52 protein-coding genes (2 of these 52 running past the window's edge) are annotated in these 57,671 nt (G+C 36.3%); 30 read left to right on the top strand and 22 right to left on the bottom strand.

Features of this window, described 5'->3' with window-relative positions; translation table 11 throughout:
- On the bottom strand, window positions 1-527 hold the 5' end (the start) of the coding sequence (locus tag QW060_RS15265; protein WP_290364325.1) for a M16 family metallopeptidase. The gene continues 799 nt to the left of window position 1, outside the view; only the first 527 of its 1,326 coding nucleotides appear in the window; the start codon lies at window positions 525-527; the stop codon falls past the left edge of the window.
- 191 nt (window positions 528-718) lie between these two features.
- Between QW060_RS15265 and rplU the strand changes: the two genes are divergently transcribed.
- Window positions 719-1,030, top strand: a complete 312-nt coding sequence (gene rplU / locus QW060_RS15260; RefSeq protein ID WP_290364324.1) for a 50S ribosomal protein L21 — start codon at window positions 719-721, stop codon at window positions 1,028-1,030.
- A gap of 40 nt (window positions 1,031-1,070) precedes the next feature.
- The gene (rpmA, locus tag QW060_RS15255) at window positions 1,071-1,331 is read left to right on the top strand and encodes a 50S ribosomal protein L27 (RefSeq protein ID WP_290364323.1); all 261 of its coding nucleotides are present in this window, start codon (window positions 1,071-1,073) and stop codon (window positions 1,329-1,331) included.
- A gap of 78 nt (window positions 1,332-1,409) precedes the next feature.
- Here rpmA and dgt read toward each other — a convergent pair whose 3' ends face one another.
- The 8 genes from dgt to QW060_RS15215 all read right to left on the bottom strand — a co-directional run bounded on the left by dgt (window position 1,410) and on the right by QW060_RS15215 (window position 11,115).
- The gene (gene dgt, locus QW060_RS15250; protein ID WP_290364322.1) at window positions 1,410-2,741 is read right to left on the bottom strand and encodes a dGTP triphosphohydrolase; all 1,332 of its coding nucleotides are present in this window, start codon (window positions 2,739-2,741) and stop codon (window positions 1,410-1,412) included.
- A gap of 19 nt (window positions 2,742-2,760) precedes the next feature.
- Window positions 2,761-3,471 (bottom strand): AAA family ATPase, encoded by a 711-nt coding sequence (locus QW060_RS15245; RefSeq protein ID WP_290364321.1) that lies wholly within the window; start codon window positions 3,469-3,471, stop codon window positions 2,761-2,763.
- Entirely contained in the window at window positions 3,472-4,710 is a 1,239-nt protein-coding gene (locus QW060_RS15240; protein ID WP_290364320.1) for a TCR/Tet family MFS transporter, read from the bottom strand.
- Between the two features lie 137 nt (window positions 4,711-4,847).
- Entirely contained in the window at window positions 4,848-5,129 is a 282-nt protein-coding gene (locus tag QW060_RS15235) for a F0F1 ATP synthase subunit epsilon (protein WP_290364319.1), read from the bottom strand.
- A 16-nt stretch (window positions 5,130-5,145) separates the two neighbouring features.
- Window positions 5,146-6,657 (bottom strand): F0F1 ATP synthase subunit beta, encoded by a 1,512-nt coding sequence (gene atpD / locus QW060_RS15230; protein ID WP_290364318.1) that lies wholly within the window; start codon window positions 6,655-6,657, stop codon window positions 5,146-5,148.
- 151 nt (window positions 6,658-6,808) lie between these two features.
- Window positions 6,809-8,656, bottom strand: coding sequence for a glutamine--fructose-6-phosphate transaminase (isomerizing) (glmS, locus tag QW060_RS15225; protein WP_290364317.1), 1,848 nt, complete (start codon window positions 8,654-8,656; stop codon window positions 6,809-6,811).
- A 6-nt stretch (window positions 8,657-8,662) separates the two neighbouring features.
- Window positions 8,663-10,294 (bottom strand): DUF4270 domain-containing protein, encoded by a 1,632-nt coding sequence (locus QW060_RS15220; RefSeq protein WP_290364316.1) that lies wholly within the window; start codon window positions 10,292-10,294, stop codon window positions 8,663-8,665.
- A gap of 14 nt (window positions 10,295-10,308) precedes the next feature.
- Window positions 10,309-11,115, bottom strand: coding sequence for a glycogen/starch synthase (locus tag QW060_RS15215; RefSeq protein WP_290364781.1), 807 nt, complete (start codon window positions 11,113-11,115; stop codon window positions 10,309-10,311).
- 112 nt (window positions 11,116-11,227) lie between these two features.
- On the opposite strand from QW060_RS15215, the gene panC reads away from it, so the two are divergent.
- The 6 genes from panC to QW060_RS15185 all read left to right on the top strand — a co-directional run bounded on the left by panC (window position 11,228) and on the right by QW060_RS15185 (window position 17,609).
- Window positions 11,228-12,076, top strand: coding sequence for a pantoate--beta-alanine ligase (gene panC, locus QW060_RS15210; protein WP_290364315.1), 849 nt, complete (start codon window positions 11,228-11,230; stop codon window positions 12,074-12,076).
- Between the two features lie 13 nt (window positions 12,077-12,089).
- A complete protein-coding gene (gene panD / locus QW060_RS15205; protein ID WP_290364314.1) occupies window positions 12,090-12,440 on the top strand; it encodes an aspartate 1-decarboxylase in 351 nt (116 codons plus the stop codon).
- 3 nt (window positions 12,441-12,443) lie between these two features.
- The gene (locus tag QW060_RS15200; RefSeq protein ID WP_290364313.1) at window positions 12,444-13,406 is read left to right on the top strand and encodes a lysylphosphatidylglycerol synthase transmembrane domain-containing protein; all 963 of its coding nucleotides are present in this window, start codon (window positions 12,444-12,446) and stop codon (window positions 13,404-13,406) included.
- A gap of 70 nt (window positions 13,407-13,476) precedes the next feature.
- A complete protein-coding gene (gene radA, locus QW060_RS15195; protein ID WP_290364312.1) occupies window positions 13,477-14,841 on the top strand; it encodes a DNA repair protein RadA in 1,365 nt (454 codons plus the stop codon).
- Window positions 14,842-14,868: 27 nt separating this feature from the next.
- The gene (locus QW060_RS15190) at window positions 14,869-16,512 is read left to right on the top strand and encodes a DUF4139 domain-containing protein (protein ID WP_290364311.1); all 1,644 of its coding nucleotides are present in this window, start codon (window positions 14,869-14,871) and stop codon (window positions 16,510-16,512) included.
- A 248-nt stretch (window positions 16,513-16,760) separates the two neighbouring features.
- Window positions 16,761-17,609: a helix-turn-helix domain-containing protein gene (locus tag QW060_RS15185; RefSeq protein ID WP_290364310.1), complete on the top strand. Its 849-nt coding sequence runs from the start codon at window positions 16,761-16,763 to the stop codon at window positions 17,607-17,609.
- 59 nt (window positions 17,610-17,668) lie between these two features.
- On the opposite strand, the gene QW060_RS15180 is transcribed toward QW060_RS15185, so the two are convergent.
- On the bottom strand, window positions 17,669-18,355 hold the full coding sequence (locus QW060_RS15180; protein WP_290364309.1) for a hypothetical protein: 687 nt from the start codon (window positions 18,353-18,355) through the stop codon (window positions 17,669-17,671).
- A gap of 121 nt (window positions 18,356-18,476) precedes the next feature.
- On the opposite strand from QW060_RS15180, the gene QW060_RS15175 reads away from it, so the two are divergent.
- From QW060_RS15175 to QW060_RS15140, 8 genes are all read left to right on the top strand, one after another.
- Window positions 18,477-18,668 (top strand): hypothetical protein, encoded by a 192-nt coding sequence (locus QW060_RS15175; protein ID WP_290364308.1) that lies wholly within the window; start codon window positions 18,477-18,479, stop codon window positions 18,666-18,668.
- Window positions 18,669-18,744: 76 nt separating this feature from the next.
- A complete protein-coding gene (locus QW060_RS15170) occupies window positions 18,745-19,641 on the top strand; it encodes a helix-turn-helix domain-containing protein (protein ID WP_290364307.1) in 897 nt (298 codons plus the stop codon).
- Between the two features lie 214 nt (window positions 19,642-19,855).
- Complete coding sequence (locus tag QW060_RS15165; RefSeq protein WP_290364306.1) at window positions 19,856-20,383, top strand: hypothetical protein; 528 nt, start codon at window positions 19,856-19,858, stop codon at window positions 20,381-20,383.
- Between the two features lie 621 nt (window positions 20,384-21,004).
- Entirely contained in the window at window positions 21,005-21,556 is a 552-nt protein-coding gene (locus QW060_RS15160) for a hypothetical protein (protein ID WP_290364305.1), read from the top strand.
- 74 nt (window positions 21,557-21,630) lie between these two features.
- Complete coding sequence (locus QW060_RS15155) at window positions 21,631-22,431, top strand: fimbrial biogenesis chaperone (protein ID WP_290364304.1); 801 nt, start codon at window positions 21,631-21,633, stop codon at window positions 22,429-22,431.
- A complete protein-coding gene (locus QW060_RS15150; RefSeq protein ID WP_290364303.1) occupies window positions 22,403-23,464 on the top strand; it encodes a hypothetical protein in 1,062 nt (353 codons plus the stop codon). The genes QW060_RS15155 and QW060_RS15150 overlap by 29 nt, the downstream gene beginning before the upstream one ends.
- A 19-nt stretch (window positions 23,465-23,483) precedes the next feature.
- Entirely contained in the window at window positions 23,484-26,297 is a 2,814-nt protein-coding gene (locus QW060_RS15145) for a hypothetical protein (RefSeq protein WP_290364302.1), read from the top strand.
- 104 nt (window positions 26,298-26,401) lie between these two features.
- On the top strand, window positions 26,402-27,328 hold the full coding sequence (locus QW060_RS15140; RefSeq protein ID WP_290364301.1) for a phosphatase PAP2 family protein: 927 nt from the start codon (window positions 26,402-26,404) through the stop codon (window positions 27,326-27,328).
- A 38-nt stretch (window positions 27,329-27,366) separates the two neighbouring features.
- Here QW060_RS15140 and QW060_RS15135 read toward each other — a convergent pair whose 3' ends face one another.
- On the bottom strand, window positions 27,367-28,821 hold the full coding sequence (locus QW060_RS15135) for a hypothetical protein (RefSeq protein WP_290364300.1): 1,455 nt from the start codon (window positions 28,819-28,821) through the stop codon (window positions 27,367-27,369).
- Window positions 28,822-28,921: 100 nt separating this feature from the next.
- Here QW060_RS15135 and QW060_RS15130 point away from each other — a divergent pair, with 100 nt between their 5' ends.
- The 3 genes from QW060_RS15130 to QW060_RS15120 all read left to right on the top strand — a co-directional run bounded on the left by QW060_RS15130 (window position 28,922) and on the right by QW060_RS15120 (window position 31,041).
- The gene (locus tag QW060_RS15130; RefSeq protein ID WP_290364299.1) at window positions 28,922-29,686 is read left to right on the top strand and encodes an enoyl-CoA hydratase/isomerase family protein; all 765 of its coding nucleotides are present in this window, start codon (window positions 28,922-28,924) and stop codon (window positions 29,684-29,686) included.
- A gap of 86 nt (window positions 29,687-29,772) precedes the next feature.
- Window positions 29,773-30,225, top strand: coding sequence for a 6-pyruvoyl trahydropterin synthase family protein (locus tag QW060_RS15125; protein ID WP_290364298.1), 453 nt, complete (start codon window positions 29,773-29,775; stop codon window positions 30,223-30,225).
- Window positions 30,226-31,041 carry a UDP-2,3-diacylglucosamine diphosphatase gene (locus QW060_RS15120; RefSeq protein ID WP_290364297.1) on the top strand — a complete coding sequence of 272 codons (816 nt, stop codon included), beginning with the start codon at window positions 30,226-30,228 and terminating at the stop codon, window positions 31,039-31,041.
- On the opposite strand, the gene QW060_RS15115 is transcribed toward QW060_RS15120, so the two are convergent.
- Genes QW060_RS15115 through QW060_RS15100 form a run of 4 tightly spaced genes read right to left on the bottom strand, consistent with a single transcriptional unit; the run spans window position 30,941 to window position 36,025 of the window.
- The gene (locus tag QW060_RS15115) at window positions 30,941-32,320 is read right to left on the bottom strand and encodes an HTTM domain-containing protein (protein WP_290364296.1); all 1,380 of its coding nucleotides are present in this window, start codon (window positions 32,318-32,320) and stop codon (window positions 30,941-30,943) included. The genes QW060_RS15120 and QW060_RS15115 overlap by 101 nt on opposite strands.
- Window positions 32,317-33,708, bottom strand: coding sequence for an HTTM domain-containing protein (locus QW060_RS15110; protein WP_290364295.1), 1,392 nt, complete (start codon window positions 33,706-33,708; stop codon window positions 32,317-32,319). The genes QW060_RS15115 and QW060_RS15110 overlap by 4 nt, the downstream gene beginning before the upstream one ends.
- A 3-nt stretch (window positions 33,709-33,711) precedes the next feature.
- Window positions 33,712-35,109 carry an HTTM domain-containing protein gene (locus tag QW060_RS15105; protein WP_290364294.1) on the bottom strand — a complete coding sequence of 466 codons (1,398 nt, stop codon included), beginning with the start codon at window positions 35,107-35,109 and terminating at the stop codon, window positions 33,712-33,714.
- Window positions 35,090-36,025, bottom strand: coding sequence for a bifunctional riboflavin kinase/FAD synthetase (locus tag QW060_RS15100; protein WP_290364293.1), 936 nt, complete (start codon window positions 36,023-36,025; stop codon window positions 35,090-35,092). Before QW060_RS15100 ends, QW060_RS15105 begins: the two co-directional genes overlap by 20 nt.
- Before the next feature lie 305 nt (window positions 36,026-36,330).
- Between QW060_RS15100 and QW060_RS15095 the strand changes: the two genes are divergently transcribed.
- From QW060_RS15095 to QW060_RS15085, 3 genes are all read left to right on the top strand, one after another.
- The gene (locus tag QW060_RS15095; protein ID WP_290364292.1) at window positions 36,331-38,613 is read left to right on the top strand and encodes a zinc-dependent metalloprotease; all 2,283 of its coding nucleotides are present in this window, start codon (window positions 36,331-36,333) and stop codon (window positions 38,611-38,613) included.
- Window positions 38,614-38,784: 171 nt separating this feature from the next.
- Window positions 38,785-42,408, top strand: a complete 3,624-nt coding sequence (locus tag QW060_RS15090; protein WP_290364291.1) for a DUF6443 domain-containing protein — start codon at window positions 38,785-38,787, stop codon at window positions 42,406-42,408.
- Window position 42,409: 1 nt separating this feature from the next.
- Complete coding sequence (locus QW060_RS15085; protein WP_290364290.1) at window positions 42,410-42,784, top strand: hypothetical protein; 375 nt, start codon at window positions 42,410-42,412, stop codon at window positions 42,782-42,784.
- A gap of 227 nt (window positions 42,785-43,011) precedes the next feature.
- Here the strand turns inward: QW060_RS15085 and QW060_RS15080 are convergent, their stop codons facing one another.
- The 4 genes from QW060_RS15080 to rimP form a co-directional block, all read right to left on the bottom strand.
- Window positions 43,012-43,692, bottom strand: a complete 681-nt coding sequence (locus tag QW060_RS15080; RefSeq protein ID WP_290364289.1) for a zinc metallopeptidase — start codon at window positions 43,690-43,692, stop codon at window positions 43,012-43,014.
- A 135-nt stretch (window positions 43,693-43,827) separates the two neighbouring features.
- Window positions 43,828-46,800 (bottom strand): translation initiation factor IF-2, encoded by a 2,973-nt coding sequence (gene infB, locus QW060_RS15075; RefSeq protein WP_290364288.1) that lies wholly within the window; start codon window positions 46,798-46,800, stop codon window positions 43,828-43,830.
- 56 nt (window positions 46,801-46,856) lie between these two features.
- Window positions 46,857-48,101 carry a transcription termination factor NusA gene (gene nusA, locus QW060_RS15070; RefSeq protein WP_290364287.1) on the bottom strand — a complete coding sequence of 415 codons (1,245 nt, stop codon included), beginning with the start codon at window positions 48,099-48,101 and terminating at the stop codon, window positions 46,857-46,859.
- A 12-nt stretch (window positions 48,102-48,113) separates the two neighbouring features.
- Complete coding sequence (rimP, locus tag QW060_RS15065; protein WP_290364286.1) at window positions 48,114-48,578, bottom strand: ribosome assembly cofactor RimP; 465 nt, start codon at window positions 48,576-48,578, stop codon at window positions 48,114-48,116.
- Window positions 48,579-48,752: 174 nt separating this feature from the next.
- Between rimP and QW060_RS15060 the strand changes: the two genes are divergently transcribed.
- Window positions 48,753-49,577: a universal stress protein gene (locus QW060_RS15060; protein ID WP_290364285.1), complete on the top strand. Its 825-nt coding sequence runs from the start codon at window positions 48,753-48,755 to the stop codon at window positions 49,575-49,577.
- 58 nt (window positions 49,578-49,635) lie between these two features.
- Here QW060_RS15060 and QW060_RS15055 read toward each other — a convergent pair whose 3' ends face one another.
- Together QW060_RS15055 and pepE are read right to left on the bottom strand one after the other, a co-directional pair.
- Window positions 49,636-50,985 carry an acyl-CoA dehydrogenase family protein gene (locus QW060_RS15055; RefSeq protein WP_290364284.1) on the bottom strand — a complete coding sequence of 450 codons (1,350 nt, stop codon included), beginning with the start codon at window positions 50,983-50,985 and terminating at the stop codon, window positions 49,636-49,638.
- A gap of 73 nt (window positions 50,986-51,058) precedes the next feature.
- Entirely contained in the window at window positions 51,059-51,766 is a 708-nt protein-coding gene (pepE, locus tag QW060_RS15050) for a dipeptidase PepE (protein WP_290364283.1), read from the bottom strand.
- 364 nt (window positions 51,767-52,130) lie between these two features.
- On the opposite strand from pepE, the gene QW060_RS15045 reads away from it, so the two are divergent.
- The 3 genes from QW060_RS15045 to QW060_RS15035 are packed head-to-tail and all read left to right on the top strand — an operon-like array spanning window position 52,131 to window position 53,833.
- A complete protein-coding gene (locus tag QW060_RS15045; protein ID WP_290364282.1) occupies window positions 52,131-52,853 on the top strand; it encodes a hypothetical protein in 723 nt (240 codons plus the stop codon).
- A gap of 33 nt (window positions 52,854-52,886) precedes the next feature.
- Window positions 52,887-53,243, top strand: coding sequence for a Sec-independent protein translocase subunit TatA/TatB (locus QW060_RS15040; protein WP_290364281.1), 357 nt, complete (start codon window positions 52,887-52,889; stop codon window positions 53,241-53,243).
- On the top strand, window positions 53,243-53,833 hold the full coding sequence (locus tag QW060_RS15035) for a phosphatase PAP2 family protein (protein ID WP_290364280.1): 591 nt from the start codon (window positions 53,243-53,245) through the stop codon (window positions 53,831-53,833). The genes QW060_RS15040 and QW060_RS15035 overlap by 1 nt, the downstream gene beginning before the upstream one ends.
- Window positions 53,834-53,849: 16 nt before the next feature.
- Here the strand turns inward: QW060_RS15035 and QW060_RS15030 are convergent, their stop codons facing one another.
- The gene (locus QW060_RS15030; protein WP_290364279.1) at window positions 53,850-54,491 is read right to left on the bottom strand and encodes an O-methyltransferase; all 642 of its coding nucleotides are present in this window, start codon (window positions 54,489-54,491) and stop codon (window positions 53,850-53,852) included.
- Between the two features lie 147 nt (window positions 54,492-54,638).
- On the opposite strand from QW060_RS15030, the gene QW060_RS15025 reads away from it, so the two are divergent.
- The 4 genes from QW060_RS15025 to QW060_RS15010 all read left to right on the top strand — a co-directional run.
- Window positions 54,639-55,379, top strand: coding sequence for an SDR family NAD(P)-dependent oxidoreductase (locus QW060_RS15025; protein WP_290364278.1), 741 nt, complete (start codon window positions 54,639-54,641; stop codon window positions 55,377-55,379).
- 93 nt (window positions 55,380-55,472) lie between these two features.
- Complete coding sequence (gene rlmN / locus QW060_RS15020; protein ID WP_290364277.1) at window positions 55,473-56,513, top strand: 23S rRNA (adenine(2503)-C(2))-methyltransferase RlmN; 1,041 nt, start codon at window positions 55,473-55,475, stop codon at window positions 56,511-56,513.
- Between the two features lie 95 nt (window positions 56,514-56,608).
- A complete protein-coding gene (locus QW060_RS15015) occupies window positions 56,609-57,508 on the top strand; it encodes an MBL fold metallo-hydrolase (RefSeq protein ID WP_290364276.1) in 900 nt (299 codons plus the stop codon).
- A gap of 86 nt (window positions 57,509-57,594) precedes the next feature.
- Window positions 57,595-57,671: the 5' portion of a polyprenyl synthetase family protein gene (locus tag QW060_RS15010; RefSeq protein WP_290364275.1), read on the top strand. It continues 904 nt past the right edge of the window; the window shows 77 of its 981 coding nt (coding positions 1-77); the start codon lies at window positions 57,595-57,597; its stop codon lies beyond the right edge, outside the window.

Raw genomic sequence — 57,671 nt, 5'->3', positions numbered from 1 at the left:
TAAGGGTGTTTTTTAAATAAGTTACGTTTTACCTCTGTAAACATATTTCCATAAGGCTGATTGTCTACACGTAAACGTTTTTCTTCTTTAACAACTTCGTTCTGTGTATCAACACCGATCTGATTAATAACTGGCTGCAATAGACGGTCAGATTCCATCCAAATCGCTAATTCCAAGTTGTTTGAAGGGAAAACTTCGTAATAATATGTTCTGTCGTCAGAAGTGTTTGCGTTATTTTGTCCGCCGTTTGCGGTTACTATCTTGAACCATTCACCTCTTTGAATGTTTTCAGTTCCTTCAAATAATAAGTGTTCGAAAAAGTGAGCAAAACCTGTACGTTCCGGGTTTTCATCTTTTGCACCAACGTGGTACATTACTGAAGTAACCACTACCGGAGCAGATTTGTCTTGATGTAAAACAACATGCAAGCCATTGTCTAGTGTGTACTCTTCAAACTCAACTTTTTGTGCAGATACAGCATTTCCTAAGAATAATGCTATTGCTAAAGCTGTTAAAGATTTTTTCATAATTTTAAACTATATTTATATGATTTTTAAATAAGTCGCAATTTCGTCATTTTGTTACAGTTTTCCCAGATATTTTTTATTGATATATAAATCAATCAGTTGGAAATCAAAAAATAACGTATTTGCGTGTAAATATCAAAAAATAATTCTATATTTGCATCCTTAAAAATAATCTTATTAATTTTATTGTTATGTACGCAATCGTAGAGATAGCAGGGCAACAATTCAAAGTTAGCAAAGACCAAAAAGTGTATGTTCACAGATTGGCTGCAGAAGAAGGTTCAAATGTTACATTTGACAAAGTATTCTTAGTAGACAACGAAGGAGCAATTACTTTAGGCGCCCCAGCTATAACAGGAGCTTCAGTAGGAGCGAAAGTTTTAAAACACCTTAAAGGTGACAAAGTAATCGTTTTCAAGAAAAAAAGAAGAAAAGGTTACAAAAAGAAAAACGGTCACAGACAGTCTTTAACTCAAATCGTAATTGAGGGAATCACTATCTAATCTGTAGTAAAAAGTATTAACAATTTAAAACCAAAACATCATGGCTCACAAGAAAGGTGTCGGTAGTTCGAAGAATGGTAGAGAATCAGAATCGAAACGTTTAGGCGTTAAGATTTATGGTGGACAAGCTGCTATTGCTGGTAATATCATTGTAAGACAAAGAGGTTCTAAGCATAATCCAGGTGAAAACGTTTACATGGGTAAAGATCATACTTTACATGCAAAAGTTGATGGAATTGTTCAGTTCGCAAAAAAGAAAGATAACAAATCTTTCGTTTCTGTTGTTCCGTTCGAGGCTTAATCAGAACTTACTGAAAAAATTAAAAAAGCGATTGAATTTTCAATCGCTTTTTTTTATACCCGTTAATCAAGTGATGGTTTACTTTACTTTGATTGCCTGATAAAGATCAAGGGCTTTTCCATCTGTAAGCATTGATACAAATTTACAGATATTCATCAGTCGTTCGTAGAGGTTTTCAGACTCAATATGATACTGTTCGGGCAACATCTTTAAAATGAGACTGTCATAATGCGTCAGAGTGCCATCGTGTTCGTTGTTCACTGCAGTAGAAAACTTATCCAATAAGGTGTGCAATACCTGATATCCGACCAGTTCTTTCTGAATCACTTCTTTACTTTCATATACGTTTGAAATACTGATGTTTATGATATCTTTCATTTGAGCCACATAACTGCATTTGTCTGTTAGAGAATGCCCAAAAGTGCCTTCGAGAATACTTTCTTCATTTTCCATGAAAACAGTGACTACATCGCTTATAAGACTGCCAATAGCCAATGCTCTGAGATAGCTCACTCTTTCTGCTTTGGTTTTGAGCTGCGCATATTTTGCAGAATTGATGTTGTTCTGTACAATCTTTATAAGGAATTCCAATGCGTGTTCTTCCGGAATCCATCCCAGATTGATACCGTCTTCAAAGTCTATAATGGTATAACAAATGTCGTCTGCTGCCTCTACTATATAGGCCAACGGGTGCCTGTGATAACGAATGTCATCACCTTCCTTTTTTATAAGACCTAATTCTGTTACTACATCTAAAAAAGCTTCCTTGTCTCTTTGGAAAAAGCCAAACTTTTTATCGCTGATCTCAAGAGTTGGTTTTTTAGGAAGACTTTCTTTAGGGTATTTCATAAAAGCACCTAATGTGGCATATGAAATACGTAATCCGCCTTCGGATCCCGGTCTTGACGCTGTCAGTACATTAAATCCGTTAGCATTTCCTTCAAAATCAATCAGGTCCTGCCATTCTTTTGGTTGCAGATCCAGACGGTACCGTTCGCCGTTTCCATGTTTAAAATAATCACCAATTGCTTTTTCTCCGGAATGTCCGAAAGGAGGGTTGCCAATGTCATGAGATAGACAAGCGGCAGCAACAATAGCACCAAAATCATTTATGGTATACCCCAATTCTGTAAGAGAAGGATATTTTGCCAATACCTGTTCACCTACAAGCCTTCCTAAGGAACGGCCAACCACAGAAACTTCCAGACTATGGGTAAGCCTTGTGTGTACGAAATCTGTTTTTGAAAGCGGAATTACCTGTGTCTTGTCCTGCAGGCTTCTAAAAGCATTGGAAAATATAATACGATCATAATCGACCTCAAAACCGACTCTCGATTCTTTTTCTTCTTTTCTTATTCTTGATTTTGTATCTCCCTGTTTTTTTAGAGATAAAAGCTGAATCCAGTTCATATATCTGTGTTCTGTAGTATTATTGAATGGGTGTTTCTTTTAATGCTTCACGAATTATATTTTGTTTTACAGAGGCAAAAATATGATTCTTTACTTCTGCAAATGACGGGAAGTATTTTCTTTCCAGAGTTCTGTATTTTAAAGGGTATTTTGATAGCATCTGATCATAATAGGCATCGATCACCTCTGTGTCAGGTGCTGTAAATTCCAGATGCATCTCAAATCTGCGTTTCAATGCTTCGTCAATCATTTGGATTTGATTGGTTGCGGCTATGAGTACCGATTTTTGAGGAAAGTTATCGATTAGTTGCAGAATAGCATTTACAACCCGTTTCATTTCAGAATTGTCTTTATTATCATAATCGCGTATTTGTCCTAAAGAATCAAATTCATCAAAAAATAAAATAATACCTTCGTATTGAGATTCTTTAAAAAGACTTTCTATGTTTTTGGCTGTTTCTCCGAGTTTAGAAGAAACAATAGTAGCCAGATTTACTACAACCAGTTTTTTGTTTAACTGTTTTGCAAGAGCTTTTGCTGTCATCGTCTTACCACAGCCGGTAGCGCCATATAGTAATAGTTTATTGGCAACAGGTAATTGATAATGAAGTAATTTGTCTTTAAATTGCTGCTCCTGTAAAAAGGCTTGTATCTGATCCGCTGCATTTCTGTTGAATACAACATCTTCTAAACGTATATCTGATCGGTCGATATAATAAAAAGAGCTCATTTATTTTTCTTTTTTGAGATAGGAATTACTGTATTTTTTAAGACCTGCGTTAGACATAATAAAGGCACAAACCATAAATATAAATGCCAGTAAAAAGGGTGCTCCGGGAAATAAAAAGGGAGCTCCATCATGTGTAAAATAGTAGAACAGATTGGTCATCATCAACGGACCGAAAATAGCGGTGGCGCTATTTAGACTTGCGAGTGTGCCCTGAATCTGACCTTGCTCAGTAGCCGGAATATGTTCGGTAATTTCTGATTGCAATGCCGGGCCTGCAATGCCACCGAGACAATATGGTATCAGGAATACAAACATCATCCATCCTTCTTTTGCAAAGGCAAACAGGAAAAAACCGGTTCCATACATTACAATACCTATGAGGATGCTTTTGGCATTTCCTATTTTAGGATTCAGCCAGCGGATAAGTACTCCTTGTACTAATCCGAAGAGGAGACCCACAACACCTAAAGAGATACCAACCATTTTTTCATCCCAGTCAAAACGATACATGGTATAAAAACTCCAGTTTCCGTTTACTGCATGACTTGCCGTATACATACAGAATATTGCTACGATAAGACCGATGATTTGAGGATATCTTTTCAGGCGCATAATTGCTCCGACGGGGTTTGCTGATTTCCAGTCAAATCCGCGTCTTTTTTCTTTTGGTAGGGATTCCGGCAGTAAAAAATAGCCGTATAGAAAATTAATAAAGCAAAGTATGGCAGCGGCATAGAATGGCACCCGTGCGCCATAATGCCCTAAAAGACCACCTATAAGCGGACCAATAATAAAACCGATACCAAAAGCAGCGCCAATAAGGCCGAAATTTTTAGCTCTGTTCTCTGAATTGCTTACATCAGCTATATAGGCTGCAGCGGTTGAGATGCTGGCTCCGGTGATGCCTGCAACAATACGTCCTACAAATATCAGGAATATGGTTGGTGCTATGGCGAGTAAGATGTAATCAAATGCAAATGCGAGCAGCGATAGCAGAAGAATTGGTCTTCTTCCGTATTTATCGCTTAAGTTGCCTACCATAGGGGCAAAAATAAATTGGGTAAAGGCATACGCAAATGCCAGCCATCCGCCAATACGGGCGGCTTCTGTAATGTCTGCATGAATTAATTCTTTTAGCAGTTTAGGAATTACCGGAATGATAATTCCGATACCAATAATGTCTAATAAGATGGTTATGAATATAAAACCAACAGCAGCCGTTTTTTTACTGGCACTCATATCTATTTCTTTATGACGGCAAAGCTACGAAATTTAAAGATGTGTTGTTTTTGTTTGTTTGTACCGTGTTGTTTTTTGAAGTAAATAGTATAATGCCTTAAAGCAAAAAACCACTCTGAGTAAGAGTGGTTTTTTTTTTAGTTTGCCAAGATGTTAATCTTGTTATCCTTTAATTCGAGCGTTCCTGAACTGATTGGCAGATAATAAGAATTATTGTCAATTTTTTCAAATTTGTTTTCGAATTGTGGTTCTATATGTATGTTGCTGCCTACAATTTTTACTCTACCTTCTACTAATAGAGAAACAATCGGGGCATGGTTATTCAACATTTGAAACTCTCCGTCAACTCCGGGAACAGAAACTGAAGTTACAGTTCCTTTGAATAGGACAGCCTCTGGTGAAACGATTTCTAAAATCATGTGTTTGTTTTTTGGATTAAACTTCCGCTAACATTTTCTGTCCAGCTTCGATTGCCTCTTCAATGGTTCCTTTTAAGTTGAATGCTGCTTCCGGTAAGTGATCCAGTTCACCATCAATAATCATGTTGAATCCTTTGATGGTATCTTTGATATCTACCAATACACCTGGTATACCTGTAAACTGCTCAGCAACGTGGAATGGTTGTGATAAGAAACGTTGTACACGACGTGCTCTTGATACAGCCAGTTTATCACTTTCTGATAACTCTTCCATACCTAAGATCGCAATGATGTCCTGTAACTCTTTATATTTCTGTAAAATTTCTTTTACTCTTTGGGCACATGCGTAATGTTCTTTTCCTAAAATTTCAGGTGTTAAGATACGTGATGTTGAATCTAATGGATCTACCGCAGGATAGATACCAAGCTCAGCAATTTTACGTGACAATACGGTTGTAGCATCTAAATGGGCAAATGTTGTAGCAGGTGCCGGATCTGTTAAGTCATCCGCAGGTACATATACTGCCTGTACAGAAGTAATAGAACCTGTTTTTGTCGAAGTAATACGTTCCTGCATTGCTCCCATCTCTGTAGCTAATGTTGGTTGGTATCCTACCGCAGATGGCATACGACCTAATAACGCAGATACTTCAGAACCAGCTTGTGTAAAACGGAAGATGTTATCAACGAAGAATAATACGTCTTTTCCTTGTCCGTCTCCAGCTCCGTCACGGAAGTATTCCGCAATCGTTAATCCTGATAAAGCTACACGAGCACGAGCACCAGGTGGCTCATTCATTTGTCCGAATACGAATGTTGCTTTCGATTCTCTCATTCCAGGTTTATCAACTTTAGCTAAATCCCAACCTCCATTTTCCATAGAGTGCATGAAATCATCACCATATTTAATAATTCCTGATTCCAACATTTCACGTAATAAATCGTTTCCTTCACGGGTTCTTTCTCCAACTCCTGCGAAAACTGATAAACCACCGTGACCTTTGGCGATATTGTTAATTAATTCCTGAATCAATACTGTTTTACCTACTCCGGCACCACCAAATAAACCGATTTTTCCTCCTTTTGCATAAGGCTCGATCAAGTCAATTACTTTGATTCCGGTGAATAATACTTCAGATGAAGTAGAAAGGTCTTCAAATTTTGGAGCCTGACGGTGAATTGGTAATCCGTTTTCTCCTGTTTTTGGTAAATCACCTAAACCATCAATTGCATCTCCGATTACATTAAATAAACGTCCGAATACATCTTTTCCGATTGGCATTTGAATTGGAGTACCCAAAGCAACTACCTCATGTCCGCGGCTCAATCCGTCTGTAGAGTCCATCGAAATGGTACGTACAGTGTCCTGACCAACATGTGATTGTACTTCTAATACTAATTTTGAACCATCTTTTTTAGTGATTTCTAATGAATCATAAATTTTCGGAAGTTCGGCATTTGTAGTGTTGAAAACTACGTCTACTACTGGCCCGATAACTTGTGCAACTTTTCCTGTAACTTTAGACATTGCTCTATGTATTTATTTAACAGATATTTATAGCTAATAAAAAGGAGACCCTTTTCAGAGTGCAAAGATAATTTTTTTTGATAGAAATTAAAGCCTTTTGTTTTTTATTTTTATACAAAAAAAGCGAATTTTTAAAAATTCGCTTTTTGATTTATTCTACAGTAACCGATTTGGCTAAATTTCTTGGCTGATCTACGTTACACTCTCTCATTACAGCTATATGATATGATAATAATTGTAAAGGAATTGTTGCAATAATAGAGGTTAAGGCTTCAGTAGATTGTGGCATTTCAATTACATGATCTGCTAATTTTCTTACCTGCACATCTCCTTTGGATACCAGGGCAATGATTTTTCCGCTGCGTGCTTTAATTTCCTGTATATTACTCACTACTTTGTCATAGTGATTTTGATTCGGAGCAATAACAATGACCGGCATTTGCTCATCAATAAGTGCAATTGGTCCGTGTTTCATTTCTGCAGCAGGGTAACCTTCAGCATGTATATAAGAAATTTCTTTTAATTTCAGAGCGCCTTCCAAAGCAACCGGATAATTAAAACCACGTCCAAGGTACAAGCAGTTGTTTGAATCTTTATATACCTCAGCGATTTTAATAATTTCACTGTCTGCTAATAAAGCTTCTTTTACTTTTTCCGGTATAAGTTCTAATTCTACAAGATTTCTCAAATATTCAGAATGCGAAAGGGTTCCTTTTTCTTTTGCTAAACGCAAAGCAATTAATGCCAATACTGTAATCTGTGTGGTAAATGCTTTGGTAGAAGCAACTCCGATTTCAGGTCCTGCATGGGTATAAGCACCTGCATGAGTTTCTCTGGCGATAGAAGAGCCTACCACATTACATACTCCGAAAACAAAAGCGCCTTTTTCTTTGGCTAATTTGATAGCTGCTAAGGTATCTGCTGTCTCTCCGGATTGAGAAATAGCGATGATCACATCATCTTCATTGATGATTGGGTTACGGTATCTGAATTCAGAAGCATATTCAACCTCTACAGGGATACGGGCAAACTCTTCAATCATATATTCTGCTACGAGACCAGCATGCCATGAAGTACCACAGGCAACAATAACAATACGTTTTGCTCTTGTGAACTTTTCAAGATTATCCTCAACACCTGCCATTCGGATGATTCCTTTGTCTGAAAGTAATCTTCCTCTGAAAGTGTCTTTGATAACATCAGGCTGTTCGTGTATTTCTTTTAACATGAAATGCTCGAATCCGCCTTTTTCAATCTGCTCAAGATTTAACTGAAGTTCCTGAATATAAGGACTTACAAGTTGATCATCTTTTATTTTTCGGATTTTAACGGGTTTGTTTAACCGTATGATGGCCATTTCTTCGTCTTCCAGATAAATGGCATTATTGGTATATTCGATAAATGGAGATGCATCTGAAGCGATGAAAAATTCATTTTCACCCAAACCGATTGCAAGTGGACTTCCTAAACGGGCAGCCACAATCTCGTTTGGTTTTTTCAAATCCATCACACAGATAGCATAAGCACCCACTACCTGATTTAAGGCTACCTGAACGGCTTTTCCTAATTTTAAGTTTTTGCTTTTCTGAATTTCTTCAATTAAATTCACTAAAACTTCAGTATCGGTGTCAGATTTGAACGTATATCCTCTGTTGATTAATTCAATTTTCAGAGGCTCGTAGTTTTCAATGATACCGTTGTGTATGATTACCAACTCTCCTGAATTGGAATAGTGAGGGTGTGAATTGACGTCATTAGGTACACCGTGGGTTGCCCAACGTGTGTGTCCCATTCCCATCGTGCCTTTATTATCTATCTCCTTCGATGCTTTTTCTTCTAAATCAGAAACTTTTCCTTTAGTTTTTGATAATTTAAATTCATCATCATTGTATAGTACGATTCCGGCACTGTCATAACCTCTGTACTCTAAACGCTTTAATCCTTTGATTATAATTGGATACGCTTCTCTATGTCCGATATATCCTACAATTCCACACATATATTATTAATTGTTTTCTTTGGTGTAATAAATTTCTAACTTGATTCTCTTAGCTGTGTCAGGGTGATTTGCACCATACAAAACACTACCGAAAGGAAATGCTGCCGAAAGGGTCGGGATTTTTTTCGGAAATGTGTTTTTATCTTTTAAAAGTGTAAAATTACCTTGTGTAATATCATCAACAACTGCCAGACCAAGTTTCACGTTAGTTGAATCTTTTCTGATGAGATTGTTGATGTGCGATGTGATTCTGAAACGGTATTTGGTAACGTTGTCAGTTGTGTTTTTGTCTAATATTCCGTTATAAACTTTTTTAGCCGGATTGGTAGAAGTATCAGCTGTGTAATCTATCAATGCTTTGTTATTGGTAAGATCGTATAAAAACAAACGGTACGGATCTGTTCCTGCTGCGTTCGCCATTGTAGCGTTGTCAACATACACAGTTAGTACAGCCTGATTGATCAGCCAGTTTTTTGATTTGATATATTCCAGCTCATCGGCAATGTTGTTATTGTTGGCATCTTCACCAAACAGATTGATTTCTGCAATAGAGCCTTCAGTACCTCTGATCCATAGTTTCTGATCGTTATTATTGGTCAGTTGATTTTGATAAGTCTGACTGTTTACTGTTTCAAAAAGATTGACTGTAGTGGCATTTCTTGTGTTTCCACTTGAAGCTGAGTGTCCTAAATTAAATGTAAGAGTTTTTCTCTCGCGCGTAGTTTCTCCGTCGTTATTGGTTTTGTCCTGCTTATAAATAAATACAAGAGTTCCTTCAGAAACTGCGAGTTGGGCTAATGCACTTTGGTTATAAAGATCCTCTACATTGAAGTACAAGCCTCTGAAGAATTCTTTTAGTACATTATTATTCAGAATTCCTTTATAGGTATTATTCGCAAAAAAGCGATTTTGGAAATAGGTTTTGTCCAAATCGAGCCACATACCCGGTTTTTTTCGCTCCTTGATGACAGGGTTTCCGTTGGCATCTTTAATAATTTCTCCCTGACTGTTGTATTTGTATAATCTGATTTCTGATTTATCAATTACAAAATCAGAGTTCTGAGCCGTATTGGTTGAATTGTTAATTATATTCGTCCCGTTCAATCCCTTTTTATTGCTGTCAAAAGTGTTTTTCTGATCAGAAAAGTATTGTTGTGCTTCTAAACCTTCTCCGGGATTGACATCTCTCAGAAAATAACCGTTTTCATATACATTTAATGAAAACTTACCGGTTCCGTATACATTGGTGAGATTATAAGTGGCGTTTCCGTCAGAATCGGTTTCAGCAACAGTACTTGTATAAGGGATATATACATATACAGAATCTAATACAGGATTGTTTCCGATTTCAGAAAGTTCTGTACCCTTTATCATTTCTATTTGTGTCACAAAATGAGCTGTTGTTTTACCGAAAACACCGTTCTGGAAAACACCAAAGGTATTATAAGGTAAGTTACGGGAATTAAAAACGCCGGTTTTTACCATTTTTGATTCCACATTGGCAACCTCATATTTGTCAAAACCAAACTCATCTTCTCCGAAAATTTCGGAACCGACTTCAGTAAAATCTTTATCACAAGAAGTGAACGTCAATGTTGATACAGTTAACAGGAGTGCTGCATAAAATCCTTTCTTCATAAATATGCGTTGACTTATAAAACTTTATTTTTATAAAAGTCCAAATAAACTTCAGACATTTTTTCTTTAGCGGTGAAAGGTAAGAAAGGTTTTTTCGAACTTTCTATATAATTTGTTAAAAGTGGAGAAGCTTCTTCTGAAGATATGATTACACCATCAGAGTTGTTGATGGCATTGATCATAATGTTTTCGAATGTAGCATCTTTCAACATTTCAATTGATTGTTCATCAAAACCGTCAAAAGCTACTTTTTCAAACATATTATCCGATAAAACACCGTCAAAACTGCTTTTAAATATTGAAGTGACAATTTTTGTATCTGCAAATATGCTGTCGTCTTTGTAATATTGTTTCATATATAAAGGCAGAAGAGAAGCAAGCCATCCGTGAACATGGATGATGTCGGGTACCCAATTGAGTTTTTTTACTGTTTCAATTACGCCTTTAGTGAAGAAGATGGCACGTTCGTCATTATCTTCAAATAATTTAGCATCCTCATCGACAAAGGTGCATTTTCTTTTAAAATACTCGTCGTTATCGATAAAATAGACCTGAATTCGTTCCTTTGGTATAGAGGCAACCTTAATAATTAAAGGCATATCCATATCATTGACCACTAAGTTCATACCTGATAAGCGAATTACCTCATGGAGTTGGTGCCTCCTTTCATTAATGCTTCCGTAGCGAGGCATGAAGATACGAATCTGTCCGCCTATATCATTAATCATTTTTGGAGCATCAAATGATGCCTGAGATACTTCATTTTCGGGTAAATAGGGTACTACTTCTGATGATACGAATAATATCCTCTTGTCTTTCATCATTGAATTCTATTTTTTTAATTAAAATGTTTCTAAAAACAAGCAAAATTACAAAAAAATAACGACTTATTTATCTAAAACACTAATTTTGCACTCTTTGAAATGAAACAAAATGTTGGTTTACACAAAACAGAATGATTTGAAAAAGCACTTAGAGCCTTTGATTGACAGTCGTCAAACAATTGGATTAGTGCCAACTATGGGAGCTATTCATCAGGGACACTTATCGTTGATGCAGCAGGCATTGGAAGAAAATGACACGGTTGTGGTAAGTATTTTTGTCAATCCTACCCAATTCAACAATGCAGATGATCTGAAAAAATATCCGAGAACTTTAGAAAAAGACATCGCTTTTATAGAAACGCTTTCCGATAAAATAATCATTTTTGCACCTTCGGTAGATGATATTTATGAAGGAGAAACCATTGCTCAGGAGTTTGAATATGACGGACTCGAAAACCAGATGGAAGGTGTCAATCGTCCCGGGCATTTTAACGGAGTCGGTACCATTGTAAAAAAGTTGTTTGAAATAATTTGGCCAACTAGGGCATATTTTGGAGAAAAAGATTTTCAGCAACTTCAGATCATTCGAAAAATGGTTCAGAAATTTCGACTGCCTGTGCAGATTGTAGGTTGTCCTATTTTTAGACAGGAAGATGGTTTGGCACGAAGTTCGAGAAATGAATTACTGTCTGCTGAAGCAAAGCAGGAAGCCACACTTATCTATAAAATATTAAAGCAGGCTCGGGAAATGTTTCCTGAATCATCACTCGAAAATGTCCGTGAATTTGTGACAGAAGAATTTAAAAAACACCCTAACTTTGCATTGGAGTATTTTGAAATTGCAGATGAAGAAACATTGGTTCATGCAATAGAAAAAAAAGCCGGGAAAAAATACCGTGGCTTTGTGGTGGCTCATATAGATAACGTAAGATTAATAGACAACATTTTATTAAATTAATTACCTTTGCCTTATGCAAATAGAAGTTTTAAAATCAAAAATCCACCGTGTAAAAGTTACCGGGGCTGATTTAAATTATATAGGAAGTATTACAATTGATGTTGAATTGATGGAAGCTTCCAATATTATTGAAGGAGAAAAGGTTTCGATTGTAAACATCAATAATGGAGAACGTTTTGATACGTATGCTATTCCGGGACCAAGAAAAAGCGGTGAAATTACGCTGAACGGACCGGCGGCAAGAAGAGTGCATAAAGACGATATCATCATTGTGATTACCTATGCTTTGATGGATTTTGAAGAAGCAAAAACATTTAAACCGTGGATTATCTTTCCAAATGAAAAAGACAATTCGCTTACTTAACACTTGAAAACGAAAATTAAAAAAATAGTAAACATCCTACTCCCACTTTTGTTGGGAGTTTTTTTCGTTTACTATGCATACATACAATTTACTCCGGAGCAGCTTACAGAAATGAAAAGTTACTTTTCTCATGTCAATTATCAGTACATTGTTCTTGCTACTTTTTTTTCTGTAATAGGATTGGTTTCGCGTGCATACCGATGGAAATATGCTCTTAATTATTTGGGGTATGAGTCCTCATTCAACAATAACATGATGGCGGTTTGTGTGGGTTATCTGATGAATCTTACCATACCAAGATCAGGTGAATTATCAAGAGCAGTGGTGTTGCAGAAATACGAAAAAATTCCTTTTGACAAAGGTTTCGGAACGATTATAGCGGAGCGCGTCATTGATCTGATTTTTTTATTAGTGTTTGTTCTTATAGCTGTTTCTCTGCAATACCATCAATTAAAAGATTTTTTGTCAGAGAAAATTCCTTTACAAAATCTTGTGTTGTCTGGGTTTGTTCTTTTAGTCTTAATGATGGCAGGAATTTATCTTGTATTTTATTCTGACTGGTCTTTTTTTAAATTTATCAGACAAAAGATTCAGGGTTTGATAGAAGGAGTGCTGAGTATTTTCAAGATGCCGCATCGCTTACCATTTTTATTGCATACGTTTATCATTTGGATTTCTTATATCCTGACCTTTTATTATGGTACTTTTATTCTGCAGGAAACCGTAGGCATTTCTTTTGGAGTTGTCATGGTCACTTTTGTTGTGGGTAGCGTTGCCATGACTTTTACGAGTGGCGGATTCGGAGCTTTTCCTCTTATGATTTCCCAGATCATGGTTTTATATGGAATATCGGCAACGGTGGGTACTTCTTTCGGTTGGATTCTGTGGATTTTACAAACCGTATTTACGATTATCACAGGGGCAATTTCTTTTCTTTTATTGCCCGTTTTGAATAAAAATAAATAACCTTCTCAAATAAATAACCGTATAGAGTATTGCTTAAAAATGTTGTATTTTTGACTATAACTTAGTTAGTATGGCAAAAGTAAAAACAGCTTTTTTTTGTTCGTCTTGTGGTACACAATTCTCCAAATGGCAGGGACAGTGCTCAGCTTGTAAACAGTGGAATACTATTGTAGAAGAAGTCATTCAGAAAGAAGAAAAAGTTTCGTGGCAGACAAAATCTTCTACGGGAGTACGCAAAGTATCCAAACCTTTGTTGATTAACGAAATTGACAGTACACGGGAAATTCGACTCAATACGCTGGATGGAGAGCTAAATCGTGTTTTAGGGGGCGGACTTGTTCCGGGATCGATGATTCTTTTAGGAGGAGAACCGGGAATTGGTAAAAGTACCTTATTGCTGCAATTATCCTTAAAACTTCCGTACAAAGTATTATATGTTTCCGGAGAAGAAAGTCAGAAACAGATAAAAATGCGTGCCGAAAGAGTCAATCCTAATAATACTACGTGCTATATACTTACCGAAACCAATACTCAGAATATTTTCAGACAAATTGAAGAGATTGATCCGGAAGTACTTATTATAGACTCTATACAAACCCTGCATACAGATTATATTGAGGCATCTGCCGGGAGTGTTTCACAAATTAAAGAAACTACCGCAGAGCTGATTAAATTTGCCAAGGAAACCAATACACCGGTAATTCTCATAGGTCATATTACTAAAGATGGTAATATTGCCGGACCAAAGATTCTGGAACACATGGTAGATACGGTATTGCAATTTGAAGGAGATCGAAACCATGTATACCGCATTTTAAGAGCCTTAAAAAACAGGTTCGGATCTACTGCAGAACTGGGTATTTATGAGATGCTGGGCAATGGTTTACGGGAAGTCGCCAATCCTTCAGAAATTTTATTGTCTCATCGTGAAGAAGAATTGTCTGGTACAGCCATAGCTTCTACGCTTGAGGGTATGCGTCCGTTAATGATAGAAGTTCAGGCGCTGGTAAGCACGGCTGTTTATGGAACTCCGCAAAGAAGCGCTACGGGATATAATCTCAAACGCCTCAATATGATTTTGGCTGTACTTGAAAAAAGGGCAGGATTCAGACTTGGAGCTAAAGATGTTTTCTTAAATATTACAGGAGGGATATCGGTAGATGATCCTGCTATAGATTTGGCAGTTGTAGCGTCGATACTTTCCTCTAATGAAGATATCCCTGTTCCGAAGGATTTTTGTTTTGCGGGAGAAGTTGGGCTTTCAGGAGAAATACGACCTGTAAACCGGGTTGATCAACGCATTCAGGAAGCGGAGAAATTGGGCTTTGCCACTATTTTCGTTTCTAAATATAATAAAATAACCTATAAATCAAAGGCTATAAAAGTGGCGCTGGTTTCCAAAATAGAGGACATTGCCGCTTATCTTGTTGGATAAATTTACTGTTAATTTAATTGAAATGCTATGAATAAATTAATGATTACCATTACCGCTTTATTAATGACCATAGTGTCATTTGCTCAGAAACCTTTATTTACAAAAGCCTCCATAGAATCAGTCCGCGTATACTATAATGGGGCTGAACTTGTGCAAACTACATCTTTAAATTTACCTAAAGGTATGTCTGAAGTAGTGGTAACGAATGTAGCTAATTTTCTGAATGAAAATTCCATACAGGTAGGAGCTCCTGCAAAAGTGACGATAATGTCAGTACAATTTACCAATGCTTACATTCAGGAATATGATACAGCTGAAAATACGACTCTTTTAAAACCCGTGAGAGACAGTATCAAATTATTGGAAAAAGAACTTCAACAACTTGTAAACACTAAAGCAACCGAACAGATGACCTTACAGCTGCTTGATAAAAACCAAGCTGTAGGAGGGACTAATGGATTTACAGTTGCAGAATTATCTAAATTGGTGGAGTACTATAAAGTAAAACGAACTGAAACCAGTAATAATATTGACAAGCTCAGTGAAAAGGAAATTGTTCTAAAAAATAAACTGCAGCGTCTTAACAGCAGGCTTACAATCAATCAGGACAAGGAAGAAAGACAAAGTCAGGGAAAACTTATTTTACAGATCATGAATGATGCTGCGGGAAATATTCCTCTGCAGATTACCTACCTGACGGATAATGCACGATGGGCACCCTTTTATGATCTTCGGGTAGAAAAGGTGAACAGTCCAATAAAAATGATGTATAAAGCTGAGGTAGCTCAAAACACTGGAGTAGATTGGCGCAATGTAAAATTGTCATTGACCAGTGGAAATGCAAATCAAAATAATCAGGCTCCGGTATTGTCGCCATGGTTTTTAGACTATTATGAAAATTATGCGGTAGCTGCTGATGTAAGCGAGGCAGTTGTTTATGAATCGGCTTCCAAAAGGGTATCTGGCAGACCTAATGCGAGTTTTATACAATCCATACAGGCACCTGCATCTGGTATGGCAATAGAAAACAGTACAATGGATAATTTTACGGCATTAAATGAAAGTCAGCTCAATATTTCTTTTGATATTGATCTTCCTTATACCGTATTGGCCAATGGCAAAAAGCACAGTGTAGCCTTAAAAGATTTTGAAATTCCTGCAACTTATAACTATTACTCGGCACCGGTTTCTGATCTTAATACTTACTTAATGACTTCTATCCGGGATTACGGAAATTACAATTTATTGGAAGGAGAAGCGAATGTTATTTTTGAAGGATTGTACGTTGGTAAGACAGTAATCCGTCCGAATAACACGGAAGAAGAAATGAAACTGATTATGGGCAAAGATGGTAAAATTGCTATTACCCGCACGCTGATAACGGACAAGTCGGGTACAAAAACATTATCATCCCGTAAAATACAGAATTTTGTTTATGAAATAAGTGTTCGTAATAATAAAAAAGAATCAGTTGAAATAAAGCTTGAGGATTTGTATCCGATAAGCTCTAATAAAGATATAGAAATTGAGTTGACAGAAAAAGACGGCGCTACTGTTGATGCTGAAAAAGGATTGCTGACATGGAAATTGAATGTAAAACCAAATGAAACTAAAAAGGTACGTTTTGGCTATCAGATTAAGTCTTCAAAAGACAAAGTAGTTTCTTATTAATGCTATTTAAAGAACCAGGGAGTAAACATTATTATTCAGAAAAATAAATCTGCTTTTTTGCTTGACAAAAAATTATTGAATATGTAAGTAAAAGAGAAGAATGTTATTTGCTTTATAATTATCGTATAAAGTTAAGCATACTTATTGCTGAATTCATATTACGTCTAAAGGTCTCATTTTTAAGTGATATATCTTGTTTTTCTCATCGTTTTTTGGTAAATTCAGAGAGTAATTCATAATAAACGAATATGATCTCTGATGACCTCAAAAATCATGGATTTAGCATTAATTCTCTAAAAAAACTGGTAGACATACATCAGGGTAAATTACCACCTACTTCATTAGACTATTTTGTGATTTTATGGATAATTAATGATACTACGCTTATACTTGAAAAAGAGGCTTTAAGCGTAGAAAAAAACGATTTGGTGTATATCGGTCCCGGAAAAAGAGTTGAACTCGTAAATGTTGAGAAAAGTGATATGTATGTGGTTACCTTTTCAGCATCCTTTTATGAGAAATCTGCAAAGGATACTTTTATTCTCAATTCAGAATTGTTCTTTGGGTATGAAGATGAAATATACGTAACAAAAGCTATTGGCAGCGCAGAAGATTTTAAAAGTCTCATCGTAGAAAGGCTTGCTATGTATAAAATTAAAGCGAATGACCTTTATCTGGCTGTTGCTCATAACTGTATTGAGTCACTTCTTTTAGATGGTCTTCTTGATCTTCAGACGAAAAACGGAATAGGACGCAGAGATTATTCCAGTCTTAAGATAGTCAACCAATTTAAAGTATTGCTTCAGAAAAATTATAAGATAGACCGCAGAGTTTCCTTTTATGCTGATTTACTCCATATTACTCCCAGGAGATTGTCTGAGATGTCAGAAGAAATACTGGGTATGAGTGCCAAACAGGTGATCATTGATAAGGTTTTAAAAGAAGGATTACTCATGCTGAAACATACCCCCCTTACCATTACTGAAGTCATGTATGAGTTGGGTTTTAAGGATGAGGGAAATTTTAGTGCCTTTTTCAAAACACATACCGGCAGCAATCCGAAAGAACTCAGGCTTATGGAACCAGAACTCAATTAAAAAGCGGAAGAAAATTTTTCATGTTTTCTTCCGCTTTTTAAATTATAACAAATCTCCAGTTACTTTACTACATATCCTAAAACTTCATAATAGCGCAGAATCCTGTCTGTTGGAATTTTTATAGGTTCATAAATCAGATTACCATCTGCTGAACGGTCTTCATTTGAACTATAAGCAACTATTGTATTAGCTTCATCAGCTTTTTGTATGCGTTTGATGAAGAAACCATCAACCGTGAGAACAGCGTAGTTGTGACCCCACACTATCGCTTTGGAGTCATCAATTTCTTTTAGGGCAAGTACACATCCGTTGGGATATTCTTTCATGTGATTGCCATAATATTTGAATGTAGCGGTCGCAGCAGGAAACCAGTCTCCTGTATTAATAAAGGCTACAGGAGAAATATTTTTAAAATGCTCATCTTGTGAGGTGACTTTTTTACTTTCTCCGGTCTTATGAATAGTATCATAAAGAGGAACAAGAGGACTCTTTTTATATTCTATAGGAATATCATCTGTAAGAAGATATGTTTTATCATCGTTCTCATATAAACCTGAAAACAGCCAATCGTAACTTATTTCGAGTTTCGTGTGAAGCTTTACAATAAAGTCAAGTTTAGGAAGTGTTTTGCTTCTGTAATTTCGGATGTTAGCTTCACTCGTGTCCATAAACTCAGCGAATTTCGAATTATTTCCTTTAAATTCTTTTAAGGCAATAGCATTGATTTTCTGATTTATGTAATTCATAAATAAATTATTTATTCTGTTTTTCGAAAAATCATTCGAATTAAATTTGTTTTTTCGAATTATGTTTCGATATTTGTTATATCACGTGAAACAAAGGTATAATAAATCACATAAGTTTGTTATGAAATTAGAACAAATAAAGAACAAAATTCGATATGGTGATTACATCACGCTTTCAGAAATGCTAAATACAACTGCAGACTCAGCTAAGATGAGAATCCGTAGAAATGATAAGATAGCTATGGAAGCATTGATAGAAATCATCAGAAGCAGGGAAAGACTTATTAGAAGTTATAAAAAGAAAAGTAAATAAAAGTAAAAGGCCTTTTGCTTTATGGATAAGATGAAAAAGATTGATGAGGAAAATTTATTTTATAAATCAATTACACATGGACACTATTTATCAGATTACCGAGCAATTAAAAGAAGATGGCTTCAGTATAAACTATATAAAAAACTTAATTACGAGAAATCAGGGTAATACCTATTTTAATACACTTGATTATTTTAATATCTTTTGGTTTCCAAATTCTTCTGTATTTGTTGTAGAAGGTATTGAATATTCGATTGAAGCCAATAGCTTTGTATTTATCGGTCCCGGAAAAAATATTTGTTTTGGAAAATTTGCACATAAAGAAAAAACGGTCGGATTTACATTTTCTTCCACTTTTTATGAAAAATCAGCCAATGACAGTTTTTTTCTTAATTCAGAATTATTTTTTACTTCAGATTCCAATGTTTTTATTCTTCAATCTATAAGGTCCCGAGAACAGATAAAACAGTTTATTGTAGAACGTTTAACATTCTATAAAGAGAAAGATCACGGATTGTATATATCTGTGGCACATAATTCTATAGAGAGTATCATTTTAGACGGTTTGCTTATTCTCGAATCTACACACAGAATAGAGACCAATAAGTACACTTATATTGAAATAGTCAATAGGTTTCGCGTGTTACTGCAACAACACTATAAGACGGAACGAACGGTTGGTTTCTATGCAAAACAATTAAATGTGCCGCCCAGAAGGCTGAGCCTCATGGCGGAGGAATTATTGGGGAAGTCTGCCAAACAGATGATCAGTGAAAAGGTAATCAATGAGAGTATTCGCATTTTGCGCTATACACATCTTACCATTGCAGAAATAACCTATGAGTTGGGCTTTACAGATGAAGGTAATTTCAGTTCCTTTATAAAAAAACATACGGGTAAAAAACCCAAAGAAATAAGGTTGGAGCATTCCGAAGAAATGAAAAAAGAAAAATCCTTAAAAAACCATTTCTAAGAAGATTTTTATCCTGACGAAGCCCTCTTTTAGAAAATAAATGTGTCAGAAATAATTTTTTCTGGCCTATCTGGCTGTTTTATAACCATAAACGACTCTGTTTTTTATCTTAAAAAAAACTAAAAAAACCTAACGCTTGTTAAGGAAAATATCCTACATTTACTATAGTTCACAACTATTAAAAACAGTTGAAAACTACTAAAAAAAATACAGTATGATAAGGAAATTCTTTACAATAGGAGCTTTGGCAGGATTTTGTATGGCAGTAAATGCACAAAGCAAAGGAGGCGTTGTTTTAAATGTAAAATTACACCCTATACAGACACTGGTAGTCAATAAATCACAAAATGAAGTGAATCTGAACTACGTTACAAAAGAAGATTATGCAGGTGGTGTTACAAGTAAGCAGACAGACCATCTTACCATATACAGTACAAGCGGTTTTCAGGTAAAAGTTAAAAGTAATGTTCAGCTTAGCGGTACTCAGCAAAATATAGCATCCAATACGATTTCAGTTACTCCATCAGCAGGATCAAAGCCATTGCCAAATGCTAATTATATCAGCAGGAAGCTATCTTCTGAAGAACAATCTATTATTTTAAGTACTACAGGCGGAACCGATAGAAATTTTACAATTGATTACAGTGGGGCGGGTGGTGATGCTTATATCAACTATTATAACAGCTCTGAAAATACTTCTGTATACACTACAGAGGTTCTTTATACCATAATTGCGCAATAACCAAAATATCTTATTTCTTTTCTGGGTTCAATGACTAAAAAAGTAAGTGCTTAAAAGTAAAAATAGGCACTTTTTTTATTTCTTCTTTTTTCTTTTTAAAAAAACGCTGCTACGATTGGGTCGCATATTATAAAAAGTTATCAAAACATACTTTTTTCTCTCTTTTTTCCCTTCCGTTTTTTACATCTTTACATTGCTTTAAAACGCACAAGTTGGTACAATAGGTTTTTATTAGCTGTTATATCCTCTATAATTGGGTTGATAACGTTTAAAAGAGTTTGATTTTTATAAGATAGAATGACTTTATATTCGCTTAATTGTTTTTTTTGTCTTTCTTTAATTATTTGTTTTTTAGATGTTTATTTTGTTTTTTAAGGGTAATATTCGGACATTTTGTGATTTTTGCAAAAACAACAAATTTTACGCTTATTTTCACAAATAATAACGAATAAAGCGCTGTAAATTTGCCATCCTTTCAAGAAACAAAAAAGGATTTATTGGTACAAAAATTAAATAAAAAATGACAAATTAAAAACATTTTTTTACAAGAAAAGAAGTAACAACAGCTTCTAATTTTGTCCCGTAAAAACAACAACATTTATAACACTTTTATAATTAACAATGAAAACAACAATTTTTACATCTTTAGGGATGTTGTTAACGCTGGCTGCTCAAGCACAAACTAACTCTAGTAATGTAACGCTTAATGTTCGTTTAAATCCTATCCAAACATTAGTAGTTAATCCATCAGCTGAGCATAAGACAGTAAATCTTGATTATATTACAGAAGCGGATTATGCTAACGGTGTGAGTCAGGCGAGAGAAAATCACTTAACAGTATATAGTACAGGTGGTTTTCAGGTTAAAGTAAATAGTGCTGGTTCTGCCTTAGAAAACCAAAACGGAGCAGGTGCTAATGGGCACATTCAGGCAAATACAATTCAGATTGTACCTTCTGCCGGATCAAGTGCTATCAATGGTGCTCAGTACACAAGTCAGTCTTTGGCAAATGAACAAAAAACAATCGTTTCAAGTACAACGGGTGGTGTTGATAAAACATTCAATATCCAGTACAAAGGAGCAGGAGCAGAAACTTATTTAAACTACTACGTTGCAGGTCAAAATCCAACGGTATATACTACTCAGGTAACTTATACAATTGTTGCACAATAAATAATAGCATATACAAGCGAAAGTGCTGCATGCTATGCAGCACTTTTTATTTTGTGTAAATAATTGACAACGGAATGAAAAATCAGTTTTTTTTCTTTTTTGTACTTTTTGCCTGTTGGTCATCCCTTCAGGCACAAACAGGTATTTCAGTATCACCTCCAAGGTTATATTTTGAATTGAATCCGGGACAGAGCGGTACTGATAAGTTGGTAATAACAAATGTGAGCCAATCCAATACATTGGATCTTGCTGTAAGTTTGGGAGACTGGGAATACAACCAAATGGGAGAAAATATGATGTATCCTGCAGAAACACTTGATACCTCATGTGCCAGTTGGGTAAACGTGAAAAAAGAGGATAGTTATTTTTCTTTAAAACCAGGAGAAAAAAAAGAAATAGAAGTAACGGTTACAACACCTAATCTATTGAAATCAACAGTTCCGGTACATACCTCTATGTTGTATGTAACTCAGATGAATCCTATTGATGATGTAGACAGTAAAGGAGCCAATATGAAAGTAAGTGTGCGTTCCGGAATCAAATTGTTTCACCGGACTACAGATCCGCGCATTAAAAAAATTGAGATTCAGAATATGGTCTTCAATAAGCAGTCTAAGAAAATAGAACTTTATTTTGAAAATAACGGGAATGTCTGGACGGACGGCACGATCTATCTGGATTTGCTCAATACGAAAACGGGAAAAAAGCAAAGCTTAAACCATATGGTTTTTTATAGCATGCCGGGTAATAAACGAGAGGTGATCATAGACTTACCGGATGATTTACAAACGGGTAAGTATGTAGGAACTGTATTGATTGATCATGGGGATGAAAACAGCATTGAAGTTGCAGAATTATCTTTTGATTATGAATAAGCTACTTGTATATATTGTATTGATTCTTGGTTTTTCTGTCAAAGGATTTTCTCAGCTAAACTTCGGAATCATGAGCAGTAATAATTATGTTGGGGTATACTCTTACAATGGAGTGACCTCAACTAATGCCTATGTTCTTCGTTTTCAGTATTCAGGGACTAACCTGAACATTCCTTACTGGAAAACATCTGTACGTTTGTTACAACCCATCATATCTACCGATGGTACAAAACAATTTCCGGCGAATAAACTGGCTTTTCAGATTACGAATACTACCGGGCAGGCACAGGCTCCCAATACAATACCGACTGTTTCACAAATAGGAGCACCCTTAAGTGTATCGTTACAACAGGGACAGGAAACATTTTTGGTTCCGCAGTCAAATGCTGCTTTAAAAAATACTACTCCGTACAATTCGTATTATGATTTTCAGATGAATTATAATCTGATCATTGAGGGGGGTAATTATCTTACTGCACTGCAGGGAGGTTACACACAAAAAACCTATATCGTTTCTCTTGAATTTAAAGCTTATGGTACCAACAATGAAGTGTTGGGAGTTGAACAGCGAAATTATACCATAGATGTATTTAAACTCAATAATGTACCTGTAGAAAACAAACTTTCTATTCAGATAAGAAGCGGTTCAAACGCTTTACTGGATGTAAAAACACTTTCTGATTACGTGAATGGTGTAAGTGTGATCTATCCTCAGGGCTTATCAATTATTGCAGATGCAGATTATCAGTTGCATGTAAAATCGATACAGACCAATTTTATTTCCAATACAGGCAATACACTGCCATTAAATACAGTAAGACTGGATCTTATTCCTGCTTCAGGCAATAATGCAAATGTTTTCCCTGTATGGCTGAGTGCCGGTTCTCAAAAAATTGCTACAGGCTTGCAGAGCAAAGGAAGTCCGGTATATTATGATATCAGATATGCTACCAAACCCAATGATGTGACACTCATTGAATCAAAAATGGAAGAATACAGCACTACATTACAATACGAAATAACCCCTCAATAACATCTTCTACCTCAAAGATATGCGTCATTTTCTAAACCAAAAAATAGTTTTTATTTTTTGGATGCTATTCATTACTTTCGGTGCCTTTTCACAAGGTATTCATGGGATTGATATGCAGATAGACAGCGAACTAAATGAAGATAAGAAGAATCTGATAAATGCCGTAGTCGCTTTTTCTAATGATACAAAAGAAAACTTTACAGGATATTTACAGATAGTAACACCGGAAGGCTTTAAAAATATTTCCGGAAGTATGATAGATGTTGAAATTCTGTCGGGAGACCGTTTTTTTACTCCTGTAAAAATACTACAGCAGGGTATTGCTCTGGCAGGTGAGTCAGATATTGAATTCCGATTACTTGATCAAAATAAATCGGTTGTACTAACAAAAAAATTAGAACATAAAGTTGCGGAAAATAATAATCTGAGATTGGCTTCCGAGGCGCCCATAGTGTATATAAATAATCCTAATGATTCATTGGTTTTACGCGCTGTGGTGAGCAATCTCGGAAACAAAAGACAGGAGGTAACAGTGGTTTTTAATATACCTGGGCTTGTAGGTGAAAATAATTTTTTTGAACAAAAAGGATTTGTAGAAATTCAAAAAGATACCGTTTTTACCTTTAGTTTTATTCCGCCACCTTCACTTTTACAACAAACACAGTTTACAGTAAATGTATCAGCAATGAGAGGTGTAGGAAAAGAATTGTTTGGTAATTTTTCTGTGAATGTACAAAATGTATCTTCTACACAGCGTTACAATAATATTCAGTCCAATACCCTGAACTATTATTATCAAAAAAACAGTCTCTCAACCAGCTACCGCAAAATAGGGAAAAATACAGATGCCTATCAGCTCATCGGATCTGGAGATATTGATTTGCCGGCAGGTTATTTATCTGTAAAAGGTAATATTTATAAAAGTAATAATCAGCCGGAACCTATTGTAACAAATACGTATGTAGCGTATAAATTGGATAACGCTGAGGTGAAAATAGGAAATATCAGTGAGCCGCTTGAGTTATCGCTGTTCGGAAGAGGAGCTCAGGTAATGATTAGTGATGAAGATGAGAATAAAAGCCTGCAGATTGGTTTTGTCGATCAGAATTATAACCTATTTGGTAAAGAAGCTATTACACAAAACGGCTATGGTATTTATGCCAGAGGAATGATAGGAGAGTCCAATAGTAGAAAAAATACGATGGGAACCTATATTTTTAAAGACGATACTTTTGAAAGAGTAAAACATAATATTTTCAGTACAGAAGTACAGCGATCCCTGAATAAGGGATGGAATATAAACCTGAGACTTCATGGAGCGTTAAGCGATTATTATCAGGCAAACATCACAAAACCTTCTTTTGCCACAGAAGCACAATATTACGGAAGCCTGAAAGAGATGAAGCTTACCGGAAATTATTATTTCAGTACCGACTATTTTCCTGGTAACAGGAGAGGAATGTTGCAGATACAGCAGAATATTCAGCAAAAGCTCACTAACGGATCGACAGTATATACCAATATTTCTCTCGCAAATTTTTCTCCAAGATCCTATGCATATAAAATGCAGCTTGAGTCAAAAAACATCCGTATTGATGCGGGGATGACCTTAGCAAGGTATAAAAATACCGGAATTTCTATTGGATATCAAAACCAGTATGAAACGTCTAACAGTTATACCAATTTTATTCAGGATTCAGGGTCAGAAAACAATTTGTCCATGAACGCACACCGATTGATTGAAAATCTGAGCTGGATTAGTGGTAATCAGAAACATTCTGTATTTATAGGATTGGAAAATGGATTGGTAAAATATCCTTACAGCAATAAATTTGAATTACAGTTGAAAGCCAATGCAACTTATACGTATCAGTGGCTTAATCTGAATGCGACTTATCAGTCAGGTAGCTACTTTTTGTCAGAATATGTATCAGCCATACAGCAGGCAAAAACATTTGAGCGTTTGATGGTCTCAGCTGCGGTGAATAGAAATTTTTTACAGAACAAGCTTTTTGTTAATTCAGGGCTCGGATATATAAATGACTTTTTATCCGGTGAAACACCTTCAGGTTTTTTAAACCTTAAATACAGTCCGTCACAAAAATATTTCCTTTATGTTAATTCATCCTGGTACCGTTATAAAATGACAGGAATTTCTTCTGCAATCAATGCAAATGATATTTTTACAATTGAAGCCGGAATAACAGTCAACTTCCAGACCAAACAGGTTTCTAAAGGTAAAAAGAGTCGTATACAGGCTTTGGTGTATTATGATAAAAACACCAATAATATATATGATGAAGGCGATGAGGTAGCTTCCGATTATTTTATCACGATGAACAATACTTCATTTAAAACGGATAAGAATGGAGAATTTGTATATTCTTCAGTACCTTTCGGAATTTATAAAATAAAGCCGACGACACAGGGAGGCTGGTTTACTACAGAGAGAAAATATCAGGTAGATACTTACCATACCAATTTTGAAATACCATTACATCAAAGCGGTACCGTTTCAGGAAAAATAAAGTATGATTATGATCCTAAAAAGGTGCTTGATTTTGATCCTAAAACGGGAGGGATAGTTATAAATATTTTCCAAAACGGAGTGTTTGTTCAAAAAGCAGCAACAGATGATTTTGGAAATTTTACAACCTTTTTACAAACGGGTACTTATGAAGTAATTCTGAGTGAAAACTCTTTATTGCCAAATACATACTGTGATAAGACAACGCATAATATAACAGTTGAAGCCGGAAAGATAACAACAGTGCCTGCTTTTGTAATAGGAGTTAAAGAAAGAAAGATGAACATAAAGCGTTTTGGAAGCTGATGACATATCATGCTATGGTTTTTAGAAAAAGAAGTTCTTCAACAAACAATTAAAAGCAAAAAAAAGCGTTTCGATTAATATCTTTTATTACAGTGAAAAAACAAATGTCTTATTTTTTGAAAATTACCTGTTGCCTAATCTGTATCTATCATTACACAGCTTACAGTCAGCATACGCTGAATCCGGATATTGATTCTGTTTACGTATTCAGAGAAGAACCGTTTAATGAAGTCGTTTCAGATACAATTGTTCAACATCACTTACAAAACGATACGACATTCTATTTTAAAAAAACACCTAATTCATTGAGAATTCTTGATGCTTCACTTTATTCAATTTCCGGTCCTGTAACGAGATGGGATAAAAAGGATTGGCTGAAAGCCGGAGGAGTTGTCGCCGGAGGGGTAGCTTTATCCTTGTTGGACAAACCGGTTAAAAACTTCTTTAATAAAAATCAAACAAAATTCTCTAATAGCATAAGTGATTTTGGATATCATTACGGCAAACCCTATACCGCTGCAATTGCAGTAAGCGGTTTCTATCTTTCAGGAGTACTATTCAAGAATGAATGGGCAAGAGAAACCTCTTATGTGTTGGCGTCTTCCTATATATCCAGCGGTGTTATTCAGGCTTTTCTAAAGGCAGCTGTGGGCAGAGCAAGACCTAATACCGGACTTGATCCGTACCATTTCAGACCTTTTGATGGTAATGCCTCTTTTAGTTCTTTTCCTTCAGGGCATACACAGATTGCACTCGTTACTTCTATGGTATTGGCAAGGCGCGTAGAAAATCCCATCCTCAAAACATTGTTTTATTCGGCTGCGGGTGTGACTATGGTAAGCAGAATGTATAATAATGCCCATTGGTTTACAGATGTGGCTTTAGGCGGTGCGATTATATGGTTTTGTACAGATACCATCATAAAGAGAATGGAAGAAACCAAACACGCCAGACTCTATAAAAAAGATAAACAGATTAAATGGAATCTGCTTCCGGGTTATAACGGTTTTACGATAATCGGAACCTTTTAAAATAAAAAATGACATCTTACAGATGTCATTTTTTATTTTTAATTACTCAGTACATATCTCACATTAATGGAGGTGTATTTGTTTTCAGAATCTGCTGTTTTCTTGTATTTGATTAATCCGTCTTTACTGATTTCCAAAATCTCAATTTCACTTTTATCATACCACGTAAGTTGATATTCTAGATCAGACTTTCTCAATTCTATAGAGTTGGCTCTGCCTGAACTACTGATTACTGAGCTTCCGTAATATTGATTGTAGTATTTATATAAATCAAATGTCTGTATTTCATCATTGTCCGGAACTTCCAATCGTACATTAGGTACAATTACAAAATTATTTTTGCGAAGCTTTTCTTTTCTAAGCATATCATCATTAGATGCCTTAAGCTTGGTTTCAATCCACTCTTTATAGGTACCTTTGTAGCCTTTTTTAATTTCTTCCTTATATACTTCTTCACCGTCTTTACCTATTACAAATTCTACCCATTCTGAAAAAGTACCATAAAATCCGTTTTTCAACGCCAATTCATAAGGAGAATAGCCTGCATCTGAATTTAGTTCCTGCATCCAGTTCATAACCAGGGTAGTTGTTTTTTCCTGTTTTTCGATATCAGGATCAACGTTGGAGCCCCATAAAGAACGTAACCATTCTTTCTCATCACCTTTAAAACCTTTTTCTACAGCCATTTCGTAAGCTGTTTTTCCTCCCTTGCTGTTTACCTCTTCAATCCATTCCGTTACACTGCCCTCAAAACCTTTTTCTACAGCTTCTTCATACGCGTTTAACGGAGCCTTGTTTTCCTTTTGCGAAACTTCCTTTACTTGTTTTTTGAGGTCAGTGACAGTATCGTTAGCAATAACTGTATTCTGAATAGCAATTGCCTCGTCAGGAGCTACAGTTGTTTTTACTGTGGTTTCCACAATGTCCAGAACATCCAGCAATGGGCTGGCTTCTTCTGAAGCAACTGCTGCTTCCTCTTTTTGTGTTTTTGGTTCTTCAGCTTTCGGTGCTTCTGTTTTTACTTTTTCTTCATATTGTAGAGTAGGAGCCAAAGGGCTGTCGATCATTTTGGTGCTATAGATTAGCGATTCCGGTTTTTGTTTCCAGTTCAGATAATCTTTTTTGTTTATTTCATAAGGTTTTATTGCCTCAATAGGGTAGGTGTATACAGTGCCGAAAATATCCTGAATTTTCAATTCTGATCGGGCAGCCTTAATATTAAATAATAGGGGGGATGCAGTATCAGAGTTAAAAATGTTTTTGGCATTCATAATATAAAACCATTGATCTTCAATCCACAGATAATAGCCATTATGAATAAAGTCATTAGTTACAGACTCAGTAAAGTTATATCCGAAATCCACCTCTTTGCCTGCAAATAACTTATCGGCAGAAGTAATCTGTAATGCATGGACCTTGTAAAATTGTTCATTAGTCTGAGCTTCAGCAAAAAAGCCGCTAAAAAATAAAACAATTAATAATCTCTTAAGCATAGTTTCTTTATTACGTTTAAGCTACAAAGGTAAATAAAAGCGTAATTAATTTGCAATTAATATTTTATAAGGTATTTTTACTTTAAAATCTTAAAATAAAATGAATAAAGAACAAGGTACAATTACCGTTTTGGTAAAAGAATCGATTGCTTATATAACTTTTTATCATCCGGCAGGTAACTCGTTTCCTGGTATTTTATTAAAAGATCTTGCAGATACCATTACCAGCCTGAATAAGAATCGTGAGGTAACACTCATTGTTTTGAAAAGTGAAGGAAACAAAACGTTTTGTGCAGGAGCGTCTTTTGATGAATTACTGGCTGTTGACAATCTTGAAAAAGGTGCTGTTTTTTTTAACGGATTTGCAAATGTTATCAATGCTATGCGGACGTCTGATAAAATCATAATTGGACGTATTCAGGGCAAAGCAGTTGGCGGTGGTGTAGGTTTAGCAGCCGCTTGTGATTATGTTTTTGCAACTGAAGAAGCCTCAGTAAAATTATCTGAACTGGCTATCGGTATTGGTCCTTTTGTAATAGAACCTGCTGTTTCGAGAAAAATAGGAATTCCGGCAACTAGCGAAATGACCTTAAACGCAACAGAATGGAAAACTGCAGCATGGGCAAAAGAAAACAAATTATATAATGAAGTCTTTGGCTCAGTAGTAGAGATGGATGAAGCATTAGACCAATGGATACAGCGCCTTGCTTCTTACAATCCTGAAGCTTTGTATGAAATGAAAAAAGTATTGTGGCAGGATACAGATCACTGGGAAACACTTTTGCCGGAAAGAGCAAAAATATCCGGTAGGTTGGTTTTATCTGAATTTACGGTAAATGCTTTGAAACAGTTTAAAAATAAATAAAAATGAAATCGCTTTAAAAGCGATTTTTTTATTTTAAAACACCCTCTTGTAATAAAATTAGTAATTTTGCTAAAATTTTTAATACCATGAGTTATATCAGAATTACCAAGCAGTTTACATTTGAAACAGGACATGCACTATACGGTTATGACGGAAAATGTAGAAATGTACACGGACATAGTTATAAATTATCAGTAACTGTTATTGGTAAACCGATTACAGACACATCGAATGTTAAATACGGAATGGTCATTGATTTTTCTGATTTAAAGAAAATTGTGGTAGAAGAAATTGTGAATGTATTTGATCATGCAACGGTATTCAATAAAAATACGCCTCATGTAGAATTGGCAAAAGAGCTTGAAGAACGAGGACATCATGTGATTTTAGTTGATTACCAGCCAACAAGCGAAAATATGGTCATTGATTTTGCTGAAAAAATCAAAAACAGATTACCGGAAAACATCTCTTTATATTCGTTGCGTCTGCAGGAAACAGAAAGTTCCTATGCAGAGTGGTATCAGTCAGACAACAACTAAATGATAAAACTTTCCATCCCTTCTCATCAAAAAGTTTTCTTTGCCTCAGATCAGCATTTGGGAGCACCTACTGCGGCATTGAGTATGCCCAGAGAAAAGAAGTTCTTACAGTGGTTGCATCAGATTGAATCAGAAGCCGGAGCCTTGATATTGCTCGGAGATCTGTTTGATTTCTGGTTTGAATACAAAACAGTAGTACCAAAAGGGTTTGTGAGAATTTTGGGAAAACTGGCACAGATGCGCGACAACGGATTGCCTATTTACTTTTTTGTAGGCAACCATGATCTGTGGATGAGCGATTACTTTGAAAAGGAATTGGGAATTCCGGTTTTTTATAAACCCCAGATTTTTGAAATTAACGGCAGGGTGAAATTATTCATTGCCCATGGTGATGGATTGGGTCCCGGAGATAAAGGCTATAAACGCATGAAAAAAGTGTTTACGAATCCTTTTTCTAAATGGCTTTTTCGTTGGCTGCACCCTGATTTTGGTGTGAAGTTAGCCCAATATCTTTCAGTCAAAAACAAATTAATCTCCGGAGATGAAGATGCACGTTTTTTGGGAGAAGATAAAGAATGGCTAATCTTATATGCCAAGAAAAAACTTCAGGAAACACCTTGTGATTACTATATTTTCGGACATCGCCATCTGCCTATGAAATTAGCTATAGGAGAAAATGCCCATTACGTAAATTTAGGAGACTGGATTTCTTATTTTACTTTTGGTGTATTGGAAGGAGAAGAATTGGACTTATTTGTTTATTCGGAACATTCCATTTCGGATCGTTTTCATCCAAAATCCAGTCATGGTGCTTAAAGTGATCCCATTTTACTTCTGTTAAATCTACCTCCGGATCAATCAGTCTTTTTCCCGTACGATTATTGATAGAAACATTACTGCTTCCTACATATACAGCCACATCTCTGCCTTCTTTCGCAAAATGTTGTTGTATGAATTGTGCCATCTGCCAGATCATATCGGGTGTATTAAGACGCATGTTCTGCTTTTCAGACAATAATTCCATATTGTCAAACGCCAGCCGTTCTTTTGTCTTTTTATCAAAAACTCTGAAATGAGCAACTCCTGTACGGGATCTCAGCATCATTCTCCAGCTCAGACGGTGTCCTTCTTCAGTCCATAATACATCACCTTTAATAAGCCAGTGTCTGAAAGGCAGTAAGGTTTGTAAAGCCAGATAAGGTACAAAAAAGCCAAAAAATATTCCTCTGTATTCGTTATAGTTTACAGTTGCCAATTCCGGGGTTAATACCGGTTTTTTTCTTAACAGATAGCGTTTAATGTCTTCAGGTTTGAAAAAAAAGATACTAAAACACAAGGCAAAATAAGGAAATACACCAATACCCAGTGTGATGGAATTAAACAGATGGAAACAAAAAGAAGCGATGATCGCAAACCATCTTGTTCTGCGCCAAAGTAGAGCAGGAATAATAAGCCCGTCGAAAGCGATACCCGAATAGGCAATGAAATAATGAAACTTTTGGGAATGAAAAAGAGGTTTTATGAAATCAGGAGACTTCATGGCTATAAACATGTTCTCAGTAACAGTAGCATTCAGCCAATCCGGGTAAAATTTAGCAATAGTAGCAAAAATATAGACACAGGAAATCTGAAAAATAAACATCAATGAAATCCATTGTGGCATTGCATAAGCCTTTATTTCCGGATGCTTTTTTACATCCAGAGAGGCATACCGGTTGGCGGGTAAAAAACACATGATCACACAGATCAGCCACATAAGATAGTAATGATTGTTATAAGAAGTTTTTTGCATGAAATATACGCTGCCCCATATTAAAGTAAGTGCAACAATGCTCCAACGGTATTTATAGCCAAGTGTAACACCCAGAGCGGCTATTGCCATCAATACAAAATGTACATACATATAATTACCCATGAGCGGTAATAACCATTCAAATCCAATAAATGTAAAGTTAAGCTGAGGTGATACAAGATTACTGGTAACCCATCCTGTCAGTAAGGCACCGATGCTTTCAAATAAAAATACAATTCCAAAAAAAATACGGAAGATGATTAATACGGAATTATCAATAGGTTTGAATAATTTCTGAATCACAGGTCAAGTTTTTTTATAGGGGTTAATTTCTGTATTTTATAGTTTTGTTTAGGAGCATCCTGATTCCACTTAGGATCATTTTCACTTAGGATCCAATCGTGATGGCGAAAATGACTCCACGGTACGGCTGTTAAATCCACTGTGGGATCAATAAGTCGTTTTGCAGGTCTTCTGTTGATGGTTACATTGCTTCTGGCTGCATAAACAGATACGTCTATTCCTTGTTTTTTATAATATTCCTTTATAAACTGAGCCATTTGCCAAATAACATCCGGTGTGTTGAGCTTGAGTATCTGATAATCAGTAAGCAATTCTTTATTGTTGAACGAAATTTGTTGTCCTGTTGCTTTATCAACTACTTTGTATCGTGTAGTTCCTAAGCGGTAATTCAGCATTACACGCCAGCTCAGCCGATCTCCTTCAGTGGTCCACATGACAGGACCTTCTATTGCCAAATGTCTCACCGGAAGCAGTAGTTGTAACAGCACATAAGGAACAATTACAACATAAAATAGAATGTGATAGTCTTTGAAATGATATTTTTTGAGTTCTTCTGTTAAGACGGGCTTCTTTCTTAAAAAGAATTTCCGGATTTCTTCCGGCTTAAAAAAGAATACGGTAAAAGCCAGAGAAAGAAAAGGAAAAATTCCAATCCCGAGAAAATAGGCATTAAACATATGAAAGAATACCGCTGCAAATACAGCCAGCCATCGCGTTCTTCTCCATAACATAGCAGGTATGATAAGTGTATCAAACAGAATGCCCAGATAAGACATCAATTGATGAAACCATGGCGTGTTGAGCTTCGGACTCAATTTGTTGTATACTCTTCTTCCTGAAAAAAGCTGATCGATAAAACTTCCGTCGAGCCATTCGGGATTGAATTTGCAGAAGCTGGCAAAAATATAAACGCATGCGATCTGTAAGATAAATAAAAAGGAAATCCATTGTGGCATAGCATAGGTCTTTATTTCCGGATTTATTTTTGCATCTGCAGAGGCATATTTGTCAGCCGGCATAAAACACATGATAATACAAATGAGCCATATCAGATAGTAGTGGTGACGATAATCGGTTTTCTGCATAAAATAAATACAGCTCCAGCCAATGGTTAATAACACAGTGCTCCATCGGTATTTAAAACCAATGGCAACAAAAAGAGCGGCTATCATCATTAAAACGTAATGAACGTACAGGTAGTCATTCTTTAAAAAATTAAGCCATTCAAATCCGATGAAAGTAAAGTTGACTTTAGGCTTTAATAAATAAGCATTGATTCTGTTTTCATTAAAGGTACGTATGCATTCAATAAAAACGATCAGACCAAAAAAGATTCGGAAAACAATCAGAGGAGCGTTGTCTACGGCTTTAAATAAACTTTTGAGCATGCTTTATTTTTTTTCTGGTAACGGATAATGCAATTTCTGAATTTTCATCGGAACTACTGTCGGCGGTTTTTCATCAATATGCTTTCTATCCCTTATCCATTCATTATGTCCGAAATAATTCCATTTGGTTGCTGCTAAATCAACGGAAGGATCTATCATCTGCTGGGTATTCTTTCCATTAACGGATACACTGCTTCTTATGGCATAAACAGCGACATCTTTACCCTGTTTTGCAAAGTGATCTCTAATATGATGTGCCATCTGGAAAGCAATATCCGGATGGGCTAATTTTTTGTTCTGAAAATCTGTAATAAGTTCATTGTTCCTGAAATGAAGAACTTCATTCGTTTTTTTATCGACTACTTTATAACGTACATTTCCGGAGCGGTATCTCAGCATCAGCCTCCAGCTAAGACGATGTCCTTCCTCAGTCCATAAAACATCTCCCTTGATAGCGTAGTGTCTTACAGGGAGTAAGGTCTGAACTACAATATATGGGGCAAAGAAAGACCAGAAAAGAGTTCGGTATTCTTTATAATTGATTTGGGCAAGTTCGTCTGTCAGAACCGGTTTGTTTCTTAGAAAAAACTTACGGATGTCTTCCGGTTTAAAAAAGAAAATACTGAACGATAAACTGAAATAGGGAAAAGTTCCCAAACCGTGTAAATATGAGTTGGAGAGATGGAATATAAGTGAGGCAATAATGGCAATCCAGCGAGTCTTACGCCATAACAAAGCAGGGATGACCAGTCCGTCAAAGATGATTCCTGCATAGGCTGTAAAAAGAAATAGTTTTTGAGAAGAGAATGCCTCCTTTAAAAAAGGAAAAGGTTCTCTGCCATTATAAATGGCTTTAGTAATGGTTCCGTCCAGCCAATCCGGATAAAACTTGGCTATGGTAGCATAAAAGTAAACACATGAAATCTGAAAAATCAGCAGCCATGAAATCCATTGAGGCATGGCATAGGCTTTTATTTCAGGTCGCAATCTGGCATCTACAGATGCATAAGTATGAGCTGGCAGAAAACACATAATAATAGAAATCAGCCACAGGAGATAGTGGTAATTGTTATAATCCGTTTTTTGAATCAGATAGATACAGGCCCAACCTAAGGTTAAAAGAATGATATTGAGCCGGTATTTAAATCCTATAAAAACAAAAAAGGCCAATACCATCATGATACCAAAGAGCACATAAGAATAAGTACCCATCAAGTGATTAAGCCATTCAAATCCAAAAAAAGTAAAGTTATAAGAAGGCTTTATCAATGTCCGTTTTACCCAACCTGACTTTAGCAGGTAATAAAGTTCATACAGAAAGATAAAACCAAAAATCAGCCGGAAAACAATTAACGGGGCATTGTCAATTGGTCTGAAAAGTTTATGAACGAAGTTTTTCAAAGTAGTGGATAGTTTTTAGGCGGTCTTTTTCAATATTCTCTTTTAGTTCTTCAAGAGATGAAAATTTCATTTCGTCTCTTATCTTGTCTAAGATACTAATTTTAAGTTTTTTTCCGTATAAATTCCCTTCGAAATTCAGGAAATTAACCTCAATTGTACGTGGATTGGTGCCTATGGTGGGGTTTGTTCCTATATTCATCATTCCCTTTACTATTTCGCCGTTTATGATGGACGAAACAATATATACACCATTATGTGGTACCAGTTTATAATCTTCTTCTAATACAATATTTGCTGTAGGAAAACCGATTGTTCTGCCTATTTTCTTACCTTCCACAACAGTACCTTCAAGGCTATAAGCATAGCCAAGGTATTCATTGGCGAGAGCAATGTTACCTTCTTCAAGAGCTTTTCTGATTTTGGTAGAGCTGACCGATATATGATCGATTTCTTTAGCTAAAATCTGTTCTACCTCAAAACCATATTTTTGTCCGAATTTAATAAGATCGTTAATATCTGCCGAACGGTTTTTTCCAAAGCGGTGGTCATATCCGATGATTATTTTCTGAATATTGAACTGCTCAACCAATATCTTTTTTACGAATTCTTCCGCTGACAAAGAAGCAAATTCTTTGCTAAAAGGATGAATCACGAGATGATCAACACCAAAATGTTCTAATAAAACTGTTTTTTCGTGTATGGTATTTAGTAATTGTATGGATGCAGAAGTATCTAATACCATTCTTGGATGAGGAAAAAAAGTCAGCACCAAGCTTTCTGCTCCGGTTTCATGACTTTGCCGCGTAAGTTTTTTCAGTATGGATTGATGTCCGAGATGCACTCCGTCAAAGGTGCCTAAGGTAACAATTGTTTTTTTGTCAGAATAAAATTCTGATATGGCGTTAAATACTTTCAACTGTTTTTTATTTACAAATTTAATTATATATTTAATATATTAATGCGTATTTTTACTTCAATTGCAAATGCGTATAGCGGACTCAAAGTAAAATAATAGTTGTAACAGATTTCACTGCTGTTTGTTTCTATTCTATATTCTATGTCTTTTTAGAATCTTTATTATGGAAAATTAAATTTAAATCATCATTAAGCAATCTCAGATGTATTATAAATCGTACTTATCTATAGCAGATGATATTTAACAGTGTATCAAATTCAGGATATGAAAAAAATAATAACTTTACTTTCTTAAAAAATAAAAAAATGAACTTTAAAATGCTCTTTGGATTGGTTCTTTTATTGTTTAATGTGTTTATTTCCACAGCGCAAAACAATTTTTGGACAAAAACCGATAAATTAAAAGACAGGGATATTCCTTTAATGGATAGAACTCATTTTCCTGATCAGTTTCAATTGTATGCAGTTAACTACACGGCACTTAAAGAAAAATTACTTACTGCGCCGGATGAATTTACTCAAAACGCATCGGATGTAATTATTAAATTACCCAATGCAGAAGGTGATTTGGTAGATTATAAAGTCTACAGTTCTCCTGTAATGGAAAAGGAACTTCAGGATAAATATCCTGAAATAAAAACGTATAAAGCAATTGAAGCCAAAACGGCTCAGGCAACTGTGCGAATTTCTGTAACACCGGATTTTGGAATGCATATTATGGGGTCAGATGTTAAAGGCACTACGTTTTATGTAGATACATATACAAAAGATTTTCAAAATTACATCCAGTATAAAAGAAAAGACATTGGTGCTGATCTTTCAGAATTTTCATGTCTTGTAAGCGAAAATACCGCTCCGCAGTATGAAACCAATAGTGTGATGGATACTCAGAGCAACGATAATAAGTTTCGTTCCTACAGATTGGCTATGGCATGTACTGTTGAGTTTGCAGGTTTTCATATTGCTGCTGCGGGACAAACTAATGGTACGGATACACAAAAAAAACAGGCTGTATTAAGTGCTATGATTGTAACAGTAAACCGATTGAATTCTATATATGAAAGAGATATGTCGGTACGTTTGACGCTTGTAGCCAATAATGATGCTATTATTTTTGTTTCATCAGATAATTTCAACAATAATAATCCGAATATCTTAATTGATCAGAGTCAGCAGGTAATCGATGCTGCAATTACCAATAGCAATTATGATATAGGTCATACAGTAAGTACCGGAGCAGGCGGTTTGGCTGGTTTAGGTGTTATCTGTATTACTGGATCAAAAGCACAGGGTGTTACCGGGCAGAGTAATCCTGTAGGTGATCCGTTTGATATTGATTATGTAGCGCACGAAGTAGGACACCAGTTTGGGGCTGAGCATACTTTTAACAGTAATACAGGTTCATGCAACGGAAACAGAAGTTTCACTGCATCTGCAGAGCCGGGTAGTGGAAGTACTATCATGGCGTATGCCGGTTTGTGCGGAGATCATAATTTGCAGAACAATTCAGATGCTTACTTTCATTATTACAGCATTTCAGAAATGACGGCACGTGTAAAAGCTACATCCTGTGCTGCAATTATCAGTTCTTCTAATCCGACACCAGTAGTTGATGCAGGAAATAATTATACCATACCTTACGGAACTCCTTTTAAGCTTACAGCGACGGGTACAGATAGTAACAATCCGAATAGTTTAACCTACGGATGGGAACAGACAGATACGCAATGGTCAACACAGCCACCAACTGCTAATAATACTACAGGGCCTAATTTTAGATCATTTACTCCAACAAGTAGTCCGGTACGTTATTTCCCGGCTTACGCAACAGTTCTTGCCGGATCTTCTTCTGCCAATGGTGTTGTGTCTACACAATGGGAGCGGCTGCCAATGGTTCCAAGAACAATGAATTTTGGTGTTTCTTTGAGAGATAATAATACAATTAACGGAGGACAGGTTTCTCAGGATAATATGAAGGTTACCTTTGCAAATACCGGTCCTTTCCTGATCACTTATCCGAATAATTTAACAAACACTCCGACAGAAGAATGGCAGCAAAACCAAACCTATACAGTTACATGGAATGTTGCCGGTACTACAGGGAATGGAATCAATACCTCAAATGTAAATATTTCGTTCTCTTTGGACAACGGGCAGACCTTTATTCCATTGGTTGAGAATACCCCTAATGATGGTAGTCAGACTGTTACATTGCCTCCTGTAGAATTTACATCCAATAATGCTTATGTAAAAATTGAGCCTGTAGGAAATATTTACTATACGCTTTCTAAAAAGATGACCATTATCGGAGATGGAGTAAGTTCAAATGATCAATTTGAATTTGATAACTTCCGCTTGTATCCTAATCCTTCGAGTGATGTCGTTAACATTCATTTTGATTTAAGTACTATGACCAACATAGTATTTGAGCTGTATGATTTAAACGGCAGATTGGTATATAAAGATGTTTTAAATAATTCAAACAATGTAGCCTATAGCTTGCCAATGAATCAATTTTCGAGCGGTATGTATCTATTGAAAATTAATGATGGTAATCACAGCGTAGTCAAAAAGATTGTGAGAAAATAATTGAAAATAAATTAGGATAAAAAACCGTTACAACTGTAACGGTTTTTTTTATTTACAAGCCCTTGTGGTTAATCGTTTTTTTGTTGTAATTTCTGTTACTTTTTCGTAACATATTAAAAATATTTTACCTTTTGTTTTGTTTTTTTAAAATATATTCATCATTTTTGCAAAATGTTAACACGAGGTCAGTACATTTTTCTACCTATCTGCCTTCCCTTACCTGATACCATGAAAAAGTATTTTTACTGTATGCTGCTGCTGAGCAGCCTTGGCACCCTATATGCGCAAAGCGAAAATCAGAACTACGTCAAAGAAACCATCTACCGAAGACCAGCCGATATCAATGGTATATATGTTCTTAATAGTAATCAGCATTATATCACCACCACCTATACCGATGGTCTGGGACGTCCGATACAACGGATACAGGAAGGGATGTCACCGGATGAAAGCAAAAAGATTGTCACGCATATCGAATATGAAAAAAACATCGGACAAACGCGCCAATACCTGCCGTTTACTGAAACAGGTAAAATCGAAATAGGTACTGTTGAACTTCCGTTTACCTTATATAACTCCGACTACGTAGAAAATGCGAAACAAAAAACACATACGTTCTACAGCAGTCAGAAATACGAATACACTCCCAATCCGTACAGTGAAAACCGTCTGGAACGCGCCCCTGCACAGCGGGTATTAGAAAGCTCCGCTCCGGGACGAGACTGGCATATGGAACTCGGAGAGCACACCATCAAATACAGCTATGACTTTAACCACAGAGACAAAGAAGCGGTATATAAACTCGAGATGGATACCTATTGGGATGAGGATTATGGCTTATACCGCAATAAAATAGGAATTCGTGATACGTATGCACACAACAGCCTGCACAAAACCATTATCAAAAACGAAAACTGGAAACCCGAAGACGGTCTGGACAACACCACCGAAGAATTCAAACGCGTGGATGGTAAAGTCGTGCTCAAACGCATCTACAACAGACAAGATCCGCACGATACCTACTATCTGTATGACCGCTTTGGCAATCTGGTGTATGTCTTGTCCCCTGAGGGAGAAAGTCTGCTGAATCAGGAAAAAATTGATCTGTTGGGCTACCAGTACCTGTACGACCATAAAAACCGTCTGGCCGCAAAAAAACTACCCGGAAAAGAGTGGGAATACATTGTGTATGACAAGGCAGACCGCATTGTAATGACCGGACCGGTACACAACCCGTTCGGAGAAGAAGAATCGGGCTGGCTGGTCAGCAAATACGACATATTTAACCGTGTGGTCTATACCGGATTTCACATAGCCAAAATTTCTTTTGAAAGCCGTAAAGACCTTCAGGACATCATCAACAGTCAGGATCCGATCAACGAACATAAAACCACCTCGGGCAGTATCGACAACCAGACGGTATGGTACAGCAACGACCTGTATCCAAATGATCTGAGACTGCTTACGTTCAACTACTATGACGACTATGCGTTTCCGGATGCTCCGACACAATTTCCTGTAGTTCAGGGCACGCCAACACAAACGGCAGTAAAAGGACTGGCAACAGGCAGCTGGACGCGCATCCTGCAAAGTTCGAACGACTATGCTGCCGACCGCAGCTACACCCTCTATGATGTACGCTACCGTCCATTGCGTGTATTTACGCAAAACTATTTGGGAGGCTTTACCCAAAACGACCATACCTACAGCTTTACAGGTCAGGTACTGAGCACCATCACCACCCATCAACGCACAGCATCAGCAGCACCGCTCACCATAGCAGATACCTATACCTATGACAACAGAGACCGTCTGCTCAGCCATAGCCAGTCGGTCAACGGAGCGGCTGCACAGCGTATCGCAGAAAACAGCTATGACGAACTCGGCGCTTTGTCACTGAAAAAAGTAGGCGGACTGCTCTCGGCATCCGAACCGCTGCAACGCGTAAGCCATACCTACAACATCCGGGGCTGGCTCAAACAAATCAACCCGTCGTATCTGCACTTTGCCGATGAAGGAAGCAACACCCTTTTTGGCTATGAGCTCAACTACAACACCTCGGAGTATATGATAGGTGCACCGTATCAGTACAACGGGAATATCAACAGCGTACGCTGGCGCACGGCCACCGACAACCAGACGCGGGGAACGGAATTCCGTTACGACAAACTCAACCGCCTGGGTGAATCGACCATGCTGCGCTACAACTACAATGAAAGTCCGCGTGCGGGTTATTTTGAGCCTATAGATGCGTATGGGGAACGCCTCTCTTACGATAAAAACGGCAACATCCAGCGACTGCTGCGCACAGGTCAGGAAGTCAACGGACAGACGCTTGATCTGGATGATCTTATTTACCGTTACCACGGCAATCAGCTTACAGAAGTCACCGATCAGACCAACAACCCTGACGGATTCCATGACGGACATACCGATGGCAGAGACTATGAATACGATAAACTGGGCAATATGATCATTGACCGTAACAAAGACATCCTCAATATCCGTTACAACCATCTGAACCTGCCTTTGGAGATCAACATCAAAGACCACGGCATCCGTTATCTCTACGATGCAAACGGTACCAAAGTAGCCAAAATCGTAAAAACAGATGAGGGAGAGAAAACCACGGACTACCTTGGAGGCTTTCAGTACTATGAAAACGAACTGCAGTTTTTTCCAACAGAAGAAGGCTATGTTTATCCTAAAGACAAAAAAGAGTATCTTTACGTGTATCAGTACAAAGACCATCTGGGCAATATACGGTTAAGCTATCAGGACATCAACGGCGACGGCAGCATCCAGCCTACCGAAATCCTCGAAGAAAACAACTATTACCCGTTTGGATTAAAACAAGAAGGGTATAATGATCTGTCGAGTCCGCATCCGTTCTATAAATACACGTATGTAGGTCAGGAGTTTCAGGACGATTGGGGGCTGAATATGACCGCTATGGATTTCAGACAATATGATCAGGCGTTAGGACGATTTAACGTGATGGATGCGTTAAGTGAAATGGCGTATGACCAGACACCGTATCGTTATGGATTTAATAATCCGGTGTTTTGGAAAGATCCTTCAGGCTTGTTTGAAACGGAAAAACAGGCGGCAAAGTTTTTATCGGATAACGGATTAAACGGAAGTATCACTTATAATCAGGATTTTAACGGTTATGTGGTAACTGTTCAAGGAGGAGAATTTGATGGTACTCAGTTTTATGATTTTAGTGAGGTAATGGGAAATATGGTCATTGAAACAACGAGTAAAAGAGGTGGAGGGAGTAATGGGAATGAAAATGGTACTTTAGTATCCTTATTTCAAGAACCTGGTAAAAAGGTTATGGAAAGTAAGAATAGTTTTTTAGGGAAATTGTGGTTTACATTAGAACCAAGAGAATGGACAGACGTAGAAACAAACCTTACATATCAAGTTAATGCTGATGGGACAATTAAAGGAATAAGACCTCTTGGAGGATTGGGGGTTTTGGGGTTTGTTAATGGTGCTGGTACATTGAAAACAGCTAAAAACACCATGACACTTACAGAACAAAGTGCAGCTATAAGTAAAAAATTAGGAAAAAATTCGATTACTTTAAGTACATCAACAAAACAGATACGATTTGACTTAGTTGGAAAAGCACATGGAAATGTTCCTACGCCTCATATGCAAGTTTATAATAAAAATTTTGTGGATGGTGTTCAAAAAAGTGTAAGTCGTGCTTCAAAAGACGCAATTCCGATGACTCAACAAGAAATAAGAATGATTAGAAAATATATTGATAAACTAGGGAATTAATATGATAAATGTAACTTCTATAAAATTTTTTAAAAACTTAGCTCAATTTGATTATAATAATTTGTATTATGATTTACACAATGACTACAATTGTGAAAAATTAACTTTTTCTGATGGAATATTATTAATTCAATTTAAATCAATAATTAATGATAACTTATTGTTTATTAAATTTATGGACACTAAGCTAGTTTATTTGAATGTATTTAATGTTAAAGAGGTAGAAAATCTAAGTTTGGATAATCTTTATAGGGGAAGATTTGAGCTTAATGGAGAGTTGATTGATGTTTCTATAGATGGAGAGGCATATTTCTATTTAGAGTTCTATGAAGGTCAGAAATTTGAGTTTTGGGCAAAAAATATGAGTATAGAATAAATATTATTAAATTTTTAAATTAATAACTTTTGTTCTGTATAGTTTTATAGAGTTATTTAAGATTATCAAATTTAAGGATACGGTAACTTTCCCCATTTTCGGACAAGTTATAAATATAAAAATAGCTATTAATTGCTTTGATGATAGTAGAACACTTTTTTAAAGACTGTGTCCGTTTAAAATTGTATAGTACTTTCAAAAAGAAAAAAGGGCTATAAGCCCTTTTCTTATTCTCTTCTTCCCATATATAGCATCACATAATAAAGAAGGGTTCCAATGGATGCCAAAGCAGCCACTACATAAGTTCGGGCAGCCCACTTTAAGGAGTCTTTTGCTCCTGCAAATTCTTCCTGAGAAACCATGTTTTTTGTTTGGAGCCATTTAAGAGCTCTGTTGCTTGCATCATATTCAACAGGTAGAGTAACAATAGAAAATACTGTAGTAATCGCAAATAAAACGATACCGATCAATAAAACAATTGAATTGTTAAAGGAAGCGATCATTATTACACCGGCCAGTAATACCCATTGTACGAGATTCGAAGCAATGCTTACTACCGGGACCATTTTTGAACGCATCTGTAACCAGCTGTAAGCTGTGGCATGCTGCACAGCATGGCCAACCTCGTGGGCAGCTACTGCTGCTGCTGCTGCATTGCGCTGATTATATACCGCTTCGCTAAGGTTCACTGTTTTATCTGCCGGGTTGTAATGGTCCGTTAATCTACCTGGTGTAGAAATCACTTTTACATCATATATTCCATGGTCGTTCAGCATCTTTTGTGCTATTTCTGCACCACTCATACCATTGCGTAAATGTATCTTTGAATAAGTTTCGAATTTTCTTTGTAATTGCTGCCCAACTAACCAGCTGGCCAACATGATAATTCCCATTAATAGAAATCCCATAGTATCTGTTTTTAAATTTATTGTTTGTTTATTTTGTACAAATGTTACGCCAAAATACAAAATATAGGTTTTTTGTCAAAATGGCATAAAAAAAGAGGCTATGAAAATAGCCCCTTTTTTGTGATGATTAAACTTTTATAGTTTCTTTTTTACTTCTACTTCCTGGAAAGCTTCGATAACATCGTATTCTCTTATATCGTTGTAGTTTTTAATCTGCATACCACAATCATATCCTTTAGATACTTCTTTTACGTCGTCTTTGAAACGTTTAAGAGCAGCAAGTTCACCAGTGTATATAACAACTCCTTCACGGATCAGGCGTATTTTGGAGTTACGGAATATTTTACCATCTGTAACCATACAACCTGCAATAGTACCCACTTTAGAGATCTTGAATATTTCTCTGATTTCTGCTGTTCCGGTGATTTCTTCTTTCATTACCGGAGATAGCATACCTTCCATTGCATCTTTTACATCATCAATAGCATCATAGATGATAGAATAGTTTCTGATATCGATTTCTTCTTTTTCTGCAATAAGTTTAGCATTCCCCATCGGACGTACATTAAATCCGATAATGATTGCATCAGATGCAGATGCCAGCATTACATCACTTTCTGTGATGGCACCAACCCCTTTATGGATGATGTTGATCTGTATTTCTTCCGTTGAAAGTTTTGAGAATGAATCCGCCAATGCTTCTACAGAACCGTCAACATCTCCTTTGATGATTATGTTTAATTCTTTAAAGTCGCCTAAGGCAATACGTCTTCCTAATTCAGCAAGAGTGGTATGTTTTTTAGAACGTGCAGATTGTTCACGGATTAATTGAGTACGTTTTGCAGCAATTTGTTTTGCTTCTCTTTCATCTTCAAATACGTTGAACTTATCACCTGCTGTAGGTGCTCCGTCTAATCCTAAAACGGATATAGGACGTGAAGGACCTGCTTCTTTTACTGATTTTCCACGTTCGTCATGCATAGCGCGCACTTTCCCGTGATTTTTACCTGCGAGAACATAATCTCCGATTCTCAAAGTACCCGACTGAACCAAAACGGTAGATATATAACCTCTACCTTTGTCAAGGAACGCCTCAACAACGGTACCTTGTGCCGGTTTGTTAGGATTAGCTTTTAATTCAAGCATTTCTGCTTCCAGCAATACTTTTTCAAGTAATTCTTTAACTCCCTGTCCAAATTTTGCTGAGATATCCTGAGACTGGTAAGCACCTCCCCATTCTTCAACAAGGAAATTCATACCTGCCAGTTTTTCTTTAATTTTTTCCGGATTAGCGGTAGGCTTATCTACTTTATTAATTGCGAATATAATCGGAACTCCTGCTGCCTGAGCATGAGAGATTGCTTCTTTTGTTTGTGGCATGATATCATCATCAGCAGCCACAACAATAATAGCGATATCGGTAACCTGAGTACCACGTGCACGCATTGCTGTAAACGCCTCGTGACCCGGAGTATCCAGGAACGTTATTTTTTGTCCGCTGTCAAGAGTTACCCCATACGCACCGATGTGCTGTGTGATTCCTCCGGACTCACCTGCAATAACATTGGCTTTACGGATATAATCCAGTAAAGAGGTTTTACCGTGATCTACGTGTCCCATTACCGTTACAATCGGAGCACGAGTTACCAGGTCTTCTTCTTTATCAACGACTTCAACAATTGCTTCTTCAATGTCTGCTGTTGTAAATTCAACTTCATATCCAAACTCATCAGCAACGATAGTCAATGTTTCAGCGTCTAATCGTTGGTTCATCGTTACCATAATCCCGAGAGACATACAAGTACCGATAACCTGTGTGATCGGCACATCCATCATAGAAGCAACTTCTCCTACCGTAACAAACTCTGTTACTTTCAGTACTTTGCTTCCTTCTTCAAGAGCACGTTGTTCCTCATCTTTTTTACGGTGTAAATCACGTTTATCTTTACGGTATTTAGCCGCTTTAGACTTGTTTTGTTTTCCTTGTAAACGTTCGAGCGTTTCTTTGATTTGGTTTTTAACCTCTTCTTCTGTAGGCTCTACCTTAACAACAGGAGCTGTTCTTCCTTTGAAATTTTTATTTCTGTTGTTATTGTTGTTTGCATTTACTCCGCCTCTGTTTGCATTGTTGCGGTTTTGGTTGTTACCACCAGTAGCTGGGGTTTGACCCGGAGTTTTGTTGTCTGTACCGGTACCATCGGTTTTGATGATACGTTTACGACGGTTTTTGTTATTATTAGCGCCAGCTTGCCCCGGAGTAGTTGCTCCTGGTTTTCCTGGTTTTCCAGCATCTTTTTTAGGTTCTTCTTTTTTCTTCTTCGGTTTGTTGAACTGAGAAAGATCAATTGTTTGTCCTGTAAAAGTTGTACCTGATAATTTCTGGTACTGCGTTTTTATAATTTCATTTTCTGAATTAGCATCTTCTGAAGAAGCAGCTGTTTCTTCCTTATCAGAGGTTTTTGCTACTGCCTCTTCTTTCTTTTGCTCCATTTGATTTTCTTTTACAGGCTCTGGTTGAGTTTTTTCAACAGCTTCAGGCGTCTCTTTTTTAGGTTCTGCCTCTTTTTCTGTTTTTTTCTCAGTAGCAGCTTCTGTAACTTTTTCCGCTTTTTCAGGTTTATTTTCTGAAGGAGCAGGCGTTACCGGAGTCGCTTTGGTTTCATTGGCAACAACTTCACCTTCTACTTTAGGCGTTTGCTCATCTGATGAAGGAGCTTTTTCAGAACTAACAGGTTTTTTTGGAGATAAATCTATTTTTCCAACGGGTTTGATAGAAGCAACTTTTGCTGCTTTGGCTTTGATTACTTCGTTTTCACGTTGTAATTCTTCGTCTTTTTTACGTTTTTCCTCTAACTCTTTCTCTCTTTCAACACGTAACGCCTCTTTTTCTTTACGTTTTTCTTCACTTACTTCAATAGAAGCTTCTTTTTTTCCTTTATCTGCAGAGAACTGTTTATCTAAAACATGATATTCCTCCTGAGATATTTTAGCATTAGGAGAAGATTCTATTTCAAAACCTTTTGTTTTCAAAAACTCCACAGCTCTATCCAGAGAAATATTTAATTCTCTTAAAACTTTGTTTATTCTTATTACTCTATTATCAGACATATTATCCTTTTAGTATATATTTTGTGTGTTGCGTTGTTTGGTTATAAATTAGTTACTTATTCTTCGAATTCTGCTTTTAAGATATTAACAACTTCAATTACAGTTTCTTCTTCTAAGTCCGTTCTTCTAACAAGCTCTTCAACAGAATGTTTTAATACACTTTTTGCTGTATCTAAACCTATTTTAGAGAATTCCGCAATTACCCATTCGTCGATCTCATCGGTGAATTCTTTTAATTCTACATCATCTTCTTCAAGCGTTTGAAGACCATCTCTGATGACATCTATTTCAAAACCGGTTAATAAACTGGCCAATTTTATATTTTGACCTCCTCTACCAATTGCTTTCGATACTTCCTGAACATCAAGATATACATTGGCAGTTTGGGTTTCTTCATTGATTTTTACATCATTTACTTTAGCAGGACTCAGCGCACGTGTAATCAATAACTGTTTGTTCGTAGTGTAATTGATGACATCAATGTTTTCATTTCCTAATTCACGTACAATTCCATGAATACGTGAACCTTTCATACCCACACAGGCTCCTACCGGATCAATGTTGTCACTGTAACTGTCTACTGCTACTTTTGCTTTCTCTCCCGGAATACGAACTACTTTTTTAATAGTAATCAAACCGTCCGGAATTTCAGGAATTTCCTGTTCAAATAATTTTTCCAGAAACAATTCCGATGTTCTGCTCATAATTATCTGAGGTTTGTTTCCTTTTAATTCTACCGACTCAATAATCCCTTTTACTTGTTCTCCTTTTTTGAAATAGTCTGAAGGAATCTGTTTTTCTTTCGGTAAAATAATTTCATTTCCTTCATCATCAATCAAAATTACAGCTTTTGGGCGAACATGATGTACTTCTGCAGAATAAACTTCGTTTACCAAATCTTTAAATTGTTTGTAAAGATTAGTACTGTCGTGTTCGTGTATTTTTGTAATTAAGTTTTGACGAAGGGCTAAAATCGCTCTTCTTCCTAATTGAAATAATTTTACTTCTTCAGAAACTTCTTCTCCAACTTCAAAATCAGGCTCGATTTTTTGAGCTTCTGAAAGAGAAATTTCTGAATTTGAATCTTCAACCTCACCATCTGCAACCACGATTCTGTTTCTCCAGATCTCCATATCTCCTTTATCAGGATTGATAATGATGTCAAAGTTGTCGTCAGAACCGAATTTCTTTTTTAATGCATTTCTAAAAACATCTTCTAAAATAGCCATTAAGGTTACTCTGTCAATATGTTTACTATCTTTAAATTCTGAAAATGATTCAATTAATGCAATATTTTCCATGCAATATTTTGTTTAAAATGAAATGACTACTACTGCTTTTTTTATACTAAGGTACGGTATTTCAGCTACTTTGACAACGGTTTCTTTGCCTTTTCCGATTTTTTTAGGCTCTCTTGTTTTCCATTCAACAGAAATTGCTTCTTCATTCGCATCGATCAAAGTCGCTTCAATTTTTTCATTTTCTGTTGTTACTTCTATCTTTCGGCCAATATTTTTTTTGTATTGTCTTGGCTGTTGAAGTGGAGAGGAAGCACCTGCTGAGGCAACCTCAAGAGAAAAATCCTGTTCTTCCCGATCAAGATTGTGTTCTATAGACCGACTAACATCAATACAATCCTGAAGAGTTACTCCGTTATCACCATCAATAACCACACTGATTTTGTAATCAGGAGAGATTGAAAAATCAATCAAAAACAAAGAGGGATGTTCCTTCAGTCCTTCTTCTAACAATGCTTTTACTTTGTCTTTAAATACCATATTTTGTATAAAAAGAGGGGACAGCTGTCCCCTCATTATTTAGTTTTGTAACAAATAACATTGCAAAGATATAAAAAATATTTAAAAAAAGACGTTTTTTGGTGTTTTAAAGATTATATTCTTATATTTATAGACCAGTTAATCAAGTGATAAATATATAGAAAGACCTATCAGATGAAAAAAATTTTAGTTCCAACAGATTTTTCTGACCATGCGTTCAATGCCGTAAAAGCCGCAGCATCAATTGCCCGTAAAACGAATGCAGAATTGTTATTGTTACATATTATTGAGTTGCCTCAGGAAGCAATGGATGCCATAAAACCAGGCCATGATATTCCTGAGATTATGTTTTTCAAACAATGGGCTGAAAAAAGACTGTCTGAAACCTCTTTATCTCCCGAATTAAATGGTCTTAACGTATCGCAAATCTTATTGTTAGGGCGTACTGTAAATAAAGTCGCTGAAGCGGCAGCTGATAATAATGTGGATCTTATTGTTATGGGATCACATGGTGCAAGCGGGTTTAAAGAATTATTTGTAGGATCAAATACGGAAAAAGTAGTAAGGCATTCTGACGTACCGGTGCTTGTTATCAAAAATGAAGAAACGGAAATAAAAATGGAACGCGTGGTATTTGCGAGCGATTTTATCGTTGAAAATAAGGCGTCATTTGTAAATGCATTGAATTTCTTCAGAACAAGTAATGTGAAACCTCATTTCCTTATGGTGAATACGCCAAATAATTTCAAGCCTACTCATGTTGCAGAAAAGTTTGTTGCAGATTTACTTAAAGAATTTGATATGACCGAATATGAATTCTCGATCTATAATGATTTGGACATTGAAAAGGGAATTCTTAATTTTTCTGAGCGTGTAAATGCAGATCTTATTGCAATGGGAACTCACGGCAGAAAAGGAATCTCTAAATTTTTAAATGGAAGTATCAGTGAAGATCTGGTAAATCATTCTTCAAGATCATTATTGACCTTTAAAATCTAAACTCGTTTATAAACACTTAAAAGGGATGTTTACAATCGTAAACATCCCTTTTTATTTTTTATACAAAAGCACTGAAGCCTGTAATGCTTCTTCCTACGATGAGCGAATTAATTTCTTTAGTTCCTTCATAAGAATAAATAGCTTCTGCATCTGCAAGAAAACGTGCCACATTATATTCCAGTAAAATACCGTTTCCTCCCATTACTTCTCTGGCTTTCGAGACAATATCTCTGGTGCGCAGACTGCAAAATACCTTTGCAAGAGAGGCGTGCTCATCTTTTAATTGTCCCGAATCCTGTAGTTCGCTGAGCCTGAAAACAAGTGTCTGCATAGCGGTAAGGTTAGAAAGCATTTCTACCAGATGGTTTTGGATTAACTGAAAAGAGGCAATCGGTTTTCCGAACTGTTTTCGTTTACGGGTATAATCCAGCGCATTTTCATAGGCACCTCTTGCACATCCGACCGCCATCCAGGCAACGCCAGCTCTCGTCATTTGCAAAACACGTGCTGTATCCTTAAATGTATTGGCTTCCTGTAAGCGGTCTTTTTCGTCAATGATACATTCGTTAAGAGTAATCAGCCCGTTCTGAACAATCCGGAGTGCCATTTTATCTTTTATTTTTTCAACAGAGAATCCCGGAGTATCCTTTTTTACAATAAATCCTTTTACCTGATCATCATCCACATCTCTTGCCCAGATGATGGTGATATCAGAAAAAGTAGCATTTCCGATCCATTTTTTCTGGCCGTTTAGTATCCAGCCATTTTCTGTTTTACGGCAAGTAGTGGTTAAACCTCCTGCGGCACCGGAGCCTACTTCGGGTTCTGTAAGCCCGAAAGCACCAATGACTTTCATCTGTTGCATTTTCGGCAGCCATTCTTCTTTTTGAGCTTCAGAGCCGCAAAGGTAGATAGAGCCCATTGCGAGTCCGCTTTGTACTCCGAAAAAAGTGGCTACAGACGCATCAATTCTCGCAAGTTCACTGGCAATGATGCCTTCCATCAGAGAAGATCTTCCGGCACAGCCATAGCCTTCGTAGGTAAGTCCGCAGATGTTTAGTTCTGCTATTTTCGGAATTATTTCAAATGGAAATTCGTCGTGAAGCCAATACTCGTTTACAATTGGTTGTATCTCTTTTTCCATGAAATTTCTAACTTTTAATTGCAAAGCACGGTCTTCGGGAGAAAGCTTTTCATCTACATTATAAAAATCAGCGTTAATCGGTGGTAATTCTTTTTTAGTATTGCTGCTCTTTAGCATCTTCATCAAGCCGTTTAGTTGCTTTTCATCAAGTTTGGATACCGTGTCCATCACTTCTGATAGATTTATTTTTTCATTGAGTTTTGCAATCTGATCCAGATCGATGGATTTTAATAATCGGAGGGTATTTTTTATCTTTTTAAACATAACTTTTTTTTAAGCTTTTAAGATACGGTTTTATCCTGAAAAAAGTTTAAAAAAATGCCCTATAAAGGGCATATTATTTTAAATCGGATAAGTCTGTGAGAGGTACTATTTCTTCAGGATTTTTCCCTGCTTTAAAAACACGTGCATTCAGCATGCCTTTTAAGATGATGGTGTCTCCTGTGACTTCAAGCCAGCTGCCTTCTCTTAATCCTATGACAGGTTGCGAATTGAACTGATGAAATTCATTGATTCTGGTTTCACGGGTTTCGCCCATGTGTTGAGAGCCGGGATCGGGATCTAAGTAATGAGGATTGATGTTAAAGGGTACAAAGCCCAATGTTTTGAAACTTGGAGGATATACAATAGGCATATCATTTGTTGTTTCCATAGTCAGACCTGTAATATTACTGCCTGCAGATGTTCCGAGATAGAGCGTTCCCTGTTCAACAGCTTTCTTTATGGAGCCAATAAGGTCAAATCTGTATAATTGTTGTACGAGTAAGAATGTATTGCCTCCTCCTGTAAAGATGGCCTGAGCTTCTGCTATTGCTTTATGCTTGTCTTCAAAACTATGAAGTCCTGTAACTTCTATGCCAATGTTGCTAAAAGCGTTCTGAACTTTTGCTGTATAGTCATCATGTGAAATGCCGCCGGGACGCGCATAAGGAATAAAAAGGATTTTTTTTATTCCGTTAAAGAACTGCTGCAGTTCCGGCATCAGGTATTCCAGATAAGAACCGTTATACAGTGTTGAGGTACTGGCAATAATTAGCTTTTTCATTTTACTTTATTTAACAGCACAAAAATAATAAATACTTCATAGAATAATGTGAGGTTTTATATTAAGTTGTTTTAACATATTTTTATTCATATTTTTTTAATTTATTGTAAATTGATGTTATATTTTTGTTTTTGTTGAGTTTTTGTATGTAAATCAGCAGTTTTGTTTGTGGTTTTTTTTAGTCATTCCCTTATAGTATATCTTTTATTCTGTACGGAATGACTATAGAGCGTTTTTTATTGGAATTGAAATTGACGCGGGAAATGCCATGAAAAGGCAGTTTTACCTAATTTAACAGAACTTTAGAGGGAATTGTTGAAGTCCTTGCTAAATATTAAATATTTTTACTTTTTTAAAAAATAGAATGAAAAACATATCCCTGTTCACCTTATTTTTTGTGTGTGTTTTTTCCGCTTATTCGCAGAAAGAGCGCAGCCGGATGGTTGGTAAAATTGTTTCAAAATCCCGAGATCTGGAAGGTGTTTATATAAAAAATAAGACTTCTGGTGAAAGTGCCGTTACCGAAAGAGGAGGCTACTTTAATATATTGACTCAGCCCAATGATACCTTATTAATTACAGGAATAAATTTAAAAGGCAAACGAAAAATCATTACGTATGCCGAAATGAATAAAAAGTTGGTCTTTATACCGATGGAGACACAGGATTTTTTATTGGATGAATTAATTATAGACAGAACCGTAACGTCTAAATCACTCGGAATTGAAGCTAAGAGAAGAATGACACCGGCAGAAAGAAGATTGCATACAGCCACATCTTCTGGAGGCGGAATTATACCGGTTGATGTAATCATCAATGCTATTACTGGCAGAACAAGAATGCTGAAGAGGGCATTGGAATTTGAAAGAGCAGAAAAACAAGCAAACGATATTGTCAGCAATTTTGAAGAACGGTATTATACAGAAAAGCTGCACATACCTCAGCCGTATATTACTGCCTTTGGATATTATCTTGCAGAAGATGATGAGGTGTTACGGGTAATTAAGACCTCTAATAAAGAGCAGCTTAGACTGCTGTTTTCTGAAAAAGCGATAGAGTTTTTAGAGCTGATAAAAGTTTTGCAATAGAAAATAACTAACTTTGTACAAAAGAAAAAAGATATGTTTGGTATAGGAATGGGTGAATTCGTTTTCATCATGGTGGTGGTTTTAATGTTGTTTGGTTCTGATAAAATCCCTGATATAGCAAGGGGATTGGCAAAAGGTCTTGCACAGATAAAAAATGCTACCAATGATATAAAACATGAAATTACTAAAAGTGTTGAAGAGTCAGGAGTAATTAAAGATATTCAGGAAACGGTAAATGTAGATGAAATTAAAAAGTCGGTAGGATATGATGAGTTAAAAGAATCTATGAATATCGATCGATTCAATCCGTTGAATGATGTACAGAATGAGATTGATAAAGCAAAAGAAGATATCGAAAGTATTTCCGGACCTGTTAAAAGACAACGATAATGCTCGATACCCTTGTACAACTCGATAAAGAGTTATTGGTATATCTCAACAATCTGGGGATGTCATTCTGGGATCCGTTTTGGTTGTATATAACAAAACAACTCAATTGGTGGCCATTATTCTTAGTTGTTTTTTATGCGCTTTATAAAAAAATATCTCTGAAACAACTCCTTTTATTGGTTATAGTACTAGCTTTATTTTTTGTTTTTACAGATCAGATGACCAATCTGGTAAAAAATACGGTGCAACGTCTGCGACCGGTTAATGATCCTGAAATTAATGAGTTGTTGCGCATTAACATCACGCGTAAAAGCTGGAGTTTCTTTTCAGGTCATGCATCCAACTCATCCGGAGCCATAGTATTTATTTTTATGGTACTGCGTAAATATTACAAACATACTTTTTGGCTATTCCTGTTTCCTTTGATCTTTGCCTATTCAAGAATATACCTTGCTTTACATTTCCCGGGAGATATCATCTGCGGTTATATCTTCGGCTGTATGTCAGGATACTTATTTTACAAAATATTTGTATATGCAAACAAACGATATCATTTAGTTGACAAACAAAAAAAGAACGTTTTCGGATAGAAAACGTTCTTTTTTTTTATAAAACCCTACTTACTGTCAGCCCATCCCGGATAGGCAGTAATACCGTTTCTACCCTCGGATCTTCTTTGAGTAACCGGTTATATTCAAGCAAAACTTTTGTAGATACGTCTTTATTATGTACTTCATCCAGCACTTTTCCAGACCAGAGTACATTATCGGAAAGAATAATTCCTCCTTTGTTCATCAACGGTACTATCAGATGAAAATAATTAATATAATTAGGTTTGTCAGCATCAATGAATACCAGATCAAATTTTTTATCTAATGCAGGTATGATATCCATAGCATTGCCGATATGCTGAAAGATCTGATGACTGTAAGGTGACATTTCAAAATACTTGTGTTGTATTTCTTCGAGTTCTTCATTAATATCGATAGTATCAATAGATCCGTCTTTTTGCAAACCTTCTGCCATACATAAAGTAGCATATCCTGTGTAAGTTCCTATTTCCAGAATGTGCTTAGGGGCTATTATCTTCGACAGCATACTCAGAACTCTTCCCTGGAAATGTCCACTCAGCATACGGGGCTGTAATATTTTCTGATGGGTTTCTTTATTGAGGCGATACAGTAAATCAGGTTCATTTTCTGAATGAGCCGCTACATAGTTTTCTAATTCTTCCGATATAAAGTGCATGATCAATATTTTAAACAAAAGTAAAGGACGCTAAATTATGAAATCATAAACATTTCATAAAACTTTAAAAAACATAATGTATGTTATTTTTAGGCTGTGAATCAATTTGTAACTTTAAGGTAATACAATCAATTAATAGATAAAGACATGAAACAACTAGAGAATAAAGTAGCTCTCGTTACCGGAGGAGCATCGGGAATAGGTAAGGCAATTGCAGAATTGTTTATTAAAGAAGGAGCAAAAGTAGTTATTACTGATTTGAATGAAGAATTGGGATCAGACATCGCTAAGGAATTAGGGAATAGCTGTTTGTTTATTAAAGCTAACGCTGCAATAGCTGAAGACAATAAAAGAGTTGTTGAAGAAGCAGTGAAAAAATTCGGAGCTTTGCATATTGCGGTTAATAACGCAGGAATCGGTGGAGCAGCTGCTCCTGTTGGAGAGTATTCATTAGAAGAATGGAAAAAAGTAATTGATGTCAACCTTAATGGGGTTTTTTATGGAATGCATTACCAATTGCCTGAAATTGAAAAAGCAGGGGGTTCTATCATTAATATGGCTTCTATATTAGGAAGCGTAGGATTTGCAAACTCTTCTGCGTATGTGGCGGCTAAACACGGAGTTGTAGGTCTTACGAAATCGGCTGCATGGGAATACGGTACAAAAGGGGTTCGCATTAATGCCATCGGACCGGGATTTATCTCTACTCCTTTAGTAGATAAAGCCATGTCTGCCGATGCTTTGAAATTTTTAGAATCTCAACACGCTATGAACAGATTGGGTAAATCTGAAGAAGTTGCAGAACTTGCCTTATGGCTGGCTTCAGATAAATCTTCTTTTGCAACGGGAGGATATTATCCTGTTGACGGAGGTTATCTGGCTAAATAAAAGAAGTTGAAAAACAGTCTCAAAAACGTTCCTCATATCAGGAGCGTTTTTTTTTAGATTTATTTTAGCACTTTTTTGTACTAACTTTGCACAATGCAAACAACAAAAAAAGATATTCGAACATTAAGCAAAGAAGATCTCAGAGCATTTTTTATCTCTCAGGGTGATAAAGCTTTTCGGGGAAATCAGGTATATGAATGGCTGTGGGCAAAAGGAGCTCATCATTTTGAAGACATGACCAATCTCTCAAAAGAAACGCGTTTGCTGCTCGAAACCCATTTTGTCATCAATCATATTAAGGTTGATACCATGCAGCATAGTGAAGACGGAACGATAAAAAATGCCGTTCGTCTGCATGATGGTTTAATTGTTGAGTCTGTATTAATACCAACAAATACACGTACAACCGCTTGTGTATCAAGTCAGGTTGGCTGTAGTCTTGATTGCAATTTTTGTGCTACTGCCCGTTTGAAGCGTATGAGAAATCTGGCACCTGATGAAATTTATGATCAGGTGGTGGCAATTGATCAGGAAAGTAGATTATATCATAACAGACCTTTATCCAATATCGTTTTTATGGGAATGGGAGAGCCTTTGATGAACTACCCGAATGTAATGAAAGCCATAGAAAAAATTACGTCTGATGAAGGTTTAGGAATGTCTCCTAAAAGGATTACAGTTTCTACTTCCGGAGTTTCTAAAATGATTAAAAAGATGGCAGATGACGAGGTGAAATTCAAATTGGCCGTTTCTCTGCATTCCGCTATTGAAGAAACCCGAAATCGTATTATGCCATTTACCAAAAGTTTTCCGCTTCCTGAACTCAGAGAAGCATTGGAATATTGGTATCGTAAAACAAAGAGTAAAGTAACGTATGAATATGTGGTGTGGAAAGGAATCAATGATGATCAGAAAGCCATAGAAGCTTTGGTAAAGTTTTGTAAATATGTACCCTGTAAAGTAAATCTGATTGAATACAATCCTATAGATGACGGAGAATTTCAACAGGCAGACAGTAAGGTAACGGATGCGTATATCAAAGCACTTGAAAATGCAGGTATTGTAGCCAAAGTGCGCAGATCCAGAGGAAAAGATATCGATGCTGCCTGCGGACAGTTGGCAAACAAATCATAACATGGGAACAATAACATAAAACAAAAGACTTTCAAAAACTTTGAAAGTCTTTTTGTTTTTAATAGCTTTATTAGAAAAACGATAATAACTCTACCATGAAAGATATCAGGATAATTGATTTAAATTTTCAGCATGAAAAGAAATCCATAGGATCCTTTCTTATTGAAACTACCAAAGGACCTGTGCTTATAGAAAGCGGACCTGAATCAACGTATCCGTATTTGCAGAAAGGAATAGAAGCTTTAGGTTACAGAATAGGAGATATTCATGCTGTATTACTGACGCATATACATTTTGATCATGCCGGAGCAGCATGGAAATTTGCTCAGGCAGGTGCGAAAATTTATGTTCATCCTGCTGGGTTACCCCATTTGCAAAACCCCGAAAAATTATGGAACTCTGCAGCTAGAATTTATGGAGATGATATGGATCGTTTATGGGGGAAAATGGAACCGATATCAGCAGAATTGCTTATTCCTGCCCATGATACCGATCTGATTGACTTTGGTGACGTTCAGGTAAAAGTGGTTTACACACCGGGACATGCAATCCATCATAATGCTTATTGGATTGATAAGGTTGTCTTTACAGGTGATGCTGCCGGAATAAAAATTGGAGATGGACCTGTAGTCCCTCCATGTCCGCCGCCAGACATCAATATCGGATTGTGGAAAGAGTCTATACAAAAACTTAAGTCTCTTAACGCAAACTATTTTTATCTAACCCACTTTGGCAGACAGGCTGATCCTATAACCTTATTGGGGGAACTTGAAATGGTATTGGATGACTGGGCAGATTTTATCAAGCCTTTTTATGAAAATCAAACGCCGTCAGACCAGATTGTTCCTTTGTTTATGAAATATACTTCGGATGCTTTCCGAAAAAGAGGGCTTACAGAACATGAAATACGTGTATATGAATATGCAAACCCGAGCTGGATGTCAGTAAATGGTCTGTTGCGTTACTGGAAATTAAAAGAAGAGAAACGCATCTAAAAGCAAAATTCCTGACTTTTATTTAAAAGATAAAAAGTTAACCTATCATAAGTCCAAGTTTCATCAAAAAGCGTATTTTTGAGAATATGAAAATAGTAGAGCAAATAAAAGAGCCCATTAATACGGAGATGAAACTTTTTGAAGAGAAGTTCCGTAATTCAAT

Source organism: Paenimyroides ceti (genome assembly GCF_030409925.1).
This window is presented reverse-complemented; position numbering and strand designations above follow the sequence as displayed.

What these genes read in the sequence shown, in the direction of transcription:
- QW060_RS15060 (WP_290364285.1), top strand. Translation starts at nt 48,753, where the DNA reads ATGAAAAAAATTTTAGTTCCAACAGATTTTTCTGACCATGCGTTCAAT.
- QW060_RS15235 (WP_290364319.1), bottom strand. Translation starts at nt 5,129, where the DNA reads ATGATTTTAGAAATCGTTTCACCAGAGGCTGTCCTATTCAAAGGAACT.
- QW060_RS15175 (WP_290364308.1), top strand. Translation starts at nt 18,477, where the DNA reads ATGAAATTAGAACAAATAAAGAACAAAATTCGATATGGTGATTACATC.
- QW060_RS15015 (WP_290364276.1), top strand. Translation starts at nt 56,609, where the DNA reads ATGAAAGATATCAGGATAATTGATTTAAATTTTCAGCATGAAAAGAAA.
- infB (WP_290364288.1), bottom strand. Translation starts at nt 46,800, where the DNA reads ATGTCTGATAATAGAGTAATAAGAATAAACAAAGTTTTAAGAGAATTA.
- QW060_RS15055 (WP_290364284.1), bottom strand. Translation starts at nt 50,985, where the DNA reads ATGTTTAAAAAGATAAAAAATACCCTCCGATTATTAAAATCCATCGAT.
- QW060_RS15215 (WP_290364781.1), bottom strand. Translation starts at nt 11,115, where the DNA reads ATGAAAGACAAGAGGATATTATTCGTATCATCAGAAGTAGTACCCTAT.
- QW060_RS15160 (WP_290364305.1), top strand. Translation starts at nt 21,005, where the DNA reads ATGAAAACAACAATTTTTACATCTTTAGGGATGTTGTTAACGCTGGCT.
- panD (WP_290364314.1), top strand. Translation starts at nt 12,090, where the DNA reads ATGCAAATAGAAGTTTTAAAATCAAAAATCCACCGTGTAAAAGTTACC.
- QW060_RS15035 (WP_290364280.1), top strand. Translation starts at nt 53,243, where the DNA reads ATGCTCGATACCCTTGTACAACTCGATAAAGAGTTATTGGTATATCTC.
- QW060_RS15180 (WP_290364309.1), bottom strand. Translation starts at nt 18,355, where the DNA reads ATGAATTACATAAATCAGAAAATCAATGCTATTGCCTTAAAAGAATTT.
- rpmA (WP_290364323.1), top strand. Translation starts at nt 1,071, where the DNA reads ATGGCTCACAAGAAAGGTGTCGGTAGTTCGAAGAATGGTAGAGAATCA.
- QW060_RS15135 (WP_290364300.1), bottom strand. Translation starts at nt 28,821, where the DNA reads ATGCTTAAGAGATTATTAATTGTTTTATTTTTTAGCGGCTTTTTTGCT.
- QW060_RS15085 (WP_290364290.1), top strand. Translation starts at nt 42,410, where the DNA reads ATGATAAATGTAACTTCTATAAAATTTTTTAAAAACTTAGCTCAATTT.
- QW060_RS15110 (WP_290364295.1), bottom strand. Translation starts at nt 33,708, where the DNA reads ATGCTCAAAAGTTTATTTAAAGCCGTAGACAACGCTCCTCTGATTGTT.
- QW060_RS15190 (WP_290364311.1), top strand. Translation starts at nt 14,869, where the DNA reads ATGAATAAATTAATGATTACCATTACCGCTTTATTAATGACCATAGTG.
- rlmN (WP_290364277.1), top strand. Translation starts at nt 55,473, where the DNA reads ATGCAAACAACAAAAAAAGATATTCGAACATTAAGCAAAGAAGATCTC.
- pepE (WP_290364283.1), bottom strand. Translation starts at nt 51,766, where the DNA reads ATGAAAAAGCTAATTATTGCCAGTACCTCAACACTGTATAACGGTTCT.
- nusA (WP_290364287.1), bottom strand. Translation starts at nt 48,101, where the DNA reads ATGGAAAATATTGCATTAATTGAATCATTTTCAGAATTTAAAGATAGT.
- QW060_RS15170 (WP_290364307.1), top strand. Translation starts at nt 18,745, where the DNA reads ATGGACACTATTTATCAGATTACCGAGCAATTAAAAGAAGATGGCTTC.
- panC (WP_290364315.1), top strand. Translation starts at nt 11,228, where the DNA reads ATGTTGGTTTACACAAAACAGAATGATTTGAAAAAGCACTTAGAGCCT.
- rimP (WP_290364286.1), bottom strand. Translation starts at nt 48,578, where the DNA reads ATGGTATTTAAAGACAAAGTAAAAGCATTGTTAGAAGAAGGACTGAAG.
- QW060_RS15040 (WP_290364281.1), top strand. Translation starts at nt 52,887, where the DNA reads ATGTTTGGTATAGGAATGGGTGAATTCGTTTTCATCATGGTGGTGGTT.
- dgt (WP_290364322.1), bottom strand. Translation starts at nt 2,741, where the DNA reads ATGAACTGGATTCAGCTTTTATCTCTAAAAAAACAGGGAGATACAAAA.
- QW060_RS15125 (WP_290364298.1), top strand. Translation starts at nt 29,773, where the DNA reads ATGAGTTATATCAGAATTACCAAGCAGTTTACATTTGAAACAGGACAT.
- QW060_RS15140 (WP_290364301.1), top strand. Translation starts at nt 26,402, where the DNA reads ATGTCTTATTTTTTGAAAATTACCTGTTGCCTAATCTGTATCTATCAT.
- QW060_RS15145 (WP_290364302.1), top strand. Translation starts at nt 23,484, where the DNA reads ATGCGTCATTTTCTAAACCAAAAAATAGTTTTTATTTTTTGGATGCTA.
- QW060_RS15165 (WP_290364306.1), top strand. Translation starts at nt 19,856, where the DNA reads ATGATAAGGAAATTCTTTACAATAGGAGCTTTGGCAGGATTTTGTATG.
- QW060_RS15090 (WP_290364291.1), top strand. Translation starts at nt 38,785, where the DNA reads ATGTTAACACGAGGTCAGTACATTTTTCTACCTATCTGCCTTCCCTTA.
- QW060_RS15080 (WP_290364289.1), bottom strand. Translation starts at nt 43,692, where the DNA reads ATGGGATTTCTATTAATGGGAATTATCATGTTGGCCAGCTGGTTAGTT.
- QW060_RS15185 (WP_290364310.1), top strand. Translation starts at nt 16,761, where the DNA reads ATGATCTCTGATGACCTCAAAAATCATGGATTTAGCATTAATTCTCTA.
- QW060_RS15155 (WP_290364304.1), top strand. Translation starts at nt 21,631, where the DNA reads ATGAAAAATCAGTTTTTTTTCTTTTTTGTACTTTTTGCCTGTTGGTCA.
- QW060_RS15120 (WP_290364297.1), top strand. Translation starts at nt 30,226, where the DNA reads ATGATAAAACTTTCCATCCCTTCTCATCAAAAAGTTTTCTTTGCCTCA.
- QW060_RS15025 (WP_290364278.1), top strand. Translation starts at nt 54,639, where the DNA reads ATGAAACAACTAGAGAATAAAGTAGCTCTCGTTACCGGAGGAGCATCG.
- glmS (WP_290364317.1), bottom strand. Translation starts at nt 8,656, where the DNA reads ATGTGTGGAATTGTAGGATATATCGGACATAGAGAAGCGTATCCAATT.
- atpD (WP_290364318.1), bottom strand. Translation starts at nt 6,657, where the DNA reads ATGTCTAAAGTTACAGGAAAAGTTGCACAAGTTATCGGGCCAGTAGTA.
- QW060_RS15130 (WP_290364299.1), top strand. Translation starts at nt 28,922, where the DNA reads ATGAATAAAGAACAAGGTACAATTACCGTTTTGGTAAAAGAATCGATT.
- rplU (WP_290364324.1), top strand. Translation starts at nt 719, where the DNA reads ATGTACGCAATCGTAGAGATAGCAGGGCAACAATTCAAAGTTAGCAAA.
- QW060_RS15030 (WP_290364279.1), bottom strand. Translation starts at nt 54,491, where the DNA reads ATGCACTTTATATCGGAAGAATTAGAAAACTATGTAGCGGCTCATTCA.
- QW060_RS15095 (WP_290364292.1), top strand. Translation starts at nt 36,331, where the DNA reads ATGAACTTTAAAATGCTCTTTGGATTGGTTCTTTTATTGTTTAATGTG.
- QW060_RS15245 (WP_290364321.1), bottom strand. Translation starts at nt 3,471, where the DNA reads ATGAGCTCTTTTTATTATATCGACCGATCAGATATACGTTTAGAAGAT.
- radA (WP_290364312.1), top strand. Translation starts at nt 13,477, where the DNA reads ATGGCAAAAGTAAAAACAGCTTTTTTTTGTTCGTCTTGTGGTACACAA.
- QW060_RS15220 (WP_290364316.1), bottom strand. Translation starts at nt 10,294, where the DNA reads ATGAAGAAAGGATTTTATGCAGCACTCCTGTTAACTGTATCAACATTG.
- QW060_RS15240 (WP_290364320.1), bottom strand. Translation starts at nt 4,710, where the DNA reads ATGAGTGCCAGTAAAAAAACGGCTGCTGTTGGTTTTATATTCATAACC.
- QW060_RS15045 (WP_290364282.1), top strand. Translation starts at nt 52,131, where the DNA reads ATGAAAAACATATCCCTGTTCACCTTATTTTTTGTGTGTGTTTTTTCC.